The organism is Sphingobium sp. C100 (genome assembly GCF_000508185.1).
Lineage (GTDB): Bacteria > Pseudomonadota > Alphaproteobacteria > Sphingomonadales > Sphingomonadaceae > Sphingobium.
This window is the reverse complement of record NZ_AYOY01000068.1, coordinates 1-54239: the sequence shown is the minus strand read 5'-3', so window position 1 is coordinate 54239 and position 54239 is coordinate 1. Positions and strand designations below refer to the sequence as shown.

At 64.5% G+C, this 54239-nt stretch carries 62 protein-coding genes, 1 tRNA gene and 1 pseudogene (1 of these 64 running past the window's edge); 48 read left to right on the top strand and 16 right to left on the bottom strand.

Annotation, left to right across the window (positions count from 1 at the left end):
- Both C100_RS30935 and C100_RS30930 read left to right on the top strand, forming a co-directional pair.
- Positions 1 to 1393, top strand: the 3' portion of a protein-coding gene (locus C100_RS30935; RefSeq protein ID WP_024018917.1) for a YifB family Mg chelatase-like AAA ATPase. The gene continues 116 nt to the left of window position 1, outside the view; the window shows 1393 of its 1509 coding nt (coding positions 117-1509); the start codon falls outside the window, past its left edge; its stop codon occupies positions 1391 to 1393.
- Positions 1394 to 1398: 5 nt separating this feature from the next.
- Positions 1399 to 1782 carry a YkvA family protein gene (locus C100_RS30930; protein WP_024018916.1) on the top strand — a complete coding sequence of 128 codons (384 nt, stop codon included), beginning with the start codon at positions 1399 to 1401 and terminating at the stop codon, positions 1780 to 1782.
- Positions 1783 to 1969: 187 nt separating this feature from the next.
- On the opposite strand, the gene C100_RS30925 is transcribed toward C100_RS30930, so the two are convergent.
- The 3 genes from C100_RS30925 to C100_RS30915 form a co-directional block, all read right to left on the bottom strand.
- A complete protein-coding gene (locus C100_RS30925) occupies positions 1970 to 2347 on the bottom strand; it encodes a bactofilin family protein (RefSeq protein WP_024018914.1) in 378 nt (125 codons plus the stop codon).
- A complete protein-coding gene (locus tag C100_RS30920; protein ID WP_152536413.1) occupies positions 2328 to 3425 on the bottom strand; it encodes a M23 family metallopeptidase in 1098 nt (365 codons plus the stop codon). Before C100_RS30920 ends, C100_RS30925 begins: the two co-directional genes overlap by 20 nt.
- Positions 3426 to 3672: 247 nt before the next feature.
- Entirely contained in the window at positions 3673 to 5955 is a 2283-nt protein-coding gene (locus tag C100_RS30915) for a putative bifunctional diguanylate cyclase/phosphodiesterase (protein ID WP_024018912.1), read from the bottom strand.
- Between the two features lie 363 nt (positions 5956 to 6318).
- On the opposite strand from C100_RS30915, the gene rpsL reads away from it, so the two are divergent.
- The 29 genes from rpsL to C100_RS30770 all read left to right on the top strand — a co-directional run bounded on the left by rpsL (position 6319) and on the right by C100_RS30770 (position 25093).
- Positions 6319 to 6690: a 30S ribosomal protein S12 gene (gene rpsL / locus C100_RS30910; RefSeq protein WP_007686591.1), complete on the top strand. Its 372-nt coding sequence runs from the start codon at positions 6319 to 6321 to the stop codon at positions 6688 to 6690.
- A 15-nt stretch (positions 6691 to 6705) separates the two neighbouring features.
- Positions 6706 to 7176 (top strand): 30S ribosomal protein S7, encoded by a 471-nt coding sequence (gene rpsG, locus C100_RS30905; RefSeq protein WP_024018911.1) that lies wholly within the window; start codon positions 6706 to 6708, stop codon positions 7174 to 7176.
- Between the two features lie 157 nt (positions 7177 to 7333).
- Positions 7334 to 9406 carry an elongation factor G gene (fusA, locus tag C100_RS30900; protein ID WP_024018910.1) on the top strand — a complete coding sequence of 691 codons (2073 nt, stop codon included), beginning with the start codon at positions 7334 to 7336 and terminating at the stop codon, positions 9404 to 9406.
- A gap of 136 nt (positions 9407 to 9542) precedes the next feature.
- The gene (tuf, locus tag C100_RS30895) at positions 9543 to 10733 is read left to right on the top strand and encodes an elongation factor Tu (RefSeq protein ID WP_024018909.1); all 1191 of its coding nucleotides are present in this window, start codon (positions 9543 to 9545) and stop codon (positions 10731 to 10733) included.
- A 206-nt stretch (positions 10734 to 10939) separates the two neighbouring features.
- Positions 10940 to 11248 carry a 30S ribosomal protein S10 gene (rpsJ, locus tag C100_RS30890; RefSeq protein ID WP_007686587.1) on the top strand — a complete coding sequence of 103 codons (309 nt, stop codon included), beginning with the start codon at positions 10940 to 10942 and terminating at the stop codon, positions 11246 to 11248.
- 275 nt (positions 11249 to 11523) lie between these two features.
- Positions 11524 to 12276 (top strand): 50S ribosomal protein L3, encoded by a 753-nt coding sequence (gene rplC / locus C100_RS30885; RefSeq protein WP_031308836.1) that lies wholly within the window; start codon positions 11524 to 11526, stop codon positions 12274 to 12276.
- 3 nt (positions 12277 to 12279) lie between these two features.
- The gene (gene rplD / locus C100_RS30880) at positions 12280 to 12903 is read left to right on the top strand and encodes a 50S ribosomal protein L4 (protein ID WP_024018907.1); all 624 of its coding nucleotides are present in this window, start codon (positions 12280 to 12282) and stop codon (positions 12901 to 12903) included.
- The gene (locus tag C100_RS30875) at positions 12896 to 13213 is read left to right on the top strand and encodes a 50S ribosomal protein L23 (RefSeq protein ID WP_024018906.1); all 318 of its coding nucleotides are present in this window, start codon (positions 12896 to 12898) and stop codon (positions 13211 to 13213) included. Before rplD ends, C100_RS30875 begins: the two co-directional genes overlap by 8 nt.
- Positions 13214 to 13224: 11 nt before the next feature.
- The gene (gene rplB, locus C100_RS30870; RefSeq protein ID WP_024018905.1) at positions 13225 to 14061 is read left to right on the top strand and encodes a 50S ribosomal protein L2; all 837 of its coding nucleotides are present in this window, start codon (positions 13225 to 13227) and stop codon (positions 14059 to 14061) included.
- Between the two features lie 5 nt (positions 14062 to 14066).
- Positions 14067 to 14342 (top strand): 30S ribosomal protein S19, encoded by a 276-nt coding sequence (rpsS, locus tag C100_RS30865; protein ID WP_024018904.1) that lies wholly within the window; start codon positions 14067 to 14069, stop codon positions 14340 to 14342.
- Positions 14342 to 14728, top strand: a complete 387-nt coding sequence (gene rplV / locus C100_RS30860; protein ID WP_024018903.1) for a 50S ribosomal protein L22 — start codon at positions 14342 to 14344, stop codon at positions 14726 to 14728. Before rpsS ends, rplV begins: the two co-directional genes overlap by 1 nt.
- A gap of 4 nt (positions 14729 to 14732) precedes the next feature.
- A complete protein-coding gene (rpsC, locus tag C100_RS30855) occupies positions 14733 to 15428 on the top strand; it encodes a 30S ribosomal protein S3 (protein WP_024018902.1) in 696 nt (231 codons plus the stop codon).
- 21 nt (positions 15429 to 15449) lie between these two features.
- Positions 15450 to 15881: a 50S ribosomal protein L16 gene (rplP, locus tag C100_RS30850; protein WP_024018901.1), complete on the top strand. Its 432-nt coding sequence runs from the start codon at positions 15450 to 15452 to the stop codon at positions 15879 to 15881.
- A gap of 3 nt (positions 15882 to 15884) precedes the next feature.
- Positions 15885 to 16091: a 50S ribosomal protein L29 gene (rpmC, locus tag C100_RS30845; protein ID WP_024018900.1), complete on the top strand. Its 207-nt coding sequence runs from the start codon at positions 15885 to 15887 to the stop codon at positions 16089 to 16091.
- 12 nt (positions 16092 to 16103) lie between these two features.
- Entirely contained in the window at positions 16104 to 16367 is a 264-nt protein-coding gene (gene rpsQ, locus C100_RS30840; RefSeq protein ID WP_024018899.1) for a 30S ribosomal protein S17, read from the top strand.
- Positions 16368 to 16534: 167 nt separating this feature from the next.
- Positions 16535 to 16903, top strand: coding sequence for a 50S ribosomal protein L14 (gene rplN, locus C100_RS30835; RefSeq protein WP_024018898.1), 369 nt, complete (start codon positions 16535 to 16537; stop codon positions 16901 to 16903).
- Complete coding sequence (gene rplX, locus C100_RS30830; protein WP_024018897.1) at positions 16903 to 17214, top strand: 50S ribosomal protein L24; 312 nt, start codon at positions 16903 to 16905, stop codon at positions 17212 to 17214. Before rplN ends, rplX begins: the two co-directional genes overlap by 1 nt.
- A complete protein-coding gene (gene rplE, locus C100_RS30825; protein WP_024018896.1) occupies positions 17214 to 17789 on the top strand; it encodes a 50S ribosomal protein L5 in 576 nt (191 codons plus the stop codon). The genes rplX and rplE overlap by 1 nt, the downstream gene beginning before the upstream one ends.
- 52 nt (positions 17790 to 17841) lie before the next feature.
- Positions 17842 to 18147, top strand: a complete 306-nt coding sequence (rpsN, locus tag C100_RS30820) for a 30S ribosomal protein S14 (RefSeq protein WP_007707881.1) — start codon at positions 17842 to 17844, stop codon at positions 18145 to 18147.
- 12 nt (positions 18148 to 18159) lie between these two features.
- Complete coding sequence (rpsH, locus tag C100_RS30815) at positions 18160 to 18555, top strand: 30S ribosomal protein S8 (protein ID WP_024018895.1); 396 nt, start codon at positions 18160 to 18162, stop codon at positions 18553 to 18555.
- Positions 18555 to 19088 (top strand): 50S ribosomal protein L6, encoded by a 534-nt coding sequence (gene rplF, locus C100_RS30810; protein WP_024018894.1) that lies wholly within the window; start codon positions 18555 to 18557, stop codon positions 19086 to 19088. Before rpsH ends, rplF begins: the two co-directional genes overlap by 1 nt.
- Position 19089: 1 nt before the next feature.
- Entirely contained in the window at positions 19090 to 19443 is a 354-nt protein-coding gene (rplR, locus tag C100_RS30805; RefSeq protein ID WP_024018893.1) for a 50S ribosomal protein L18, read from the top strand.
- A gap of 2 nt (positions 19444 to 19445) precedes the next feature.
- Complete coding sequence (gene rpsE, locus C100_RS30800) at positions 19446 to 20177, top strand: 30S ribosomal protein S5 (protein WP_024018892.1); 732 nt, start codon at positions 19446 to 19448, stop codon at positions 20175 to 20177.
- A gap of 5 nt (positions 20178 to 20182) precedes the next feature.
- Positions 20183 to 20362, top strand: coding sequence for a 50S ribosomal protein L30 (rpmD, locus tag C100_RS30795; RefSeq protein WP_024018891.1), 180 nt, complete (start codon positions 20183 to 20185; stop codon positions 20360 to 20362).
- A gap of 83 nt (positions 20363 to 20445) precedes the next feature.
- Positions 20446 to 20979 carry a 50S ribosomal protein L15 gene (gene rplO, locus C100_RS30790; protein WP_031308832.1) on the top strand — a complete coding sequence of 178 codons (534 nt, stop codon included), beginning with the start codon at positions 20446 to 20448 and terminating at the stop codon, positions 20977 to 20979.
- A 288-nt stretch (positions 20980 to 21267) separates the two neighbouring features.
- Positions 21268 to 22632 carry a preprotein translocase subunit SecY gene (secY, locus tag C100_RS30785; RefSeq protein ID WP_024018889.1) on the top strand — a complete coding sequence of 455 codons (1365 nt, stop codon included), beginning with the start codon at positions 21268 to 21270 and terminating at the stop codon, positions 22630 to 22632.
- 49 nt (positions 22633 to 22681) lie between these two features.
- Positions 22682 to 23338 carry an adenylate kinase gene (locus C100_RS30780; RefSeq protein WP_031308831.1) on the top strand — a complete coding sequence of 219 codons (657 nt, stop codon included), beginning with the start codon at positions 22682 to 22684 and terminating at the stop codon, positions 23336 to 23338.
- 32 nt (positions 23339 to 23370) lie between these two features.
- Positions 23371 to 23910: an SRPBCC family protein gene (locus tag C100_RS30775; RefSeq protein WP_024018887.1), complete on the top strand. Its 540-nt coding sequence runs from the start codon at positions 23371 to 23373 to the stop codon at positions 23908 to 23910.
- A gap of 178 nt (positions 23911 to 24088) precedes the next feature.
- A complete protein-coding gene (locus tag C100_RS30770; RefSeq protein WP_152536414.1) occupies positions 24089 to 25093 on the top strand; it encodes an acyltransferase family protein in 1005 nt (334 codons plus the stop codon).
- A 52-nt stretch (positions 25094 to 25145) separates the two neighbouring features.
- Here the strand turns inward: C100_RS30770 and C100_RS30765 are convergent, their stop codons facing one another.
- Positions 25146 to 25958: a CsgG/HfaB family protein gene (locus C100_RS30765; RefSeq protein ID WP_024018885.1), complete on the bottom strand. Its 813-nt coding sequence runs from the start codon at positions 25956 to 25958 to the stop codon at positions 25146 to 25148.
- A gap of 165 nt (positions 25959 to 26123) precedes the next feature.
- Between C100_RS30765 and lepA the strand changes: the two genes are divergently transcribed.
- On the top strand, positions 26124 to 27929 hold the full coding sequence (lepA, locus tag C100_RS30760; RefSeq protein ID WP_031308830.1) for a translation elongation factor 4: 1806 nt from the start codon (positions 26124 to 26126) through the stop codon (positions 27927 to 27929).
- A 128-nt stretch (positions 27930 to 28057) separates the two neighbouring features.
- A complete protein-coding gene (locus C100_RS30755) occupies positions 28058 to 28411 on the top strand; it encodes a hypothetical protein (RefSeq protein WP_024018883.1) in 354 nt (117 codons plus the stop codon).
- Positions 28412 to 28478: 67 nt separating this feature from the next.
- Here the strand turns inward: C100_RS30755 and C100_RS30750 are convergent, their stop codons facing one another.
- Together C100_RS30750 and C100_RS30745 are read right to left on the bottom strand one after the other, a co-directional pair.
- Entirely contained in the window at positions 28479 to 29009 is a 531-nt protein-coding gene (locus C100_RS30750; protein ID WP_235219028.1) for a hypothetical protein, read from the bottom strand.
- Positions 29010 to 29060: 51 nt separating this feature from the next.
- Entirely contained in the window at positions 29061 to 29606 is a 546-nt protein-coding gene (locus tag C100_RS30745; RefSeq protein ID WP_024018881.1) for a hypothetical protein, read from the bottom strand.
- A 130-nt stretch (positions 29607 to 29736) separates the two neighbouring features.
- On the opposite strand from C100_RS30745, the gene C100_RS30740 reads away from it, so the two are divergent.
- Positions 29737 to 30123: a PH domain-containing protein gene (locus C100_RS30740; RefSeq protein ID WP_024018880.1), complete on the top strand. Its 387-nt coding sequence runs from the start codon at positions 29737 to 29739 to the stop codon at positions 30121 to 30123.
- A gap of 147 nt (positions 30124 to 30270) precedes the next feature.
- Positions 30271 to 30972: a hypothetical protein gene (locus C100_RS30735; RefSeq protein ID WP_024018879.1), complete on the top strand. Its 702-nt coding sequence runs from the start codon at positions 30271 to 30273 to the stop codon at positions 30970 to 30972.
- A 17-nt stretch (positions 30973 to 30989) separates the two neighbouring features.
- Here the strand turns inward: C100_RS30735 and C100_RS30730 are convergent, their stop codons facing one another.
- Genes C100_RS30730 through rnd form a run of 3 tightly spaced genes read right to left on the bottom strand, consistent with a single transcriptional unit; the run spans position 30990 to position 32916 of the window.
- Positions 30990 to 31379, bottom strand: coding sequence for a YybH family protein (locus tag C100_RS30730; RefSeq protein WP_024018878.1), 390 nt, complete (start codon positions 31377 to 31379; stop codon positions 30990 to 30992).
- 33 nt (positions 31380 to 31412) lie between these two features.
- Entirely contained in the window at positions 31413 to 31703 is a 291-nt protein-coding gene (locus C100_RS30725) for an I78 family peptidase inhibitor (RefSeq protein ID WP_024018877.1), read from the bottom strand.
- A 46-nt stretch (positions 31704 to 31749) separates the two neighbouring features.
- Positions 31750 to 32916: a ribonuclease D gene (gene rnd, locus C100_RS30720; protein WP_031308825.1), complete on the bottom strand. Its 1167-nt coding sequence runs from the start codon at positions 32914 to 32916 to the stop codon at positions 31750 to 31752.
- Between the two features lie 128 nt (positions 32917 to 33044).
- Between rnd and aspS the strand changes: the two genes are divergently transcribed.
- The 4 genes from aspS to C100_RS30700 all read left to right on the top strand — a co-directional run bounded on the left by aspS (position 33045) and on the right by C100_RS30700 (position 37386).
- Positions 33045 to 34829 (top strand): aspartate--tRNA ligase, encoded by a 1785-nt coding sequence (aspS, locus tag C100_RS30715; RefSeq protein ID WP_024018875.1) that lies wholly within the window; start codon positions 33045 to 33047, stop codon positions 34827 to 34829.
- Between the two features lie 102 nt (positions 34830 to 34931).
- The gene (locus C100_RS30710) at positions 34932 to 35726 is read left to right on the top strand and encodes a polyphosphate kinase 2 family protein (protein ID WP_024018874.1); all 795 of its coding nucleotides are present in this window, start codon (positions 34932 to 34934) and stop codon (positions 35724 to 35726) included.
- Positions 35727 to 35803: 77 nt separating this feature from the next.
- Positions 35804 to 37132 (top strand): methyl-accepting chemotaxis protein, encoded by a 1329-nt coding sequence (locus C100_RS30705; RefSeq protein WP_024018873.1) that lies wholly within the window; start codon positions 35804 to 35806, stop codon positions 37130 to 37132.
- A 68-nt stretch (positions 37133 to 37200) separates the two neighbouring features.
- Positions 37201 to 37386 carry a hypothetical protein gene (locus C100_RS30700; RefSeq protein ID WP_024018872.1) on the top strand — a complete coding sequence of 62 codons (186 nt, stop codon included), beginning with the start codon at positions 37201 to 37203 and terminating at the stop codon, positions 37384 to 37386.
- Between the two features lie 94 nt (positions 37387 to 37480).
- On the opposite strand, the gene C100_RS49430 is transcribed toward C100_RS30700, so the two are convergent.
- A complete protein-coding gene (locus tag C100_RS49430; RefSeq protein WP_442800309.1) occupies positions 37481 to 38581 on the bottom strand; it encodes a translocation/assembly module TamB domain-containing protein in 1101 nt (366 codons plus the stop codon).
- Positions 38582 to 41712: 3131 nt separating this feature from the next.
- Positions 41713 to 43830 carry an autotransporter assembly complex protein TamA gene (locus tag C100_RS30690; RefSeq protein WP_031308824.1) on the bottom strand — a complete coding sequence of 706 codons (2118 nt, stop codon included), beginning with the start codon at positions 43828 to 43830 and terminating at the stop codon, positions 41713 to 41715.
- 140 nt (positions 43831 to 43970) lie between these two features.
- Between C100_RS30690 and recJ the strand changes: the two genes are divergently transcribed.
- Both recJ and C100_RS30680 read left to right on the top strand, forming a co-directional pair.
- A complete protein-coding gene (gene recJ, locus C100_RS30685; RefSeq protein WP_024018869.1) occupies positions 43971 to 45737 on the top strand; it encodes a single-stranded-DNA-specific exonuclease RecJ in 1767 nt (588 codons plus the stop codon).
- 162 nt (positions 45738 to 45899) lie between these two features.
- Positions 45900 to 45974: transfer RNA gene (locus C100_RS30680), tRNA-Glu, on the top strand.
- A 170-nt stretch (positions 45975 to 46144) separates the two neighbouring features.
- On the opposite strand, the pseudogene C100_RS49425 reads toward C100_RS30680, so the two are convergent.
- Positions 46145 to 46243: pseudogene (locus C100_RS49425) on the bottom strand (transposase); the annotation flags it as partial.
- Between the two features lie 451 nt (positions 46244 to 46694).
- On the opposite strand from C100_RS49425, the gene C100_RS30670 reads away from it, so the two are divergent.
- The gene (locus C100_RS30670) at positions 46695 to 48032 is read left to right on the top strand and encodes a hypothetical protein (RefSeq protein ID WP_031308823.1); all 1338 of its coding nucleotides are present in this window, start codon (positions 46695 to 46697) and stop codon (positions 48030 to 48032) included.
- 293 nt (positions 48033 to 48325) lie between these two features.
- Positions 48326 to 48991 (top strand): peptidylprolyl isomerase, encoded by a 666-nt coding sequence (locus C100_RS30665; RefSeq protein ID WP_024018866.1) that lies wholly within the window; start codon positions 48326 to 48328, stop codon positions 48989 to 48991.
- A 6-nt stretch (positions 48992 to 48997) separates the two neighbouring features.
- Here C100_RS30665 and C100_RS30660 read toward each other — a convergent pair whose 3' ends face one another.
- Positions 48998 to 49234, bottom strand: a complete 237-nt coding sequence (locus C100_RS30660; protein WP_024018865.1) for a DUF2061 domain-containing protein — start codon at positions 49232 to 49234, stop codon at positions 48998 to 49000.
- Between the two features lie 114 nt (positions 49235 to 49348).
- On the opposite strand from C100_RS30660, the gene C100_RS30655 reads away from it, so the two are divergent.
- Positions 49349 to 50089 (top strand): DUF72 domain-containing protein, encoded by a 741-nt coding sequence (locus C100_RS30655; RefSeq protein WP_024018864.1) that lies wholly within the window; start codon positions 49349 to 49351, stop codon positions 50087 to 50089.
- 333 nt (positions 50090 to 50422) lie between these two features.
- Here the strand turns inward: C100_RS30655 and C100_RS30650 are convergent, their stop codons facing one another.
- Entirely contained in the window at positions 50423 to 50608 is a 186-nt protein-coding gene (locus C100_RS30650; protein WP_024018863.1) for a PspC domain-containing protein, read from the bottom strand.
- Between the two features lie 340 nt (positions 50609 to 50948).
- Here C100_RS30650 and C100_RS30645 point away from each other — a divergent pair, with 340 nt between their 5' ends.
- Together C100_RS30645 and C100_RS30640 are read left to right on the top strand one after the other, a co-directional pair.
- Positions 50949 to 51341, top strand: a complete 393-nt coding sequence (locus C100_RS30645; protein ID WP_024018861.1) for a gamma-glutamylcyclotransferase family protein — start codon at positions 50949 to 50951, stop codon at positions 51339 to 51341.
- 99 nt (positions 51342 to 51440) lie between these two features.
- Positions 51441 to 52355, top strand: a complete 915-nt coding sequence (locus tag C100_RS30640; protein WP_031308822.1) for a dienelactone hydrolase family protein — start codon at positions 51441 to 51443, stop codon at positions 52353 to 52355.
- A gap of 15 nt (positions 52356 to 52370) precedes the next feature.
- Here C100_RS30640 and C100_RS30635 read toward each other — a convergent pair whose 3' ends face one another.
- On the bottom strand, positions 52371 to 52901 hold the full coding sequence (locus C100_RS30635; RefSeq protein ID WP_024018859.1) for a peroxiredoxin: 531 nt from the start codon (positions 52899 to 52901) through the stop codon (positions 52371 to 52373).
- 16 nt (positions 52902 to 52917) lie between these two features.
- On the bottom strand, positions 52918 to 53307 hold the full coding sequence (locus C100_RS30630; protein WP_024018858.1) for a VOC family protein: 390 nt from the start codon (positions 53305 to 53307) through the stop codon (positions 52918 to 52920).
- A 54-nt stretch (positions 53308 to 53361) separates the two neighbouring features.
- Here C100_RS30630 and C100_RS30625 point away from each other — a divergent pair, with 54 nt between their 5' ends.
- Together C100_RS30625 and C100_RS0124170 are read left to right on the top strand one after the other, a co-directional pair.
- Positions 53362 to 53904 carry a hypothetical protein gene (locus C100_RS30625; RefSeq protein ID WP_024018857.1) on the top strand — a complete coding sequence of 181 codons (543 nt, stop codon included), beginning with the start codon at positions 53362 to 53364 and terminating at the stop codon, positions 53902 to 53904.
- 45 nt (positions 53905 to 53949) lie between these two features.
- Positions 53950 to 54239: AAA family ATPase (locus C100_RS0124170; RefSeq protein ID WP_031308820.1), on the top strand; the 290-nt coding region annotated here is incomplete at its 3' end.

Genomic DNA, 54239 nt, shown 5'->3' with positions numbered 1-54239 from the left:
GGCCGTGGCCGAAAGCCGCGAGCGGGTCCGCAACGCCATCGCCGCCATCGGCCTGTCGCTGCCGCCCAAACGCATCACGGTGAACCTGTCGCCGGCGGACCTGCCCAAGGAGGGCAGCCATTTCGACCTGCCGATCGCGCTCGCATTGCTGGGTGCTATGGGCGTTATCGATGCCGAGACGCTGTCGGGCTATGTCGTGGTCGGTGAGCTGGGGCTGGACGGGCGCACCGCGCCCTCGCCCGGCGTGTTGCTCGCCGCGCTGCATGCCGGCGGGCAGGAGATGGGGCTGGTCTGCCCCGCAGCGCAGGGGGCCGAAGCCGCATGGGCCGGGCAGGTGGAGGTGGTCGCCGCCCCCGATCTTTTAAGCCTGCTCAACCATTTCAAGGGCACCGCCGCCCTGTCGCCGCCACAGCCCGGTGCGGTCGAAGCGCCGGTGCGCACGGCCGACCTGAAACAGGTAAAGGGGCAGGAAGTCGCCAAGCGCGCATTGGAGATCGCGGCGGCGGGCGGCCATAATCTGCTGATGGTTGGACCGCCGGGCGCGGGCAAGTCGCTGATGGCGAGCTGCCTGCCGGGCATATTGCCTGACATGACGCCGGGCGAGGCGCTGGAAAGCTCAATGGTGGCCAGCGTCGCGGGCATGTTGGAGGGTGGACGGATCAGCCGGGCGCGGCCGTTCCGCAATCCGCACCACAGCGCGTCCATGGCCGCGTTGGTCGGCGGTGGACTCAAGGTGCGGCCGGGCGAGGTCAGCATGGCGCATCTGGGCGTGCTGTTCCTGGATGAACTCCCCGAATTTCAGCGCGCGGTGCTCGATTCGCTGCGGCAGCCGCTGGAGACGGGCGAGGTGACGGTGGCGCGGGCCAACGCGCATGTGACCTTCCCGGCGCGGGTGCAGTTGATCGCGGCGATGAATCCCTGTCGCTGCGGGCATCTGGGCGATCCCGCGCTCGCCTGCTCGCGCGCGCCGCGTTGCGCGGCGGACTATCAGGCCAAGGTGTCCGGGCCGCTGCTCGATCGCATCGACCTGCATGTCGAGGTGCAGGCGGTGACGGCGGCCGATCTGGTGCTGCCGCCGCCGGCCGAAGGATCGGCCGAGGTCGCGGCGCGGGTCGCCGCCGCGCGGGCGGTCCAGACCGCGCGCTACGCCGGCGGTCGGGTGCGCACCAACGCCGAAGTGGATGGCGAGGCGCTGGAGGACGTGGCCGGTCCCGACGAGCCCGGACGGCAGTTGCTGGCGCAGGCGGCCGCGGCGATGAAGCTGTCGGCGCGCGGCTACACGCGCGTTTTGCGAGTGGCGCGGACGATCGCGGATCTGGGCGGAGCGGAGCGGGTCGGCCGCGTCCATGTCGCCGAGGCGCTCAGCTATCGGCGGCGCGCGCCGGTGAACTGACGGTCATGCTCTTTGCGCTGAAGGCTTGGGCAAGGCGATTGAAGCGCGACGTTCTGGCGTTGTGGATTGCGGCGCGCTCTGCCGACACGCCTTGGCTGGCGCGGGGCATCGCGCCGCTGGTCGCCGCCTATGCACTCAGTCCGATCGACCTTATCCCCGACTTCATTCCCGTGCTGGGGTTGCTGGACGATCTGCTGATCGTGCCGCTGGGGATAATGGTGGCGATCGCCTGCATCCCGCCCGCATTGATGGCGCGTTATCGCGCCCAGGCGGAGCGCATCGCCCGGCGCCCTGTCAGTCGGGCCGGTGCCATCTTCATGTTGCTGCTATGGGCGGCTGCGCTGACCCTGCTGCTGGCTTGGGGGCTCAGGGAATGGGGGGAACGCTGACCAGCGTGTAGAGGCCGATCATGATGGCGCCGCCGGCAAAGCCCAGCAGGAAACCGCGAATGTCCGGCCAAAAATCGGGATGGTCCATGACGCGCCTCCGCCCCTCACGGGATCATGGAGCGGCGTCTATCGCTGCCCGGACGGCCGGGCCAGTGACAAATATGGTTAGGGGGCAGGGCGGCGCGGTTCAGCCCGCGCCGTCGTTGGCGATCAGCTTCAGTTCCGCGGCAGGCGTGTCCTTGTGCGTGAACCGGCCCTCGATCCGGCTGCCCGCCTCGATCGTGATCGTGGCATAGCTGACATCGCCGGTGATCCGCGCGCTGCTTTCCACCACCAGCTCCTCGGCGGTGATCGACCCATCGACCAGCCCGGCGAGCCGCGCGCTTTGCGCGGTTACATGGCCCGTGATCCGGCTGTCGGCGCCCTGAACCAGCGATGCGCAGCTCAGGTCGCCGTCGATCGCGCCGTCGACATGCAGATCCACCGTCGCGGACAGATTGCCCGTGATCGTGACATCGCTGCCGATCAGCGAGAAAGGCGTATGTTTAGCCCCGGTTGCCGACATCGGCGAAACGGGCTTTGGCGATTTGCTGGACTTGGAGAACATCTTGGCGGGCCTCCAGAAAGCGGCGGGGGTTGATGGGCTGGCCGTTCAGCCGGACCTCGAAATGCAGGTGAGTGCCGGTCGAACGCCCGGTCGATCCCATACGGCCGATCTGGGCGCCGCGCGCGACCTTCTGCCCGACGCGACTGGAATAGCCCGACAGGTGCGCATAGCGGGTCATCAGCCCATTGCCATGTTCGACTTCGATGACATTGCCATAGCCGCTGCGCTGGCCGACGAAGCTGACGCGGCCGGCGGCGGCCGCCTGAATCGACTGACCATAGCTGCCCGGAAAGTCGATGCCGGCGTGGAAGGCGGCGTGGCCGTTGAACGGATCACGCCGAAAGCCATAGGAACTGGTTTCCATCGGCGCCGCCGTCGGCTTGCCCGAGGGGATGGCGAGCAGGCTGCGCTCCAGAAACTCCATGCGCGCCAAGGCGTCGGCCAGATGCTCCAGCTCGTCGGTCATCGCCGTTTTCTCCCCCTTCCAGGGGACAAAGGGGCCGCCCTGCGCGCGGGCAGCGGATCGCGCAAGGCTGTCGGGGTCAAGGCCGAAGCTGCGGATCGCAGCGGCCGCCCGATCGGCCCGCCGCTCGACCGCGCCCGTCAGCAGCAAGGCGAAGCGCCGTTGCCGTTCCTGAAGGCGCAGCAGCGGCTCCGCTTCGGGCGCCATGCTGATCTTCGCGTTAAGGCTGTCCTTCTTCGCATCGGTGTCCGGGCCGACCAAATCGGCGCCCGCGGCATTATCTCCCCCGGCTTCGCCCACGGCGCCGAAATGGGTCCGATAGAGATCGTCCATGAAATCCTGGCGCGCTTCCAGATCCTGGGTGAGATCATCGACCGACTTGCGATAATCCTTGACCTTGCTGGCGGCGGTGGCGACCGACTTGCCTTCCGCCGCGAGCGCCGCGCGCTCATGGGCCAGTGACACGCTGTTGGCGGCCATGGCCAGGGTGACGCCGGCCCAGCCCGTCAGCGCCGCCGACACGACGCCAAGGGACAGGAGTTGCACGCGGCGACTGATGCGGATGAATTTCACCTGGCCGCCCGAACGAAGAAATATCTCCCGTTCCGGACAAAGCGCATTCCACCATGCGCGGAGAGCGGACGCTCTCTGGCTGCTATGTTGCGACAATGACGACCCCGCGCTCTTTTCGAGTCGGCCGTTAGCAAAGCGAAACCAATCGCGCGAATCCGTGATCGCAGACTCGTGACGAACTGAGGGTTGAGCGCGGTGAAATGATGGGAGCGCTATTTTGTTCCCGCGCTCGCAAAATTTTCTTCGTTCAGCCGCCGGGCATCGCCGTCTGGTCGGCGATCAGCGTCTCGACCGCGGCCGCGGGCATGGCGGCGCCGAAATAATAGCCTTGGCCATAATGGCATCCGCCAGCCTTCAGATAATCGACCTGCCGCTCATTTTCGACGCCCTCCGCCACGGTGCGGATGCCCAGGCTGTAGGCAAGGTTGAGCACGGCGCGCACGATGGCGGCGTCATCGGGATCGGTTTCGATGTCCCGCACGAACAGCCTGTCGATCTTGATGATGTCGATGGGAAATTGCTTGAGGTGCGATAGCGACGCATAGCCGGTGCCGAAATCGTCGAGCGCGATGGCGAAGCCGGCTTCGCTCAGTCGTTGGAGGACGCGGCCCACCCGGTCGGCATTGCGTCCCAGAAAGACCGACTCGGTCACTTCCAGCTCGATCATCGATGGCGGCACGCGGGCCTCTGCAAGCTGTCGGAGCAGCCGGTCCGGAAAGCCCTCGTCGTTCAGGTCCGCACCCGACAGGTTCAGGGCGACATGGCCGATGGCAAGGCCCGCTGCGCGCCAGCGGCGGCAATCAACGATGATCCGTTCGATCATCAGGCCGGTGAGCGCCGGGCCGAGTTCGGGATGCTCGAACGCGACGGCGATGTCGGCTGGCATGATGACGCCGCCATCGCGGGTCGGGCAGCGGAACAGCGCCTCGAAGCCGATGATCGTCCCGCTTTCGAGCGCTACCTTGGGCTGATACCAGGGGCGCGGCTGTTCATGAGCCAGAATATGACGGGCGCGATCCAGCATGGCGGATTCCCGCTCCCAGCTGTCGAGCAGTTCGGGGCCGAACAACATCGCCCGTCCGCGGCCGCTGTTCTTGGCGTGGTAAAGCGCAATATCGGCATGTTTGAACAGCGCCGCCCCGTCTGCGCCATGTTCAGGGAACAGGGCGACGCCAATGCTGACCCGGCTTTCGATCGGGCGGCCATGATGGTTGAGCGGGGCGTGCAGATGTTCGGTGATTCGAGCCAGGATCGGCTTGAGCGCTTCAGGATCGGGCAAGCGCGTGAGCAGCACCGCAAACTCGTCGCCACCCATGCGCGCGACCAGGTCGCCGGGGCGCAGAGCCTGTCGCAGCCGCTCCGCCACCGAGCACAACAGCGCGTCGCCCGCGTCATGGCCGGCCGTATCATTGACTCGCTTGAATTCGTCGAGGTCGAGGAGCAGCACGGCGGAAAGGCCGCGATGACCGGCAACAGCCGTCGCCTGCGATACGGCGGCCATGAAATGGGCGCGATTGGCGAGGCCGGTCAGGGCGTCGGTCATGGCGAGACGTTCGAACCGTTGTTCGGTCTCCTTTCGCTCGGTTATGTCGACGACGCAGGTCATGAAGGCCGAGTCGCCATCGACCAGGATCGGCCGGGATGACAACAGAGCGTCGCGGATCGCGCCATCCGCACGGCGCAGTCGGCATTCGAAATGGTCGATGGCTTCGCCTCGCTCCAGCCGCTGCAACAATTGGCTGCGCGACCGTCGATCGACATAACTATGTTCGACATTGCCGAGGGCGATGTCCAACCCGGCGGCATAGCTGTCCACTGCCGCGCGGTTCATGCGCAGCAGCGTGCCATCGCGGCGAGTGACCAACAGCGGCAGCGGGACCGCCATGAACAATCGCTCCAGCGTGTCGCGGCTCGCCGCGAGTGCGTCCTGGGCGGCGCGTGCCATCCGGCCGGTGCGCCATTCCTGACGCTGGAGCCGGTTGCCGCGGGCGATCGCAATCCACATGCCGCAATGCAGGATCAGCATCGCCATGATCATGCCGGGCATGGTGGAGGACATGGGCGCCGGCGCCAGATAGCCGATCAGCAATGCGACCTCGCACGCCAGCCCGCCGCCCACATTGCCGCGAAAGCTGGTCGGCACCACCAGATAGAAAACGAGCGGCAGCAGCACGAGCACGAAAATGGCGATGTCGCTGCGCGAACTGACCAGAAAGGCGACGCCGATCGCGGTGACGACCTGCCACGCAAAACAGACCCGCTCGACCATGCGGAAACTGGTCATTCGACAACTGAGGGACAGGCAGACCAGCGACCAGAATATGACGACCAGACGCGCGGGCACGGCGACCCAGAAATGGTCGGTGCCGGCGAATCGCCAGTCGCTGATCAGGAACAAGGCGTTGAGCAGCGCGGACAGCAGGAACAGGATGCGGGCATGGCGGCGCGATTCGGGAAGCCGTTCCGCCTGGAACGCCGCCTCCTGAACGGGATTGCGGAATTCGCCGGTAAAAGGAGAAAGCTCTGTCACATTTCGTCCATGGCTGACGCTGCGGCGTCCAATGAACGAATGTAAAGGAGTCAGGGTTATCAAATGGCTAACCTTGGGCGGTGAAACCGGCGAAATCCGGGCGGTGGAGCGGCGGCGGGCAAATGCTTGACCGTTGCGCACCACGCCGCTATAGCGCCGCTCGCCCAGCGGCTTGCCGTGCGAAGACTCGTCTCCTCGCGTCATATCATCTGGGTGACACTAGAGCTGAACATTGCCGGGTGCTCTTGCGGCTCCAGGGGGCATATGCCCACCGGGGCCTTTGCTGTTTGCTGGAATCTTCTTTCAAGCAGCGCGAGACGCGGGGATGCCCAGGTAAAGTAACTGAAAAAGGTGAAGGGCTTCATGCCAACGATCAACCAGCTGGTCCGCAAGGGCCGCGAGCTGCAGAAGACCAAGTCCAAGGTCCCTGCAATGGAGGCGAATCCGCAAAAGCGCGGCGTTTGCACCCGCGTCTATACGACGACCCCGAAGAAGCCGAACTCGGCGCTCCGCAAGGTGGCCAAGGTTCGCCTGGTCAACCAGCGCGAAGTCATCACCTATATTCCGGGTGAAGGCCATAATCTGCAGGAGCACAGCGTCGTGCTGATCCGCGGCGGCCGCGTGCGCGACCTTCCCGGTGTGCGCTACCATGTTCTTCGCGGCGTTCTGGATACCCAGGGCGTCAAGGATCGTAAGCAGAGCCGTTCGAAGTACGGCGCGAAGCGTCCGAAGTAAGGGGAGACCAAGAATATGTCACGTCGTCGTCGCCCCGAAAAGCGCGTTATCCTGCCCGATCCCAAGTTCGGCGATATCGTGCTGTCGAAGTTCATGAACAGCATCATGCAGGACGGAAAGAAAGCCGTTGCTGAATCGATCGTCTATGGCGCTCTCGAAACTGTCGAGACCCGCGCCAAGAAGGATCCGATTGGCATGTTCCATGACGCGCTGAACAACATCAAGCCCGGTATCGAGGTCCGCAGCCGCCGCGTCGGCGGTGCGACCTATCAGGTCCCCGTCGAAGTGCGTCCCGAACGCGCCCAGGCGCTGGCCATCCGCTGGCTCATCACCGCGGCGCGCAACCGCAGCGAAACCACGATGGCCGCGCGCCTGTCGGGCGAGCTGCTGGACGCCGCCAACAACCGCGGCAATGCGGTCAAGAAGCGCGAAGACACGCACCGCATGGCGGAAGCGAACCGCGCCTTCTCGCACTATCGCTGGTAACAGGCTGGCGGGCGCAGCGATGTGCCCGCCGCCTTTCCAGGTTTCGAAAATCGGTCCGTTCGCCGGGGGTCTACCCATGGCGAACGGATTGGTTTAGGGGCCACGCGCAGAATAAACGAATCCCCAACCGCCGGCGCGCCGGCAACGGAGAAGCATCATGGCCCGCAGCCATCCGCTCGAACGCTATCGCAATTTCGGTATCATGGCTCATATTGACGCCGGCAAGACCACCACGACCGAGCGTATCCTTTACTACACCGGCAAGTCCTACAAGATCGGCGAAGTCCATGACGGCGCCGCGACGATGGACTGGATGGAGCAGGAGCAGGAGCGTGGTATCACCATCACCTCGGCTGCGACGACCTGCATCTGGAACGACCACCGCCTGAACATCATCGACACCCCCGGCCACGTTGACTTCACCATCGAAGTCGAACGTTCGCTGCGCGTGCTCGACGGTGCGGTTGCTGCGTTTGACGGCGTTGCGGGCGTTGAGCCGCAGTCGGAGACCGTGTGGCGCCAGGCGGACAAGTATAAGGTTCCGCGGATGTGCTTCATCAACAAGCTCGACCGCACCGGCGCCAACTTCTATTATTGCGTGCAGACGATCATCGATCGCCTCGGCGCCATTCCCGCCGTCCTCTACCTCCCCATCGGTGCGGAGTCGGAGTTCAAGGGCCTGGTCGACCTAGTCGAAAATCGCGCGATCATCTGGAAGGATGAGAATCTGGGCGCGGAATTCTCCTATGAGGAAATCCCCGCGGACCTCGCCGACAAGGCGGCCGAATATCGCGAAAAGCTGATCGAGCTGGCCGTCGAGCAGGACGATGCGGCGATGGAAGCCTATCTGGAGGGCAATCTGCCCGACGTGGCGACCTTGAAGGCGTTGATCCGCAAGGGCACGCTGACCCAGGCCTTCACCCCGGTCCTGTGCGGCTCCGCGTTCAAGAACAAGGGCGTGCAGCCGCTGCTCGACGCCGTGGTCGATTATCTGCCGAGCCCGCTCGACATCGAAGACGTCCAGGGCGTCAAGATGGACGGCGAAACGCCGGACAGCCGCCCGACCGCCGATGACGCGCCCTTCGCGGGCCTGGCGTTCAAGATCATGAACGACCCCTTCGTCGGTTCGCTGACCTTCCTGCGCGTCTATTCCGGCACCCTGACCAAGGGCACCTATCTGAACTCGGTCAAGGACAAGAAGGAAAAGATCGGCCGTATGCTCCTCATGCACGCGAACTCGCGTGAGGACATCGATACCGCTTATGCGGGCGACATCGTCGCGCTGGCCGGCATGAAGGAAACCACCACCGGTGATACGCTGTGCGCCGAGCGCCAGCCGATCATCCTGGAGCGGATGGAATTCCCCGAGCCGGTGATCGAACTGTCGGTGGAACCCAAGACCAAGGCCGACCAGGAAAAGATGGGCATCGCGCTCAACCGCCTGGCCGCCGAAGATCCGTCCTTCCGCGTCTCGACCGATCATGAATCGGGCCAGACCATCATCAAGGGCATGGGCGAGCTTCACCTCGAAATCCTGGTCGACCGCATGAAGCGCGAGTTCAAGGTCGAGGCGAATGTCGGTGCGCCGCAGGTCGCTTATCGCGAATATCTCGGCAAGCCGGTCGATGTCGACTACACCCACAAGAAGCAGTCGGGCGGCACCGGCCAGTTCGGCCGCATCAAGGTGAAGGTCGCACCGGGCGAGCGCGGTTCGGGCATCATCTTCAAGGATGAGATCAAGGGCGGCAATATTCCCAAGGAATATATCCCCGCGATCGAAAAGGGCATGCGCGAGACGGCGGCCACTGGCTCGCTCATCGGCTTCCCGATCATCGACTTCGAAATCCTGCTCTATGACGGCGCCTATCATGACGTCGACTCGTCGGCGCTGGCATTCGAAATCACCGGCCGCGCCGCGATGCGCGAAGTGTCGCAGAAGGCGGGCATCAAGCTGCTCGAGCCGGTCATGAAGGTCGAGGTCGTCACCCCGGAGGAATATCTGGGCGACGTCATCGGCGACATGAACAGCCGTCGCGGCCAGATCCAGGGCACCGACACCCGCGGCAACGCGCAGGTGGTCGAAGCCATGGTCCCGCTGGCCAACATGTTCGGCTATGTGAACTCGCTGCGTTCGTTCACCCAGGGGCGTGCGAACTATTCGATGATCTTTTCGCACTATGACGAAGTCCCGCAGAACGTCGCGGATGAAGTCAAGGCGAAGATGGCCTGATGATTTCCCTGGCCGCGCTGTGAAAACGGCTCGGTTAGGGGCTGGTAATCTGTAAATTTGCTGCTATGGACGCGCCTTCGCGAGGCGCGGCCGAGCGGTCAGACCCAAGCTGATTTTGATTAGAAGGTAGGATAAAATGGCTAAGGCTAAGTTTGAGCGGAACAAGCCGCACTGCAACATCGGCACCATCGGTCACGTCGACCATGGCAAGACCTCGCTGACCGCAGCGATCACGAAGGTGCTGGCCGAAACCGGCGGCGCGACCTTCACGAGCTACGACAACATCGACAAGGCGCCCGAAGAGCGCGAGCGCGGCATCACCATTTCGACCGCCCACGTCGAATATGAAACCGAAGCCCGTCACTATGCGCACGTCGATTGCCCCGGTCACGCTGACTATGTGAAGAACATGATCACCGGTGCCGCCCAGATGGATGGCGCGATCCTGGTCGTCTCGGCTACCGACGGCCCGATGCCGCAGACCCGTGAGCACATCCTGCTCGCCCGTCAGGTCGGCGTGCCGCAGCTCGTCGTGTTCATGAACAAGGTCGACCTGGTCGACGACGCCGAAATCCTCGAGCTGGTCGAGCTGGAAATCCGCGAGCTGCTGAGCTCCTACGATTTCGACGGCGACAACATCCCCGTCATCCCCGGTTCGGCTGTTGCCGCGCTGCAGGACAAGACCCCGGAAATCGGCCATGAAGCCGTTCTGAAGCTGATGGCCGCCGTCGACAGCTGGATCCCGCAGCCCGAGCGTCCGATCGACCGTCCCTTCCTGATGCCGATCGAAGACGTGTTCTCGATCTCGGGTCGTGGCACCGTCGTCACCGGCCGTGTCGAAACCGGCATCATCAAGGTTGGTGAGGAAGTCGAGATCGTCGGCCTGAAGAACACCACCAAGACCACCGTCACCGGCGTGGAAATGTTCCGCAAGCTGCTCGACGAAGGTCGTGCGGGCGACAATATCGGCGCCCTGGTGCGTGGCACGAAGCGTGAAGAAGTCGAGCGCGGTCAGGTTCTGGCCAAGCCCGGCACGATCACCCCGCACACCGAGTTCGACGCGGAAGTCTATGTCCTGTCGAAGGAAGAAGGCGGCCGTCACACCCCGTTCTTCGCCAACTATCGCCCGCAATTCTACTTCCGCACCACGGACGTGACCGGCGAAGTGATCCTTCCCGAAGGCACCGAGATGGTCATGCCCGGCGACAATGTGAAGCTCGGCGTCAAGCTGATCGCACCGATCGCCATGGACGCCGGTCTGCGCTTCGCGATCCGCGAAGGCGGTCGTACCGTCGGCGCAGGGGTTGTCGGCACGATCTCGAAGTAATATAGGACCGCAGCGGCGCGAATCATCCGATTCGCGCCGCTCGGAATTTTTACCGCCCCGGATCGCCTTTCTCCGGCTCTTGCTGAGCTAGAAGGGCAATGGCCGGGGCGGATATTTTTTGTTGGTGTATTTCCTAAGTCATCGGCTGCTCCGGCTGATTTGGAAAATGCACTGGTTTTTGGCTCTTTCGCATCGGTACAGGAACAATGGACAGCAATATCCGCATTCGCCTCAAGGCGTTCGATCATCGCGTGCTTGACCAGGCGACCGGCGACATCGCCGACACCGCCCGCCGCACCGGCGCCCTTATCCGCGGTCCCATTCCTCTTCCGACGCGCATCGAAAAGTTCACGGTCAACCGTGGCCCGCACATCGACAAGAAGTCGCGCGAGCAGTTCGAGGTCCGCACCTACAAGCGTATGCTTGACATTGTGCAGCCGACGCCGCAGACGGTCGACGCGCTGATGAAGCTGGACCTGGCTGCCGGCGTGAACGTCGAAATTAAGCTGGCCTAAGGTCGGCAAGTCCCTGCTTTCCGAAAGGAGGGCAGGGTATCGGGCATTCCGCTGGTCGGAAGCTCAAACGACACAAGGGATACCGCACGGCCGCATCCGGTGAACCGGAAGGGCGCGTGGTCCTGGTCCCCCGTCGCTATTCCCGAGTAGGGGGTGGCATCCAACCCGGACGGGGTGATCTATAATTTGGGTTGGGCCGCGAAGGAGAGATCCTGAGCGGTTTTTTCGTTGGATACGCCCGTTGCTAAGACGGGCCTCTATGGGAGTAATCGGTGATGCGCACAGGCGTGATCGCTAAGAAAGTCGGGATGACCCGTCTGTTCCAGGAGGACGGACGTCATGTTCCCGTTACGGTTCTGGCCCTTGAGGGCAACCAGGTCGTGGCGCGCAAGGAAGTCGATCGTGACGGCTATATCGCCGTCCAGCTCGGCGCTGGCGTGGCCAAGGTCAAGAATGTCGCCAAGCCGCAGCGCGGCCAGTTCGCCAAGGCCGAAGTCGAGCCGAAGGCGCGTCTGGTCGAATTCCGCGTCGCCGAGGATGCGCTCCTCGATGTCGGCGCAGAGATTGCGGCCGATCATTTCGTCGCCGGCCAGCTGGTCGATGTGGCCGGTCACACCCAGGGTAAGGGTTTCGCCGGCGCGATGAAGCGTTGGGGTTTCGGCGGTATGCGCGCCACCCACGGCGTGTCGATCAGCCACCGTGCCCATGGTTCGACCGGTAACCGCCAGGATCCGGGCCGCGTCTTCAAGAACAAGAAGATGGCCGGTCATATGGGCGACCGCGAGCGGACCCAGCAGAATCTGGAGATCGTGCGCACCGACGTCGAGCGCGGTCTGCTGTTCGTCAAGGGCAGCGTTCCGGGCGCCAAGGGCACCTGGTTGACCGTCAAGGACGCCGTCAAGGTTCCGCGTCATGCCGAGGCTCCCTATCCGGCGAGCCTGAAGGCTGCCGCCAACAGCAACAACGCTCCGGCCGAGACGCCCGCAGAAGATGCGGCTCCCGAAGCGACCGAAGGCCAGGAGGGCTAAACCATGAAGGTCAATGTACAGACCCTCGACGCGCAGGCAGCCGGCGAGCTGGAGCTGAACGATGCCGTGTTCGGCATCGAGCCCCGCACCGACATTCTGCACCGCGTCGTTACCTGGCAGCTGGAAAAGCGTCGCGCTCCGGCCCGCGCCACCCGCGAACGTTCGGACGTGGCCCGTACCGGCAAGAAGTTCGGTCGCCAGAAGGGCGGCGGTACGGCTCGTCACGGCGATCGCCGGGCTCCCGTCTTCATCGGCGGTGGTAAGGCGCACGGCGCCCGCGCCCGCGACTTTGGTCACGACCTCAACAAGAAGGTGCGTGCGCTCGGCCTGAAAATGGCCCTGTCGGCCAAGGCCAAGGACGGCTCGCTGATCGTGCTCGACACGCTCGACGTGGCGGAAGGCAAGACCAAGGCGCTGGTCGCCCACCTTGCCAAGCTGAACCTGACCAAGGCGCTGTTCATCGACGGCGATGCGGTCAATGTCAGCTTTGCCAAGGCGTCGGCCAACATCATCGGCGTGAACCTGCTGCCGGCCGTTGGCGCCAACGTCTACGACATCCTGAAGGCCGACTCGCTGGTGCTCACCCGCGCCGCGGTCGAAAAGCTGGAGGCCCGTTTCAATGGCTAAAAAAGAAGCCGCGACCGTGGACAACCGTCATTTCGACGTCGTTGTCGCGCCGGTCATCACCGAGAAGTCGACCCTTCTCTCCGAAAATAACGCCGTGGTCTTCCAGGTCGCCAACAACGCGTCCAAGCCCGAGATCAAGGCTGCCGTCGAGGCCCTGTTCGGCGTGACCGTCAAGGCGGTCAACACGCTGGTGCAAAAGGGCAAGGTCAAGCGCTGGAAGGGCAAGCCCTACAAGCGCAACGACGTGAAGAAGGCGATCGTGACGCTTACTGCTGACAGTAAGCAAATCGACGTCACCACCGGTATTTGAGGGCGGACAAAATGGCACTCAAGCATTATAACCCGACGAGCCCGGCCCAGCGCGGCCTGATCCTCGTCGACAAGTCGAGCCTCCATAAGGGCAAGCCCGTCAAGGCGCTGACCGAAGGCAAGCGCAAGACCGGTGGTCGCAACAACAAGGGCCATGTGACCTCGCGCGGTATCGCCGGCGGTCACAAGCAGCGTTACCGCATCATCGACTTCAAGCGTCGCCTGTGGGACGTGGAAGGCACGGTCGAGCGTCTGGAATATGACCCCAACCGCACCGCCTTCATTGCGCTGGTCAACTATGCCGACGGCACCCAGGCCTATGTCCTGGCGCCGCAGCGTCTCGCCCCCGGTGACAAGATCATCGCTGGCAAGAAGACCGACGTGAAGCCGGGCAATGCGATGGAACTGGGTCAGATGCCGGTCGGCACCATCATCCACAATATCGAGATGAAGCCCGGCAAGGGTGGTCAGCTCTGCCGTTCGGCGGGCACCTACGCCCAGCTGGTCGGTCGCGATCGTGGCATGGTGATGGTCCGCCTGTCGTCGGGCGAGCAGCGCTATATTCGTTCGGACTGCATGGGCACCGTCGGTGCCGTGTCCAACCCGGACAATGCCAACACGAATCTCGCCAAGGCCGGCCGCAACCGCTGGCTGGGCAAGCGCCCGCTGACGCGCGGCGTGGCGAAGAACCCGGTCGATCACCCGCATGGCGGTGGTGAAGGCCGGACCTCGGGCGGCCGTCATCCGGTCACGCCTTGGGGCAAGCCGACCAAGGGTGCACGCACCCGCCACAACAAGGCCACGGACAAGATGATTATCCGTAGCCGCCACGCGAAGAAGAAGAGGTAAGCGAGATGGCTCGTTCCGTCTGGAAAGGTCCGTTCGTGGACCTCAGCCTTCTGAAGAAGGCGGAAACCGCGCAGGACGCGGGTGGCCGCGCGCCGATCAAGACCTGGTCGCGTCGCTCCACCATCCTGCCGCAGTTCGTCGGCCTGACGTTCAGCGTCTATAACGGCCGCAAGCATGTTCCGGTGTCCGTGAACGAGGATATGGTGGGTCATAAGCTGGGCGAATTCGCCCCGACCCGCTACTTCCCCGGCCACGCCGCCGACAAGAAGGGCAAGCGCTGATGAGCAAGGAAAAGGCTCCCCGTCGCGTCGCCGACAATGAAGCGCTCGCCGTCGGCACGCAGATCCGTGGTTCGGCCCAGAAGCTGAACCTGGTGGCGACGCTGATCCGCGGCCGCAAGGTCGAAGAGGCGCTCAACATCCTCGCCTTCTCGAAGAAGGCGATGGCGGTGGACGTGCGCAAGGTGCTGGCTTCGGCCATCGCCAATGCGGAAAATAATCACAATCTGGACGTCGACGCCCTGGTCGTCGCGGAAGCATCGGTGGGCAAGAGCTTCACCCTGAAGCGCTTCCACGCACGCGGCCGCGGCAAGTCGACCCGGATCCTCAAGCCCTTCAGCCGCGTGCGTATCGTCGTGCGTGAAGCTGGCGAAGAAGCGGAGGCGTAAGCACATGGGTCACAAGAGCAATCCGATCGGTCTGCGTCTTCAGATCAACCGCACCTGGGACAGCCGCTGGTTCGCGGAAGGCCAGGATTATGGTCGTCTGCTGCTGGAAGATCTCAAGATCCGCCAGTTCATCATGAAGAGCCTGCCGCAGGCCGCGATCTCGAAGGTCGTGATCGAGCGTCCGGCCAAGCTGTGCCGCGTGTCGATCTACGCCGCCCGCCCCGGTGTCATCATCGGCAAGAAGGGCGCGGACATCGAAAAGCTTCGCAAGAAGCTGGGCGCGCTGACCTCGTCCGACGTGTCGCTGAACATCGTCGAAATCCGCAAGCCGGAAGTCGATTCGAAGCTCGTCGCGCAGGGTATCGCCGATCAGTTGGAACGCCGCGTGGCGTTCCGCCGTGCGATGAAGCGCGCGGTGCAGTCGGCGCTGCGTCTGGGTGCCGAAGGCATCAAGATCACCTGCGGCGGCCGTCTGGGCGGCGCGGAGATCGCCCGCGTGGAATGGTATCGCGAAGGTCGCGTTCCGCTGCACACGCTGCGCGCGAACGTCGATTATGCAGAAGCCACGGCGCACACCGCCTATGGCGTCTGCGGCATCAAGGTCTGGATCTTCAAGGGCGAGATTCTCGGCCATGATCCGATGGCCACCGACCGGCTGATGCTGGAGGCTCAAACCTCCGGCGTGCGCCCGGCGCGCTGAAGATAAGAAGGTAATAGCGTCATGCTGCAACCGAAGAAAATGAAGTTCCGCAAGACTTTCAAGGGTCGGATCAAGGGCGATGCCAAGGGTGGCTCGTCCCTGAATTTCGGCTCCTACGGTCTGAAGGCTCTGGAACCCGAGCGCGTCACCGCACGTCAAATCGAAGCGGCCCGTCGTGCAATCACCCGCCACATCCGCCGTCAGGGCCGGTTGTGGATCCGCATATTCCCCGACGTGCCGGTTTCTAAGAAGCCTGCCGAAGTCCGTCAGGGCAAGGGCAAGGGTTCGGTCGAATATTGGGCGGCGCGGGTGAAGCCCGGCCGCATCCTGTTCGAACTGGACGGTGTGCCCGGTCCGCTCGCAGCAGAGGCCTTCTCGCGCGCCGCGATGAAGCTGCCCATCAAGACGAAGGTTGTTGCCCGCCTCGGCGACACCTCGCACCTGGAGGGTTAAGCCGTGGCGAACGTTGCCGACCTCAAGACCAAGACGGACGACGAACTGTCGACCGAACTCAACAACCTGAAGCGCGAGCAGTTTAATCTGCGTTTTCAGGCGGCCACCAACCAGCTGGAAAAGCCCAGCCGGGTCAAGGAAGTCCGCCGCTCGATCGCGCAGATCAAGACATTGCAGACCGAGCGCACCCGCTCGGCTGCCGCGAAGTAAGGGAAACACACGATGCCCAAGCGCGTGCTGACGGGAACGGTGGTTTCCGACAAGACCGACAAGACGGTGGTGGTTCGTGTAGAGCGCAAGGTGAAACATGCGCTCTACGGCAAGATCATCCGCCTTTCGAAGAAATATCACGCCCATGACGAGGGCAATGTCTACAAGGAAGGCGAGACGGTCCGCATTGAGGAGACCGCCCCGATTTCCAAGCTCAAGACCTGGAAGGTCGTCGAGCGCGTGGACACTCACAAGTCGCCGGAGACGGCGGCCTGAGGGACGCTCGCGGACTGAATCGGGTCTGAAGTGCAACGCGGGGCTGGCCTTTTCGTGAAGAAGAGGTTACAGGCCCGCGCTTCGCTTGGACTCGCATAGGGCCAAGGCAGGAAATTCGGAACCGCCGGGAATTGTCCCGGTAGGCCAAATAAGAAGGAACCGGATCCATGATCCAGATGCAATCCAATCTTGACGTCGCTGACAACAGCGGCGCCAAGCGCGTCCAGTGCATCAAGGTGCTGGGCGGCTCGAAGCGGCGCTTCGCTGGCGTGGGCGACATCATCGTCGTCTCGATCAAGGAAGCTCAGCCGCGCGGCAAGGTGAAGAAGGGCGACGTGCACCGTGCGGTCATCGTTCGCACCGCCAAGGACATCCGTCGTCCCGACGGTTCGGTGATTCGCTTCGACGGCAATGCCGCGGTGCTGATCAACAAGAACCAGGAGCCGATCGGCACGCGTATCTTTGGCCCCGTCGTTCGTGAGCTGCGCGCCAAGCAGCACATGAAGATCATCAGCCTTGCGCCCGAGGTGCTGTAATGAGCGCTGCGAAGATCAAGAAGGGCGACAAGGTCGTCATCCTGGCCGGCAAGGACAAGGGCCGCACCGGCGCTGTCCTGCAGGTGATGCCGAAGGCTGACAAGGTGCTCGTCGAGGGCATCAACGTCCATGCCCGTCACCGCAAGCCCGACCAGGCGAACCCGCAGGGTGGCATCGACCGCAAGCCGGCGCCGCTCCACATTTCGAACGTGGCCGTGGCCGACAAGGACGGCAAGGCGACCCGCGTCCGTTTCGAGGACCGCGACGGCAAGAAGGTTCGCGTCGCCGTCAAGTCCGGTGAGGTGCTGTAATGGCCGATAAATATATCCCGCGCTCCAAGGCGCAGTATGACGCTGAAATCGCCAAGGCGATGACCGAGAAGTTCGGTTATGCGAACGTCATGCAGGTTCCCAAGATCGACAAGATCACGCTCAACATGGGCGTGGGCGAAGCGACCCAGGACAAGAAGAAGGTGACGTCGGCCGCGGAAGAGATGGAACTGATCGCCGGTCAGAAGCCGGTCATCACCAAGGCCCGCAAGTCGATCGCCCAGTTCAAGCTGCGCGAAGGCATGCCGATCGGCGCCAAGGTCACGCTGCGCCGCGAGCGCATGTACGAGTTCCTGGATCGCCTGATCAACGTCGCGCTGCCCCGCGTGCGCGACTTTCGTGGTCTCAATCCGAAGAGCTTCGACGGCCGTGGCAACTATGCCTTCGGCATCAAGGAGCAGATCATCTTCCCCGAGATCAACTATGACCGCATCGACAAGGTGCGCGGCATGGACATCATCGTGACCACCACCGCGAAGACGGATGACGAAGCGCGCGAATTGCTGCGCCTTTTCGGCTTCCCCTTCCCGCAGGAAGAAGAGAAGCAGGCGGCCTGAATCAGGTCCCGCTTCTCTCCCAACGCTTAAGCTAAGGAAGAGAACTTAAGTCATGGCGAAACTGAGTTCGATCAACAAGAACGAGCGCCGCAAGAAGCTGGTGAAGAAATATGCCGGCCGCTATGCGAAGCTCAAGGCGATCGCGAATGATACCGCGGCCGACGACAGCGATCGTCTGATCGCGCGTCTGAAGATGGCGGAGATCCCCCGCAACGGCAATCCGACTCGCGTTCGGAACCGCTGCGAACTGACGGGGCGTCCCCGCGCTTATTACCGCAAATTCCGTCTCTGCCGCGTGCAGCTGCGTGATCTGGCCAACAAGGGCCTGATCCCCGGCGTCACCAAGTCGAGCTGGTAAGGATCATTTGAGATGGCATTGACCGATCCCCTGGGTGATATGCTCACCCGCATCCGTAACGGGCAGCAGGCGAAGAAGGACAGCGTGATGTCCCCCGCTTCGAAACTGCGCGCCCGCGTGCTCGACGTGCTGCAGCGCGAAGGCTATATCCGCGGCTATTCCGAGGAAGCCCTCGGCAAGCATGCCGGCCTGCGCATCGAGCTGAAATATTTCGAGGGCCAGCCGGCGATCAAGCATGTCGCCCGCGTGTCCAAGCCTGGCCGCCGCGTCTATTCGGGTTCCAAGGAACTTCCGGTGATCCGCAACGGCCTGGGCATCACCATTGTCTCGACGCCTCGCGGTGTTCTGTCGGACGCGGAAGCGCGCGACCAGAATGTCGGTGGCGAAGTGCTGGCGGAGGTGTTCTGATGAGCCGCATCGGTAAAAAGCCGGTCGCGATCCCCGCAGGGGTGACCGCGACCATCGAGGGCGGGCTGCTCTCGGTGAAGGGGCCGAAGGGCTCTCTCACCATGCCGCTGCGCGACGAGATCAGCTATACGGTCGAAAATGACGGTATTTCGGTCCAGCCGGCCAACAAGACCAAGGCGGCGCGTGCCTTCTGGGGTATGCAGCGCACGATGGTCCAGAACCTGATCACCGGCGTGACCGAGGGCTTCTCCAAGAAGCTGCTCATCACCGGTGTCGGCTACCGCGCCAATTCGCAGGGCAAGAACCTGAAGTTGCAGCTCGGCTATAGCCATGACGTCGATTTCGCGATCCCCGACGGGATCGAGATCAAGACCCCGGATAACACCACGGTCGAAATCAGCGGCATCGACAAGCAGCAGGTCGGCCAGGTAGCCGCCGAGATCCGCCGCTGGCGCAAGCCCGAACCCTATAAGGGCAAGGGCATCAAATACGCCGGCGAATTCATCTTCCGCAAGGAAGGGAAGAAGAAGTAAGATGGCAAAGCTTTCCCTCTTCGCGCGGCGTCGTCGCCGCGTTCGCACGGCGCTCAAGGCGGTTTCGGGCCACAAGCCCCGCCTGAGCATCCACCGTTCGGGCCGTCACATCTACGCCCAGGTCATTGACGATGCGCAGGGCAAGACCCTGGCCGCCGCGTCGACCCTGGACAAGGATGTGCGCGGTCAGGCCGGTGCCACCGCCGCAGCCGCTGCGGATGTCGGCAAGCGCGTCGCCGCTGCGGCGACCGCTGCCGGCGTCACCCGCGTCGTGTTCGATCGTGGTGGCTTCCTGTTCCATGGCCGCGTCAAGGCGCTGGCCGATGCCGCCCGCGAAGGCGGGCTGGAGTTCTGATCATGGCTGACGAAAACGAAATCCAGGCCCAGCCGGGCGCACCGGCCGCTGTCGAAGGTGCCGAAACCGCACCGACCGAAGCTCGTGGTCCCGGCCGTGGCCGTGGCAACCGCGGCGGCGGCGACCGCAATCGTGGCGATCGGGGCGGCCGTGGCCGTCGCGATGACCGCCGTGGTGGCAACCGCGACGAAGATCAGGGCGAAGAACTGATCGAGAAGCTGGTGCACATCAACCGCGTCTCGAAGACCGTCAAGGGTGGTAAGCGCTTCGGCTTTGCTGCTCTGGTCGTTGTCGGCGACGGCAAGGGTCGCGCGGGCTTTGGCCATGGCAAGGCGCGCGAAGTGCCTGAAGCCATCAGCAAGGCGACGGCCGCCGCCAAAAAGGCGATGGTTCGCGTTCCGCTGAAGGAAGGCCGCACGCTGCATCATGATGGCCTGGGCCATTTCGGTGCGGGCAAGGTGACCGTGCGTTCGGCTCCGGCCGGTACGGGCATCATCGCCGGCGGTCCGATGCGCGCCGTGTTCGAAAGCCTCGGCGTCGCTGACGTCGTGACCAAGTCGAACGGCACGTCGAACCCCTATAACATGATCCGTGCGACCTTCGCGGCGCTGGGCGAACAGACCAGCCCCAAGTCGGTGGCGCAGCGTCGCGGCAAGAAGGTCGCCGACCTTCTGCGTCGCGGTGGTGCTGCTGCTGACGTCGCGCAGGCCGACGCCGAAGCGATTGCGGAGTAACTGACATGGCGACCATCAAGATCAAGCAGATCGGTTCGCCGATCCGCCGGCCCGAAGCCCAGAAGAAGATTCTGATCGGCCTGGGCCTCGGCAAGATGCACCGCGTGGTGGAACTGCAGGATACCGCGGAAGTCCGCGGTGCCATTGCCAAGCTCCCCCACATGGTGGAAGTGGTTGAAGGCTAAGCCTTTTTTATGAACTTGCCAGGCTTCACTCGTGTGAGCTTCGGCAAGTTCCAGCGCGACAAAAGCGAAAGCGAGTGCAAATTATGAAACTGAACGAACTCAACGACAATGCCGGCAGCCGCAAGGGCCGGATGCGTGTGGGCCGTGGTATCGGCTCGGGCAAGGGCAAGACCGCCGGTCGCGGCCAAAAGGGTGCGAAGGCGCGTTCGGGCGTCAGCATCAATGGCTTCGAAGGTGGCCAGATGCCGCTTCACATGCGTCTGCCGAAGCGTGGCTTCAACAACATCTTCGCCAAGGATTACGCGATCGTAAACCTGGGTGAAGTGCAGAAGGCGATCGATGCCGGCAAGCTGGACGCCAACGCGACCATCGACCATGCCGCGCTGAAGGCGGCCAACCTTGCCCGTGGCGGCAAGGACGGCGTCCGTCTGCTCGCCAAGGGCGAACTGACCGCCAAGGTCAGCTTCCTGGTCGCCGGCGTGTCGAAGGGCGCGACCGAAGCGGTCGAGAAGACCGGCGGCAAGGTCGACGTGATCGAGGTCGTTCCCGCGGCTGACAAGGCCAAGGCGAAGAAGGGCACCACCCTCGCCGCCAAGAAGGCCGCAGCGAAGGCCTGATCTGGTCTTACAAGTCTTGCAAGCGTGACCCCGCTGCCCGATATGGGTCGGCGGGGTCATGTGTATCGGGGACGCTGTTTGTCGCTCCGCGCGATGTCGAGCGAAAGGGGATATCTCCCGGCTCGGAAATCACGGAGGCCGAAAAGCGGGATTGAGCTTGGCTCATCGGTCAAGTTGAAGCCCAGGCGGCAAATCCCGGTTCGACAGCGCCCCAAGCCCCCGTTAAGGGGGAAGCGATTCCGGCTCGGAACTTCCATCCGGGCAAGAGTGATTTGAAGGGCAGCCACCATGGCATCGAGAGCCGACCAGCTCGCATCCAATCTCAGCCTCGCGAAATTCAGCCAGGCGACCGACCTCAAGAAGCGCCTGTGGTTCACGCTCGGCGCGCTGATCGTCTTCCGTTTCCTGAGCTTCGTGCCGCTGCCGGGCGTCGATCCGACCGCGCTGTCGACGCTCTATGCGCAGACCAACGGCGGCATCCTCGACATCTTCAACACCTTCTCGGGTGGTTCGCTGTCGCGCATGAGCCTGATTGCGCTGGGCGTCATGCCTTATATCACCGCGTCGATCGTGGTGCAGCTTGGCTCTTCCCTCTCGCCCCAGCTGGCGGCGATCAAGAAGGAAGGGGAAAGCGGGCGTAAGAAGCTGAACCAATATACCCGCTACGGGACGGTCGGTCTGACGGCGGTGCAGGGCTATTTCATCGCGGCTGGCCTGGAAAGCTTCGGCGCCCAGTCCGGCGTGCAGGCCGTGGTCGATCCCGGCATGTTGTTCCGCCTGACGGCGGTGGTCTCGCTGATCGGCGGCACCATGTTCCTGATGTGGCTGGGTGAACAGATCACCTCGCGCGGCATCGGCAATGGCGTGTCGCTCATCATCATGGCGGGCATCGTCGCCCAGTTGCCGGTCACACTCGGCAACCTGTTCAAGTCGGGCCGGGAAGGCTCGATCTCCGGCCTCCTCATCCTGCTGGTCGTCGTGCTGGCGCTCGGGCTCATCCTGCTCATCTGCTTTATGGAACGCGCACAACGCCGCGTCCTGATCCAGTATCCCAAACGGCAGACCCGTCAGGGATTGATGCAGGCTGATCGCAGCCATCTGCCGCTCAAGGTCAACACCGCCGGCGTCATTCCGCCGATCTTCGCCAGCTCGCTGCTGCTGATGCCGCTCACCATTTCGCAGTTCGCCGGCCAGACGGTCGCGGGCGAGAGCCGGCTGGGCGATTTCGTGCTGACGCTGAACCAGTATCTGTCGCACGGCAGTCCGGTCTATATGCTGCTCTATGGCCTCGGCATCGTCTTCTTCTGCTTCTTCTACACCGCCGTGGTTTTCAATCCGGAAGAGACGGCCGACAATCTCAAGCGCAATGGCGGCTTCATCCCGGGCATTCGACCGGGCAAGAATACCGAACATTATCTGGATTATGTGCTGACGCGCATCACCGTTATCGGCGCGGCCTATCTGGCTTTCATCTGTCTGGTGCCGGAATTCGCCATCGCCCGGGCGGGAATTCCCTTCTACCTTGGTGGGACTAGCCTGTTGATCGTCGTTAATGTTACGGTCGACACCGTGACCCAGATTCAGAGCCATCTGCTCGCCCATCAATATGGGGATCTGATCAAGAAGGCGAAGCTCAAGGGTCGTCTACGCTGAGGGGCGCTTGACACTCTAAACAGCGCACAAACAGGGGAGTATGCGCGCGATGAACATCATTCTGCTTGGCCCGCCGGGGGCCGGCAAGGGCACTCAGGCGACGCTTTTGGTAGAAAGCCGCGGCATGGTGCAGCTGTCGACAGGCGACATGCTGCGCGCCGCGGTGAAGGCGGGTACGCCGATTGGCCTCAAGGCCAAGGCGGTGATGGAAGCGGGGGAGTTGGTGTCCGACGAGATCGTGTCGGGCATCATCGGCGAGGCGCTCGATGCGCTGCCGCTCGAAACCGGGGTGATCTTCGATGGCTATCCGCGGACCGAGGCGCAGGCTCATTCGCTCGACATCATCCTGTCGGAGCGTGATCGCACGCTCGACCATGTGATCGAGCTGGAAGTGGACGAGGACGCGCTGGTCGAGCGCATCACCGGTCGTTTCACCTGCGCAACCTGCGGCGCGGGTTATCATGACAAGTTCAAGCAGCCCAAGGTCGAGGGTGAGTGCGATAAATGCCATGGGCATGATTTCAAGCGCCGCCCCGACGACAATGAGGCAACGGTGCGCACGCGCATGGCCGAATATCGCGCCAAGACCGCGCCGATCCTGCCGATCTATGAAGCCCGCGGCATCGTTTCGCGCGTTGATGGCATGTCCGAGATGAACGAAGTGACGGTGGCGATCGCCGCCATCTTGGACGGTGGCTCGGCCTGAGCTATTCTGCCTCTCGTTCAGGGGAGGCGAAGATGCGTATTTCCAAGCTATTCATATGGGCTGGTGTGGCGATCGCCGCGCCGGCCCATTCTGCTGTTACGGCTACGAGCGAAATCGGCTTCGCGACCGAGAGCAGCGTCGAGATCGCGGCGGCACCGGGCGCCATCTATGCGCTGTTGGTGAAACCCGGCCTCTGGTGGAACGACAGTCACAGCTATAGCGGCAATGCGGCGAACATGACCATCGATCCACGGGCAGGCGGCTGCTTCTGCGAAATGATCCCCGCAAAGACGGGACCGGAAGGAACGGTCGAGCATGCACGGGTGATCTATGCCCAGCCGGGCAGGCTATTGCGCCTGTCGGGCGCGCTGGGACCGCTCCAGACCGAAGGTGTGGCAGCGACGCTCGACTTCGTTCTGGCGCCGGCGGGACAGGGGACCAAGGTCACCCTGACCTACGTCGTGGGAGGTTATGTGCGCGGCGGGTCGGCAGAGATGGCGCCTCTGGTCGATCAGGTGCTGGCCGAGCAACTGGCGGCCCTCAAAAAGGCAGCCGAATCGGCGACGCCGTGACGCCCGCACCGCCTCGTGCCCACATGCGAAGCGTTTTCTGTCTCGATTTGGCAAGAAAAGAGCAAAAAAGGCACTGTTACGATTGATCGTTAACCATGTTAGTGGCGGATTTATTGCTGCGGTATTGCTATGAAGATCCGTGGTTGGAACGCCGCTCTCCCGTGGCCGCTTGACGGAATTGGATGCATTGCGCGGCATTGGCGCGTTGTGTGTGCTGATTTTCCATTATTCCACGCGCTTTCATGAACTGTTTCCGCAAGCAGCGCATGTGCCGTTCAGCTTTCCTGGCGGCAATTATCGGGTGCTGCTCTTCTTCACCATCTCCGGCTTCGCGATTTTCTTCACCCTGGACCGTATCGGTACGGTGGCCGATTTTGTCGTGAACCGCTTCGCCCGGCTCTATCCCGCCTATCTGGTGGCGATGCTGCTGACGTTGTCGGTCGAATATCTCGCTCAGGCGACACAGTTGCTGGTCGGCCCGGTCGCGATCCTCGCCAATTTCACCATGTTGCAGGGTTTCGCCTTTCTGCCCGAGGTGGACGGCGCCTATTGGACGCTGACGGTGGAGATTGCTTTCTATTTCTGCATGATCGCAATCTGGAAATTCGTTGGCATCCGGCGGTTGGAACCCGTGCTGGCCTGTTGGTTGATGGTGCGATGGCTCTATTGGGCCTGGCCGGACATGCCAGAGCGGATCATCATGTTGTTGGTGTTGCGCTACACGCCCTTCTTCGTCATCGGTATGCTCGCCTACCGGGTGTGGCGGGGGGAGCGAAGCCTGCGGCAGCAAGCGCCTTACGCGCTTCTTGCACTGCTCTCGATCGCGACGATGGAGACATGGGATGTCACCTTGGTCGGCTGTATTCTCCTCGCGGCTTTCGTGGCTCTGATCCATGGCCACCTGCGTTTCCTCAGCCTGCGGCCACTCGTGTGGCTCGGTGGTATCAGCTATTCCTTCTATCTGATCCATCAGCATGTCGGCTTTGTCATCATGCTGGAACTGGCCAAGGCTGGATATAGCCCCTGGATCGGTTTCGCAGCCGCCTTCACCGTGGCGTTACTGTTGGGCACGGCGATCAACCGCCTGGTGGAGCGTCCGGCCGGAGAAGCCATTCTTGCTCGCTGGAAACGGCGACGCGGTGCGGGCGCCGTGCTCCCTGGTGCCACACCAAGCCAGACGTGAAAAAGGCGCGACCGCCTCGCGATCGCGCCTTTCAATGCCTTTTGCCAGAAGCCTATTGCGCGACCGGCGCTGCTGCTGCGGCATTGTCTGGCAGGCCGCCCAATTGCGTCACCAGCTTGGTATAGGCGTCAAGATAGGCGAGGACGATGACCTGCCCGATCTCGGTATTCTGATAGCCGCCACCGCCGGCCGCAGCGAAACCGCCCCACCAGCCGCCGCCGCCGCCGCCGCCGAATCCAATGTCCGTCTTGCGCGCATAGCCTTCGGTCAACGCCTCTTCCTCGGTCGTGCGGGCGTTGACGATCGACAGGGTGACATTGGCTTCCTTCTTCTTGATGTTGAGGCCGCCGACGATCGCGCCGCCAAAGCCCCCCATCAACCCGCCGAGGGCGCCACCGATGCCGCCACCGCCCGAATTGCGGTTGGACGAGACGATGTCCGGCTCCAGATAATAATCTGCCGCCTTTACCTGACCCCGACCCAAATTCGACCCGGCCTGCAGTTCACCCGAATCAGCCATCGCACGCTCCATCGCGCGACTGGCCATGGCGCGGCCGCGATTAACCATGCGGAAACAGCCCGACTGTTGCACGAAGACCTTCAGGATCGCTTCGGGGCTACCCAGATTGAGTTCGCGCCACCACTGATTGTCGGGTTCGACGATCGCGACCGTGCCCAGCATACGGGTGCAGTGCGGGATTTCGCGTGTGCCCTTTTCCTGCGACCGGCGGCCGGAAGAGGCGCCCTTGGTGGTGCCGTCCTTATAGGTTTTGCCAGACGAACTCGTGCTCGTCTGTGCGGCCGCCACGGTCGGCGTCGCCATCAGTGCCGCCGATGTGATCAGCGCGGTAACTGTCTTCAGCATTGCCCCAAATTCCCTTTGTTGCGGTAATATACAGCCGTTTTTGATTATGGCGCGACCCGACAAAGGCGCTTTGACCTTAGCATAGCGGGCGCGACTTGACCACCAATGGCGTGCCCCATGTCGCGGTGTGCTGACAGCGCGCAGAATCGCTGCTATCGGGCGCCGATGACCGATCTGTCCCATATCCGTAACTTCTCGATCATCGCGCATATCGACCATGGCAAATCGACCCTCGCCGACCGGCTGATCCAGCGCACCGGCGGCTTGACCGATCGCGAGATGAGCGCGCAAGTCCTTGATAACATGGACATTGAGAAGGAGCGCGGGATCACCATCAAGGCGCAGACGGTGCGCCTGGACTATGTCGCCAAAAATGGCGAGACCTATGAGCTGAACCTGATGGACACGCCGGGGCATGTCGACTTCGCCTATGAAGTGTCGCGCAGCCTGGCCGCGTGCGAAGGCGCGCTGCTGGTCGTGGACGCGGCGCAGGGCGTGGAAGCGCAGACCTTGGCCAATGTCTATCAGTCGATCGAGCATGATCATGAGATCGTGCCCGTGCTCAACAAGATCGACCTGCCCGCCGCCGAACCGGAAAAGGTCCGCGCCGAAATCGAGGAAGTGATCGGTCTGGATGCGTCCGAAGCGGTGCTGGCCAGCGCCAAGTCCGGCATCGGCATCGACGACATATTGGAAGCCATCGTCACCAAGATCCCGCCGCCCAAGGGGGCTCGCGACGCGCCGCTGGAAGCGATGCTGGTCGATAGCTGGTATGATCCTTATCTGGGCGTCGTCATCCTGGTCCGCGTCGTCAACGGCGTCATCCGCAAGGGGCAGTCGATCAAGTTCATGATCGGCGGCACCGAACATCTGATCGACCGGGTCGGGTGTATGCGCCCCAAGATCGAAGCGCTGCCGGAACTGGCGGCGGGTGAAATCGGATTCATCACCGCGCAGATCAAGGATATCAGCCAGACCCGCGTCGGCGATACCATCACCACGGTCAAGAATGGCGCGACCAAGGCGCTGCCGGGCTTCAAGGAAGTCCAGTCGGTGGTGTTTTGCGGCCTGTTCCCGGTGGACGCCAATGATTTCGAGAAATTGCGCGATTCGATCAGCAAGCTGCGCCTCAACGATGCCAGCTTCAGCTTCGAGATGGAAACGTCGGCGGCGCTGGGCTTCGGCTTTCGCTGCGGCTTCCTGGGCCTGCTCCATCTGGAGATCATCCAGGAGCGGCTGACCCGCGAATATGACCTGGACCTGATCACCACCGCCCCGTCCGTGGTCTATGACATGCATATGCGCGACGGGTCGATCCTGCACCTGCACAACCCCGCCGACATGCCCGATCCCAACCATATCGAGATGATCGAGGAGCCGTGGATCGAGGCGGTGATCTATTGCCCGGACGAATATCTGGGCAGCATCCTGAAGCTGTGCCAGGACCGGCGCGGCATTCAGAAGAATTTGACCTATGTCGGCGGTCGCGCGCAGGTGACCTATGAACTGCCGCTCAACGAAGTGGTGTTCGACTTTTACGACCGGCTCAAGAGCATCAGCCGCGGCTATGCCAGCTTCGACTATCACCAGATCGGCACGCGCGAGGGCGACCTGGTCAAGATGAGCATCCTGGTCAACAACGAGCCGGTCGACGCGCTCAGCATGATCGTCCACCGCAGCGCCGCCGAAGCGCGCGGACGCCATATGTGCGAACGGTTGAAGGATCTGATCCCCCGCCATCTGTTCAAGATCCCGATCCAGGCGGCGATCGGCGGCAAGGTGATCGCGCGCGAGACGATCGCGGCGATGCGCAAGGATGTGACCGCCAAATGCTATGGCGGCGACATCAGCCGCAAGAAGAAGCTGCTCGACAAGCAGAAGGAGGGCAAGAAGCGGATGCGCGAATATGGCAGCGTGCAGATTCCGCAGGAAGCCTTCATCGCCGCGCTGCGCATGGGTGACGAAAGCTGACCCCGCCGGGCGACCACTGCACGGCTCTCGCCGATCAGGTCGCCCGCATCGAGCGCGCCGCCGCCTTCCTGTCCAACGGCCTGTCGCTGGCGCTGTGCCCCGATGGCGCGGCGCGGCGACGCGGCGTCATGTCGGCCAAGCTGATCGGCAACGGCCTGCGCGAACTGGACCTGTTCCTGACCGACCTGATCGTCGAGGCGGCGCGGATCGACCGGCTGGGTGCGCACGCGGGCCGTGACCCCGGCATACATCCGGGTCGCCGCATCTTCAGCGCGGCCGAGGCGTGGCGGCGCACCGGGCCGCAATTGGGGTTGGCGGCCGAAGGCCGCGCCCGGCTGCGCCAGATGCGCGCGGCGCAGAACCGCCATTGTTTCGGGCAATGGCGCGACGCGGCCAGCGGCGCGGCGATGCAGCGGGATTGCGCCGATTATGCGCGGCTGGCGGGCGAGGTTCTGACTGCGGTGCGGGAGCGGCTGAGGTAGAGCGCATTTGCGGACCTCTCATCGCTTTCCTGGGGTCGTTAAAGCCGCGCGCTTGCGCGCTAGATGTTCAGTCCCCCGCCAAAGCGCGGCGGCGCCGGATTTCGAGCAAGGCGTGCGCCGCCCCCAATCTGTCTTCGAGTTCTTGGATTTTGTCCTTCGCTTCTTCATTGGGCGAAGTGGAGGGGTGGGGCGTGAAGCGGTCGGCCGCACGGTTGCGCAGCAGGAACATGATGAGGCGATCATTGTAGACGCGGCGGGTGCCGACCAGCTTGCCATAGCTGTACACCGGCACTTCGACGCCGTTGAGCGCGCGATCGAGCGCCACATCCTCCAGTCGGGCGACGCCATGATCCAGCGCGGCGAGCCACGCGCTGGCGAAGCCCTCGGCGCCCTTGGCGCGGCGAAGCTGATAGGCGCCCTCGTTCGCCATGCCGACGCGCGCGGCGGCTTCGCGCACCGATCCGGTGTCGGCCAGCGCTTCAATGAAGGCGCGCTGGCGTTCGGGCGTCCAGCCGTCATGGCGGTAGCGACGGGGCACCGGCGTGAAGGCCGGCAGCGAGGAGCGCGGCTTGGCGCGCATGAGGGAGCGCTGGGTCATGCCGCGCGCAATAACCTATATGGTTAGTTGTAGGACAGCGTTTTTTGCAGTTCAACCCGCGCACCAGTCCGGCCGCTTGTCCGACCAGGGGCGGGCATGGCCCTTGAGGACCATGAGTTGTCCCAACGACACGCCGTCGCGCATCAGCAGGCGGGCGGATGCGTCGGGACCGGACGGGTCGGGAAGGGCGTCGAAGCCGCCGCCGTTCATCATCGCCCGCAATGCCGCGCGACCGCGCGCGGCGGCCGCGGCCTCGGCGGGGCAGGCGGGACGGGACAGGCTAGGCGCGCGCATGTCGGCCACGCGATAGAGCCGGCCGCGCCAGGCATAATGGTCGGCATCGACGACGCAGGCGGCGCCCTGCGGATCGTCGCAGGCGTCGAAGTCCTGGTCGATGCGCGTAGCGGCGACCGCGGGGTTCGATCCTGATGCCGGGACGATGCGGGAAAGGAGCAAAAGCCCGACGACGCCCACCAGCAGGGCGAGCAGCAGCCCGCCCAGCGGCATGACGCGCGAGCGGCGTTCCTCCTTCTCATTCAACCAACTGCCGGTGCGTTCCGGGCAGCGATCACCCACATCATAGAGATTGCGCGCCATGCTCGACCTCGACCTTCACCTCATATTCTGTCAGCTTTTTGCAAATTTCCGGTTAACCACCGCCGGCGCGTACCGCTTGACGGCGGATGGCGACAATGGTCAAAGGCCAGCAAGACACGCGGGAGGCGGCATGAGCGAAACCTGGCTGTATGACGAGCATCCCGCGATGTTCCGCGCGCACCCTCTGCTGTTCATCCTGTTGCTGGTGTCGGTCGTCGGTATCCTGGCGATCGGCATATGGTGGCTGCGGTGCAAGGGCGAGCGGCTGATGTTGTCCGAGCGCGAGGTGATGATGGAGCGAGGGCTGCTGTCGCGGCAGCGGACCGAGATCGCGCTGTCGAGCATCCGGTCGGTGCGCATCACCCAGACGCTGGGCCAGCGCATTTTCGGTGTCGGCCATATCGAACTGTTCAGCGCGGGCGACTATGCCGAGATCGCGATCAAGAACATGCCGCGCCCCGACCGTATCCGCGCGATCGCGGCCGCGCGCGACGTCGATCTGTTGCCGCAGAGATAGACTATTTCGCCCAGCCCCTTGACTTGGGCTCATTTATTTCAACGATAGCGGGACCATCGGGCCGTCAGAGCCCCGTATCGCAAGAGGACGCCATGTCAGGATCACCTGTTCGCAAAGGGGCGGACGGGGCTGCTAAGGGGTGTCGCCATGGTGGGTTTGCGAGTGATGCCGTCCTTATCGGATCTGACGGCCGAACAGCGCGCGGATATCCGCCACGCCTGCGGCTTTGCCTGCGTGCGGTGCGGCGTGACCATCTATCGCTATCTGGGGCTGCCCGACGGGCCGGGGGCGACCCTGTTGTGCCCGACCTGCCATGGACTGGTGGAAGAAGGACGGCTGACCGCGACCCAGGTGCACAGCTTTCATGCCAATCCGGTGGTGCGCCAGCGTCATTTCGCGCGCGACCGGTTGCCCTTTTCGGCGGAGTTGCCGCAACTCATTGTCGGGGGCGCGCGGTTGCTGCGCGACACGCCTATCCCGTTCACGCTGGACGGGGAGCCGATCCTGATCTTCGCGCCGCCGCGTCGCACCAATGGGGCGACGCGGATCAGCGTGCGGTTGGGCACCCCCGATGGCGAGGCGATGCAGATCATCGACGGTAATGAATGGAAGCCGAGCGACGGGGGGTGGCACTTCCTGCTGCGGGGCGACCGCTATTCGATGATGGCGGCGCGGGGCGATGGGCTGTGTGTGCTGCGGATCGTGGGGCGCAACCGGATTGCCGTGGAGCATCTGCGCACGACCATCCGCGGGCGACGGCTGGAGGTGACGCCCGACTGGCTGGAAATTGACGGCAAGCGCCATATCGACCGGATCGGCAGCGGGACGCTGATCGGGCTGGAACTGTAGCGCGCTCAGGCGAGGGGTCAGGCGAGGGTGAGGTAAAGTTCCGCCTCGATGATCCAGGTGCCGCCGATGTCCCGCCATTTGGCGGTGTAGCGTCCCGCCGCGAGCATCCGGCCGGTATCTGCGGCGATGCCCTGCCATTCGCCATGTTCCAGCGCGATCGGTTCGACCGGAGAGATGATGACGCTGTCGGGGCTGCGGCGGTAGACCAGCCGGTCGGACGAGGCGAATTCGCGCTTCCACGCCAGCAACTGCGCCTTGCGCCCGGCGATCACCGCGCTGTCGGACCCGGTGACGAGGACCGCGTCGCGCGCCAGCAGCGGTTCGATGGCCTTGAGGTCGCCCTCGGCCAGTGCGCGGTTGAAGGTCGCGCGGGCCATGCGGATGGCAAGGTCGGCGGCGGCGGTCATGACGGTGGCGTTCCTATGGACGACGGCCCGGCCTCAGCCGCAGCGCGCCGCAGTGACGACCATCTGTTCGTCATAACTGACGGTCAGGCGGTCGGGGCGGAAATCCATGGTCATCGCCATGCCGGGGCCGCCCCAGCGCAGGGTCTTCGCGCCCGACGCCTGGAGCAGTTGCGCGCCCAGCTCCGCGCTCGCCTTCCGCCCGACGAAAGCATCGAGCCCGTCATTGCTGCACGGTCCCCCGGCAGCGGGCGGCGGCGTGGCGGGGCCTGGCCCGTTCGCGCCCGCGCAAGCGGCGAGGGGAAGGGCGGCCAACGCCGCCATCATGCCAAAAGCTGCTGTCCGCACCGGGTTTTCTCCCTTGTTCCTACCGTTATTCCGTCCGCGTCATCTTCAGCCGGCCGCCCTTGACGGCGAAGGCCAGGCGTCCTTCGACCAGATCGACCGCATCGCGGCCGAATTGTTCATAGCGCCAGCCCTCCAGGATCGACAGCCCTTCGCGCACGCCGGCCGCCAGCGCGTCGATGTCATCGGTGCGCGCGATCAGCCGCGCCGCCACGTCGATGTCGCGCGAGCGGATCTTGAGCAGCAGCTTGAGCAGGTCGGCGACCAGCGCGCCATCCTTGCCCAGGCCGGGGCGCTTGGGATCGCGCTCGGGCATTTCATCGCGATCGAGCGGCTCGGCCGCCTTGATCGCATTCATCAGCCGCGCGCCGATGTCGTTGGTGCGCCAGGTGGCGGACAGGCCACGCACCTTGCCCAGATCTTCCTGGCTGCGCGGCGGGTGGCTGGCGATGTCGGCCAGCGTCTCATCCTTGACGATGCGGCCGCGCGGCAGATTCTTGTCCTGCGCCTCGATCTCGCGCCAGGCGGCCAGCGCCTTGAGCCGGCCCAGCACATCGGCCTTGCGGCTGGCGATGCGGACGCGCTTCCAGGCCTGTTGCGGGTCATTTTCATAGTTGGAAGGATCGCTGATCCGCTCCATTTCCTGGTCGAGCCAGTCGCCGCGTCCGGTCTTGCGCAGATCCTCCAGCATCTTGGGGAAAATCTGGATCAGATAGGTGACGTCGCCGATCGCATAGTCGATCTGTCGCTTGTCGAGCGGGCGGCGCGCCCAGTCGGTGAAGCGCGCGCCCTTGTCGAGCTGCACGCCCATCCAGGCGTCGACCAGATTGCCATAGCCGATCTGCTCGCCCAGCCCCAATGCCATCGCCGCGATCTGGGTGTCGAACATCGGATGCGGCGTCTTGCCGGTCAAATTATGGACAATCTCTATGTCCTGGCCGCCGGCATGGAAGACCTTGAGCACGTCTTCATTGTCGACCATCAGGTCGAGCAGCGGGGTCAGGTCGATGCCCGACGCCTTGGGGTCGATCGCGGCGGCTTCATGAGGGTCGGCCACCTGCACCAGGCAGAGTTCGGGCCAATAGCTGTTTTCCCGCATGAATTCGGTGTCGATGGCGATATAGGGGGATTTCGCGATGCGGGCGCAGAAATCGGCCAGGGTCTTGCTGTCGGTAATCAGCGGATGAATTTGCATATGGTCTTCGATCTTATTATGGGCTGGCCCGCGTCCGGCGGGCTGGTCGATAGTCGACAAGGCAAGCCCATAGCCGGGCCGCAACAATTTGTCATTTCCGTAAAACGAATCTGAAAGATCAAAACGCCATGCACGCCTATCGCACCCATACTTGCGGCGCCCTGACCATCGCCGATGTCGGCAATGAGGTCCGCGTGTCCGGCTGGGTGCATCGCAAGCGCGACCATGGCGACCTGGTCTTCATCGACCTGCGCGACCATTATGGCATGGTCCAGATCGTGACCGAGGTCGACGGGCCGGTGTTCCAGGTGATCGAGGGGCTGCGCGCCGAAAGCGTCGTGACGATAACGGGCCAGGTCGTCGCCCGCGCGGCCGAAGCGGTGAACCCGAACCTGCCGACCGGCGAGATCGAGATTCGCGCGCTGGACGCGCTGTTGCTCTCCGCCGCCGCCGACCTGCCGCTGCCGGTCGCGGGGGAACAGGATTATCCCGAGGATATTCGCCTGCGCTACCGTTTCCTCGACCTGCGGCGCGAGACTCTGCATGGCAATATCGTCAAGCGCACCAAGATCATCTCCGACATGCGCCGCCGCATGGAAGGGGCGGGCTTCACCGAATATTCGACCCCGATCCTGACCGCGTCCTCGCCCGAAGGCGCGCGCGACTTCCTGGTGCCCAGCCGCATCCATCCCGGCAAATTCTACGCCCTGCCGCAGGCGCCGCAGCAATATAAGCAATTGCTGATGGTCGCGGGCTTCGACCGTTATTTCCAGATCGCCCCCTGCTTCCGCGACGAAGACCCGCGCGCCGACCGGCTGCCCGGTGAATTCTACCAGCTCGACCTCGAAATGAGCTTCGTCACGCAGGAAGATGTGTGGAACACGATGGAGCCGGTCATCGCGCAAGTGTTCGAGGCGTTCGCCGACGGCAAGCCGGTGACCCCGGCAGGCAGCTTCCCGCGCATCCCGCACGCCGAGGCGATGCTGAAATATGGCAGCGACAAGCCGGACCTGCGCAATCCGATCGAGATTGTCGATGTGACCGAACATTTCCATGGCAGCGGTTTCGGCATCTTCGCCTCGCTGGTGGAGAGCGGCAATGTGATCCGCGCGATCCCGGCGCCTGGCGCGGGCGCGGGCAGCCGCAAATTCTTCGACGAGATGAACAATTGGGCGCGGGGCGAAGGCTATTCGGGCCTTGGCTATATCAATATCAAGGATGGCGTGCCCGGCGGTCCGATCGCCAAAAACCATGGCGAGGAAGCGACGGCGAAGTTGATCGCGGCGTTGGGCCTGGGCGCCAATGACGGCGTGTTCTTCGCGGCGGGCAAGGAAAGCCAGGCGGCAAAGCTCGCCGGTCTGGCCCGTATCCGCGTGGGCGAGACGCTCGACCTGATCGACAAGGACCGGTTCGACCTGTGCTGGATCGTCGACTTCCCATTCTACGAATATGACGAGGATACCAAGTCGGTCGATTTCGCGCATAATCCTTTTTCCATGCCCCAGGGCGGGTTGGACGCGCTGAACAATCAAGACCCGCTGACGATCAACGCCTATCAATATGACATGGTCTGCAACGGCTATGAGATCGCGTCGGGCTCGATCCGTAACCAGTCGCCGGAATTGATGGTCAAGGCGTTCGAACTGGTCGGCCTGAGCCAGGCGGATGTCGAGGAGCGGTTCGGCGGCCTCTATCGCGCGTTCCAATATGGCGCGCCGCCCCATGGCGGCATGGCGGCCGGCGTCGATCGCATCGTGATGCTGCTATGCGGCGCGCAGAATCTGCGGGAAATCACGCTCTTCCCGATGAACCAGCGTGCCGAGGACTTGCTGATGGGCGCGCCCAGCGCGGCCGAGTTCAAGCAGTTGCGCGAACTGCATGTCCGGGTCGTGGAGCCGCAAGCCAAGGCTTGACCTTCCTCCTTCTCACCCCCGTTCGGTTCGAATAGCTTTCGAGCAAAGCTCAGAAGGCGTATCGAGAATGGTCTCGACACGCTCGAACCGAACGGAAGTGGAATGACCATAAACCTATCCGACTACGAAACCGGCGCGAAATATAAGGGCGATTATGACGCCGATCTTGCCGCCCTCCAGGAACGGCTGGCCAAGATCCAGGTCGCGCATATCGTCCATAATCGCCGCAGCGTCATTCTGCTGGAAGGATGGGACGCGGCGGGCAAGGGCGGCATCATCAAACGGATGACCGCCGATTGGGACCCGCGCTATTATCAGGTCCATCCCATCGCCGCACCCAGCCAGGAGGAGCGGGACCATCATTATCTCTGGCGGTTCTGGACGAAATTGCCGGCCGGCCACAATATCGCGATCTTCGACCGCAGCTGGTATGGCCGGGTGCTGGTGGAACGGGTCGAGGGCTTTTGCGCCAAGGCGGACTGGAAGCGCGCCTATGACGAGATCAACGCTTTCGAGCGGCAGCAGATCGACGCAGGCACCAATATGGTCAAGCTGTTCGTCCACATCACCCAGCAGACGCAGGACGAACAACTCGCCCAGCGGCTCGACACGCCGTGGAAGCGGTGGAAGACCGGCGCGGATGATTATCGCAACCGGGCGCGGCGGGCGGATTATCTCGATGCGATGCACGACATGTTCAAGGAAACGGACACGAAACAGGCGCCCTGGCAGGTGATCGATAATAATAATCGCAAGGCCGGGCGGATCGCGGCGCTCACCTATGTTGCCGATCGCCTGGAAAAGCTGGTGCCGCTGGATTTTCCAGCGGCGGACCCCGATGTCGTGAAATTGGCGCGAGATGCCTTTAACTATAAGCCGATCGCTGCCGGGAAATGACGCAAAAACAAGCGTTTGTCATATAAGTGTCATCTGCGTCTAACCCGGCGTTTACCATTGCGCCCTAACGAGGGGACATGACTGCCGCCGTGCTGCCCTTCGCCCCGCCATCCTCGCCCCTGTCGCCGGCGCCTGTCGACCTGCATCTGGCGAACAGCGCGCCGGCCATTCGTCTGGGCCGGCCGCTCAGCGAAGCGGTCGATTGCTTCCAGCATGATTCGGCCCTGCGGCTGTTGCCGGTGCTCGATGCAGCCGGGCGGCCGGTCGGCGCCATCTATGAGCGGGACATGCGCCGCATCCTGTTCAATCCCTTCGGCCATGCGTTGCTGCGCAATCCGAGTTTTGGCGGACGCCTGGACGATCATGTGCGGCCCTGCGCCAGTGCGGAGCGGACCACGGCGATCGAGGCGCTGGTCGATCTCTATGCCGCGCAGGGGGCGGGGTGCGAGGGGCTGATCGTCACGGATGGAGGCGTCTATGCCGGTGTGCTGGGCGGACCGCTATTGCTGCGCATGACGGCCGAGCGCGACGCCCGCGTGGCGCTCGCCCGGGCGGAGCGGGTGGAGAAGATCACGCAGGAAAGCGCCGGCTTCCGCCGCGATGTCGAACGGCTGATCACCGATCTGGTGGCGATGGCGGACCAACTGGCGACGCTGGCTGGCGAAGCGACCGAACGGGCGTCGCTCGACGGCGCTGATGCGGCGGCGATGGCGGTGGCCGCGACCCAGACCGCCGATCGCCTGACCGGCGTCGCGGCGGGCGGGTTGGAGTTGGGGCAGCTTTTCACCACGATGGAGATTGAGGCGGGCGATGCGGGCGAAGCGATTCGCGAGGCCGCGGCGCGCAGCCGGTCGGGCGCGGCGCAAAGCGAAGCGCTTGCCCGTGAAGCGGATAGCGTCGGTGCGGTCGTCGCCCTGATCGACACGATCGCGCGCGCGACCAGCATGTTGGCGCTCAACGCCAGTATCGAGGCGGCGCGGGCAGGGGCGGCGGGCGAAGGCTTTGCCGTGGTGGCGCGCGAGGTCCAGTCGCTTGCGACCCAGACCCGCGGTGCGGCGGCTGAAATTGCAGGGCGGATCGATCATATCCGCGTGGCGATCGGCGAGGTGGCGGCCGGCTACGCGCATATGGATGCGACGATGATGCGCGCCGACCGGTTGTCGGCGGCGGTGTTCGATGCCGTCGCGCGGCACGGCGCGTTCAGCCGGACCATTGCCGAAAGCGTGGCCGAGGCGGGAACGTCCAGCGACCATATCCGCAACGGCGCCCGGCAGATCAGCGACAATGCCTCTGGCCGTGCGCAGGATGCGCGCATGATGCGCGACGTGGCGGGGCGGCTGGCCGAGGAGGCGCACCGGCTGGAAGCGCGCGCGGGCGGCTTCATCGCCGCCATTCGCGCGGCCTGATCAAAGCCACTGGCGCGGACCGCAAATCCGGCTAGGCTGTCGCTCCACAAGAAGAAGGAGAGGACGCCATGCTCGTGATGTTCGTCGGCACTGATCGCACCCAGACGGCGGTCAACCCCGCGCAGGTCACTTTCGTGTCGCAGGTCAGCGACGGCACCCGCATCCGCTTTGGCGAAGGCCGCAGCGTCACGGTGACCGAACCGATCGACGCCGTGCTCGACAGCCTCAACCAGGCGCTACGCCCGCACGAATAGGAAATAGCCGTGGTGGACGAGACGCGCCGCCCCCTTCCCGGTGAGGGCGGCGCGTTTCGCGCGTCGCCGTCGGTGGCTCTACCCGCGCCGCGCGTCAATAATCCTTCGAATAGCGCAGGTTGGCGGACGATCCCGCATTGGTGCCGGTCTTCGACAAGAGGCTGAGCGTCTTTGACAGGGCGATTTCCAGCTGCGTGGCGGTGAAGCCCTTCGAGTCTGTGATGACCTCCACATAGATATTGTTGGAGATATGCTGCCCGACCGCGAGGCTGGTGCTGCGCCCGGTCGCCTCGTCGCCGCCGACGATGCCGATCCGGTCGAGGCCGGTCGCGCCCTGCAACTTGCCCATCGGATTGAGCCCGCCACTGCCGCCGCGCAGCCCGTTGAGCGCTGCGGCGAGCTGGATCGCCTGGGTGGCCGACAGATTGGCGACATTGTCGCCGAACAGGATGCGAGCCAGGATTTCGTCCTGCGGCAGGGTGGGCGTCGAAATGAAGGCGATGTCGGGCTGCTGCGCGCTGCCGGTCACCTGAATGCCGGCGGTGACGGTGTCGATCCGCGTTTGCGCCTTGATCTGTAGCGTCGGGTTCATCATCGGCCCGTTAAAGCTGATCAGCCCCTGTTCCAGGTCGAACTGATGGCCCGAGAAGCTGTAGCGGCCGCGAATCGCTTCCACTTCGCCCACGACGCGCGGATCGGTGGCGGTGCCGGTGACGCGCATGTTGGTCTTCCATTCGGAATCCAGCCCCATGCCGGTCACATAGATCTCGTTGTCGGCGCGCACCCGGATGTCGAGCTTCCAGGGTTTGGGCGCGGCCGCCGCCTTGCGCTCCGCAATGCGCTGGTCGAGCAGGTCCGTCCCCTCGCCCTTGCGGCGGACGCCGGTCAGCTGGCGGATGTCGGTGCCGCCCTGCCAGGCGACGCGGTAGCGGGTTTCGGGCAGGCGCAGGTCGCCCTTGATGAGGCCGCCGGCCTGCGCGCTGTTGGTGATGTTGAGCGTGCCGCTGACGACGCTGGTGATCGCTTCACTGCGGGCGAGGCGGGCGCGGTCGAGCTTGATCGCGATGCTCATGGGAAAGCCGCTGTCCGCCGCCAGACCGACATCGCCCGATGCCTGCACCGTGCCATCGCCGGCGCGCCCCGAAAAGTCGCGGATTTCGAGATGGTCGTTGGTAAAGCGCCCGTCGAGCTTCATCTGGGTGACGCGGGTGCCGAAGGTTTCATTTTCATAAGTCAGCGCGTTGGCCCGCACCACGCCGTTGAGGCGGGGATTGCTGAGCTGTCCGCTGAAATCGGCGGCAACGGCGAGGCCGCCGGTCAGCTGCTGATCGGCGAGCCCGGCAAAGGAGAAGAGAACATCGGCCGGCCCTGCATAGCGGATGCCGCCGCCCAGCGGCGCATTCTGCAGTTGTTCGGACCAGCTCGCCCCGGCGCCCGGCGGCGCGAGCGTGGCGGTGAACCGGCCGAGCGTGTTGTTACCCCGGCGGATCAGGCCGCGCAGATCGCCGCCGGCTGACGAAAGCTTGCCTTCCACATTCATCGACACAGGGTTGGAGACCGCGCTCAGGCTGGAACGGCGGAAGTCGCTGATGGCGAGGCGGGTGGTTGCCGTGGGGAAGGCGCTGCCCTGCTGGCTATAGTCCAGCGTGCCGGTCGCCTTGCCGCTGATGCCGAGGCCGGGCGCGGCCATATTGGCGATGGCGAGGTCGAAATCCTTGAACCGGGCCTGCATCGCGGTGGTGTCGCCGAAGCGTCCGGCGAGATCGACCTTGCCCTGCGGCATGACGAGCGTGGCCGGTTCGAGGCGATAGCCACCCGGTTCGCTGCGGATGATCGCGGGTTTGGCGAGCCGGAAGTCGATATTGGCGGCCTTGCCCTGCACCGCGACGGCATAGAGGTCGGGGCGCAGCGCGGCGTTGACCGCGACCGAGAAGGGCACCCCGCTGGAACCATCGGCGACCAGCTGGGCGCGTCCGCGTCCGCCCTGATAATCGAGCTTCGCGCGCGCCTTGCGCACCACATAGTCGCCATAGGCGGCATTGCCGATCTGGACGTCGGCCTTCACCTGTGGCTGATCGGTCAGGACCATGGAAGCGGTGACGATCGCCCGGCCGATCACGATTTCCGCATCGCCCGGCAGCCTGGCGTTGCTGGCGGTCGCGTTGACATCAACGCCCTGCGCCTTGCCCACGGCGGCAAGGCGCACGTCGCCCGTGATGCCGGAGCCGTTCAGCCCAAGATTGCCGGTGAAGGGGCCGGCGGCGCTTTGCTGGATGCGGCCGTTCATATCGACACCGGCGAAACGCGCCTTGGTCACGTCGATGGTGAGCGGGCCTTGCGCGGTGCGGATCAGGACATTGGCGAAGAAGGGGCCATAGGGCGACCCGCCGGTCGCTTCGAGCCGATATCCCGCCGCCTCGCCATTCAGCTTGGCGACGACATCGGTCAGTTGCACGCCGACATTGGGTCGGGCGGCGCGCAGCACGGCGCGCGGCTGGTCCACCGTGCCGCGCACGGTCAGCGCGAGCGGACCATATTGTTTCGACGATGCGGTCGCGTCGAAGGCGACCTGCCCGTCCGTGTCGTAGCTGCCCGAGCCGGACTGGATGGTGAAATTGGGCGCGGCGCCTTTCAGCCCGGCGAGGGTGAACTTGCCCTCCGGCGTCATGCCGATCCGGCCGGACATGACCGCATTGCCGCCCAGGAAATCGCGCACCGAGGCATTTTCCCAACGCGAGGTCCGCACGCCGAAGCGTCCGCCAAGACCAAAGCCGCCTTTGGGACCGGGGATCAACTCTATATCGGTATTGAGGTTGACGATGCCGACGCCGTCGATCTTGTAATCATTGACCCTGCCCTTGAGCGCGCCGCGATAGATGGCGTTGTCGAGATCGGCCAGCACAATCGCGGTGGCGTCGATCTTGTCGCTGTCGATCTTGAGATTGTCGCTGATGAGCTTGCCCGCGGCATAGGCGAAGTCGCCCTTCACGCGCAGATTCTGAAGCAGCCCGCCAGCTGCGGCATTGAGGCCGGTGACGCGCGTCGCCGTCGCATTGACGGGAATGCGGATGCGGTCGGCATCGATCACGGCGCGGCCGCTGGCCTTCAGATTTTCGATGCCGGTAGCGTCGAAGGCCAGATATTTGGCGCTGATGTCATAATCGACGAACGGGGTCGCCATCGGCCCGTCGAGGATGACGGAGGCGCGCACATCGCGACCCTTCACATTCTCCATGATCGCGCCGGGGGTGAGCAATGCGGCGTTGATGCGCAGCGCACTGAACTGGCTCTTGCCCAGGTCGATCAGGCCCTGCGCATCGGCCGACATGGCAGGCGAACGCAGCGTGCCCTTCAGGTTCACGCGCCGTTCGTTGAGACCCGCGAACAGATCGACGTCCAGTTGCGGCGCGGTCAGCCGGTCGACCGGGCCGGCGAAGACCAGGCCGGGGCGAACCGGTCCCTTCGCCGTGAAATTGCCGTCGCGCGCGGCGAGCGCGATGTTCGCCAGTTCGCCCTTGGGCGAGGTCGCAACGATCCGGCCATCCCAGGCCTGCCATGTGCCCTTGCCGTCGAGCGTCGCGGTCATGCCGTCGGTCAGGCCCGACATGGCGGCGATGACGCCGCCCTTGGGCGCTGTCAGCGTGCCGCTCATGGCAAGACGGTTCTGCGATGGCACGGCATCGAGCTTGGCCTGCAACCGGTCGCCGCTATCGACAATGGCGCTGGCCGACAGTTGCGCGCGGCCGTCGGAGATGTGCGTGACGCCGTCGATCGCGATTTCGCGCTTCTGCCCGATCACCGGTTTGGCGAGGATGAATTTGGCGATCTTCATCCGGTCGACGTCGATGTCGAGGTCCGGCAGGATCGGCGCATTGGGATCGCTCTCGGTGACGTTGAACTGCGGGCTGCGCGCCAGCACGACCAGCGGGGTCTCGAGCAGCTGCACCGAGATATGATTATTGACGTAGCGGAAGGGGCGCCAGACGACATGGACGCGCGGGGACACCGCGAACACGCCCTTGGGATCGCGCAGGATCAGGTCGTGGATGACCATGTCGCTGTAGATCGATCCTTCGATCCGGCCGACCTCGATCTGCATCCCCGATTCCATCTGGAGCGCGGCGATCTGCTGGATCAGGAATTTCTTGCCCGGCTGGGTGTTGAGGCCGAGCAAGAGCACGCCCACCAACATCACCAGGCCGACCAGGACGCCGGCGACGCCAATCGCGATCCTCTGCCAGAGCGGACGCCTGTCTCGGATGACGACCGTCTCGGACGGGGTCTCGGTCGCTTCGGGGGCGGGGGGAGGGGTGTCGTCCTGTGCCATCAGAATGCCTGCCCGATGCCGATATAGACGGCGAATTTGGATTCGCCCGGTTGCCGGTTGATCGGCATCGCGATGTCCGCGCGGAACGGACCGAAATTGGTGTAGAAGCGCCCGCCCAGACCCACGCCGTAGCGCATGTCGGAGAATTTGGGGATGGAGCTTTCATAGACCTGTCCCGCATCGACAAAGGCGACGACGCCGTAATTGCCGAAACGATAGCGGCCCTCCACCGCGAATTCATTGACCGACCGGCCGCCGATCGGGTCATTATTCACGTCCTTTGGTCCCAGTTCCTGATAGCCAAAGCCGCGCACCGAACCGCCGCCGCCGGCATAGACGCGCCGTGACGGCGCAATATCGTCGCGATCGACGCCGCTGATCGTGCCCAGCCGGGTCCGCGCCGCGATCACCAGACTGTCGGATACGGGATAATAGCCCGACAGGTCGAAGGTCGCGCGGATATAGGGGGAGAAGCTGCCTTGCAGCGATCCTTCCGGTTCGGCGCGCAGGTTGGCGCGGAATCCCTTGGTCGGATTGAGCAGGTCGTTCGACCGGTCATAGCCGATCTGAAGCGGCAGGCCGCCGATGAAATAAGTGCGCCGCGTCTTGTCCGCCGTGGCGGGATCGACCACTACCTGTTCGTTGGTCAGCAGGATTTCCGCGCCATAGCTGTAGGTCCAGCGTTTCTGGAAAATCGGCGTCGATTGCCGCGACCAGCCGACATTCAGCCCTGCGGTGAACGCTTCATAGGCGTCGTAATTCTGGTGGTTGAGCGTGATGCCGGTCTGGAAGGTCTTGTCGCGCTTGCCCGCGTTGGAGCGGCGGAACGTGGCCGACGCGCCCTGTTCCTGCGTCCCCGCGATCACGCCCAGGATCAGCGCGCCTTCGGGCGGGAAGAGGTTGCGATGGGTCCATGTGCCTTCCGCGCGGAAACCCTGGCCGGTGCCATAGCCAGCTTCCCCGGCCAGCGTGCGCGGCGGTCCGGCCTGCTGCTCGACATGGAGATCGATATATTCCGTGCCGTCCGGTCCCGGTTCACCGGTGCGGACGGGGTCCACCGCGACGCTGGAGAAAAGACCGGTGGCCACCAGCGCCTTGCGCAGGTCGTCGACCTGGCGGCTGTCATAGATTGCACCGGGCTTGTAGCGCTTGATGACCTCCATATGGTCAGCGCCGAACGCCTGTTTCTCGCCGGATGTGGTAATTTTGCGGAAGGCGCCGCGCGGGCCGACATCAACGGGCAGCGTATAGTCGCCGGCCGTGGTGGCGGGATCGAGCAAAATGTCGCGCTGGCCCACCTGCGCGAAGGGATAGCCCTGTTCCGGCAGCTTCAACCCGACATTGGCTTCCGCGCTCTCCACATTGGCGGCGACGATATAATCGCCGGTCTTGAGCGGCAGGCTGTCGCGCACCAGACCGGGCGGCACGGTGGGACCGGCGTTGATGACGATGGCGCCGATCTTGTAGCGCTTGCCCGGCGTCACCGAGATGATGGCCTTGAGCGTCCCGTCGCCGGCCTGATCGAGACTGGCGAGCGCGGTCGCGTCATAATAGCCCTGCGAGTAGAAGAGCCGCACGGCGAGCTTTTCATCCTCCTGCGCGCGCTGTTGCACCATCGCTGCGGTATCGGCCTTGCCATCGCCGTCCAGCAGCACGGATTCGGCGCGAAACTCATCTTCCAGCCCGGTCTTGCCGAACCCTTCGATGCTGGTCGCGTAGCGGACCTGCGGCAGCTTGGCGTCGGGATCGGCATCGGGCCCGGCATTGGCAGGCACGGTTACGCTGTCGAGCGGCGGCAGGGGCTGGGCCAATTCCTGCTCTTGCGCCGGTTCCACGGCGGGCGGCAATTCGGCAGGCTCGCCGTTGCTCCCGCCATCGACCGCCTGTTCCGGCATTTGCTGGTCGATCCAGCTGTCGATCGACGGGAGGGGGGCGTCGGGATCGCTCCCCTCGACACCGGGCAGGCGCGCCTCGAACTGGTCGTCGGGCAGGATCGGCTCCTCGGCCTCCGCGGGTGGGGGCGAAATGGCCGTCTGGGCCATCAGCGGGAGAGGCGATGCGGTGAGAAGGAACAAGCACAACATGCGCCCGACATGATGTGCCTGCCGTCCCGTCATCGTCATGTATTGCCCCTTCCGTGCCACGCCTATCCCGAAGCCCGGCAAAGAAGCAATACGCCCAAGGGCTTGCGGCGGTTCCGCTCGCGACATGATTTCGTTTGCTTCCCTCATGGCGCGGCTGGGTCTAGAGCCGGATCATGACATTTGCGCTCAATATCTCCCGGTCCATCTCCAACCAGCCGTGGCGGTGGCGTGGCGCAGGGGCGGACGCTCGCGATCCGGCCTATCTGCCCGACGATCTGGTCACCCAATTGCTGTTGGCGCGCGGTTGCCCGCGCGAGGGGGTGGAGGCGCATCGCAACCCCACCATTCGCGCCTTCATGCCCGACCCCAGCCTGTTCCGCGACATGGATGCGGCGGCGGAGCGGCTGGCCGACGCGGTGCAACGGCAGGAGGATGTCCGCATCTTCGGCGACTATGATGTCGATGGCGCGACCAGCGCGGCGCTGCTGATCCGGCTGCTGCGCGACCTGGGCCTGCACGCCCGGCCCTATATTCCCGACCGGCTGATGGAGGGCTATGGTCCGTCGGGCGAGGCGCTGGTGCGGCTGGCGGGCGAGGGGGCGACCCTGATCGTCACGGTCGATTGCGGCGCGCAGGCGTTCGAGGCGCTGGCCATGGCCCGGACGGCGGGCGTCGATGTCGTCGTGGTCGATCATCATAAATGCGCGAGCGCGCTGCCGGAAGCGCTGGCGTTGGTGAACCCCAATCGGCTGGACGAAAATGACGGCGCGGCCTGCCACGGCCATCTCGCCGCGGTCGGCGTCGCCTTCCTGCTCGGCGCCGCGCTGGTGCGGACGCTGCGCGCGCGCGGCTGGTTCGCGCAGCGCAGCGAACCGGCGCTGATGGAACTGCTCGACATCGTCGCACTGGGCACGGTGGCCGATGTGGCGCAACTCAAGGGCCTCAACCGCGCATTCGTTGCGCAGGGGCTCAAAGTGATGGCCAAGCGCCGCAATGTTGGCCTGTCCGCCCTGATCGATGCCAGTCGGCTGACGCGCGCGCCGCTTTGTCATGATCTGGGCTTCGCGCTTGGCCCGCGCATCAATGCGGGCGGGCGCGTGGGTCAGGCGGATCTGGGTGTGCGGCTGCTGACGACGGAAGACCCGACGGAAGCGGCGCGGATCGCGGCGCAACTCGACCAGTATAATGAGGAACGCCGCGCCATCGAGGCTTTGGTGCAGGAACAGGCCGAAGCGCTGTTGGCCGCGCAGGGTAATCGCGCGGTCGCCGTGATCGCGGGGGCGGGCTGGCACCCCGGCGTGATCGGCATCGTCGCGGGCCGGATCAAGGAAAAGGCCGGCCGCCCCGCCATCGTCATCGCGCTGGACGAAGCGGGCGTGGGCAAGGGATCGGGCCGCTCCATTTCGGGCGTGGACCTGGGCGCGGCGGTGCTGGCGGCCAAGGATAGCGGCTTGCTGGTCGCGGGCGGCGGCCATGCCATGGCGGCGGGCCTGACAGTTGCGGCGGACCGGATCGATGCGCTCGCCGATTATCTGGACGACCGGCTGTCGGCGGCCGTGGCCAAGGCGCGCGACGACCGGGCGCTGCTGATCGATGCAGTGCTGGCGCCGGCGGGCGTGAACCCCGATTTCGTCGCCGCGATCGAACAGGGCGGTCCCTATGGCGCGGGCTGGCCCGCGCCGTTGATCGTCGCCGGGCCGATGCGCGTGATCAAGGCGGATGTCGTGGGCAATGGCCATCTGCGCGCGATCATGAGCGGCGAGGACGGGCGTTCGATCAAGACCATCGCCTTTCGCCGCGCGGAGACGGAACTGGGGCAGGCGATATTGGGCGCGCCGCGCGACCGGCGGCTGTGGGTCGCGGGCAAGGCGAAGATCGACGATTGGGGCAGCCGCCCCGCCGCGGAGCTGCATCTGGAAGACGCGGCCTGGGCGGATTGAGGGAGTCGTGGGTTTCTGCGACTGAAGCGCGCCCGGCTTGCGTCATCCGGTTTGAAATCATCCTGTTGCAATTTTCTTGCGCTTTTAGGGTTGACCCATTCTCCGTCTCCCCCTAATTGCGCCCTCGCTTCGCAGCGCTGCCCAATGGCGGCGGCAACGAACGGCCCCTTCGTCTAGCGGTTAGGACGCGGCCCTTTCACGGCTGAAACACGGGTTCGATTCCCGTAGGGGTCACCAAATCCTCTCCCGGAGGGTTGCGGAAGATGCCATACCCGGCGCTTTCTCATGCCATCGGCGGCTCCATGAGAAGCGGCTGAATATCACGCCATATCAACAATATTCCATTGCATTAGATAGTGGGCTGGCGCGTGTGTGGCCGGAGATGTCCGGTCCGGGCGCCTTGCGCCGTCGGGAAAGCCTTTCTGCCCGTCAAGGGCCGCCGGCATGATCGCTTCGACGCCGCGGTTGCGCAGTTGATCCATGACCCGCAGCCAGAATTCGGCTCCGCTCATTCTGTTCCAAACTCGACGTCTCCACCGTCGCCTCCTGTTCTCTACATCAGGATCGAAGGCGTCCGGAAATCCGGGGGCATGGAGGCATAATCACGAGCAGGCGGGCCTGCCGCCATGGGCGTTCCAGTCGGATGTCAGCGCCGTGCGGCTTGAGATCATCAACCCCTGAGCAACCCAGCATCCACAATAGCCTGATTGATCAGGAGAGGGCGGCAAAAGATAAGCATGGTGTCGATCAGGACGTCACTGCTCAAAAAATAAGAGGAATTGAAAGTGCCTAAGTGCGTTGTCTCTGCCGGGCCGGTTCTGTTCATGTTGCGCCCGGCGGCGGCTTTCCTCCCTCAACTTTGAGGCGACGCTTCCCAACCGCGCATTGCCCACCCCTTTTCTGAAAACATCCCACGAGCGGCGGCAGGGCGCCTCCGCCCGCGACGAGGAACATAATATGAAGAAGATCCTCTTAAACGCTGCTGCGACCATCGTCCTGGTCATGTCCACTGCCGCAACGGCCGGTCCCTTCGGACCGCCGCCGTCGCCTCCCTCGCTGGGTGGCGGGTTGCGCGGCGGGGGCGGCTTACCGAGCCTGCCATCCGATTTTCCGCGAGGATCGAGCGGCGGTTTACCTGAACTGGATCGCCGCGGTGAGTCCTCCGGCCTGCGCAGCGGCGCCAATGGCCCGCGCGAGCTTGCGCGCGAGGGGGGGATAAGCCGACCCAGCGGCAGCCTTGGCAAGGGAAATGCCGGTTCGCGCAGCGCTGGAAATGGCGAAAGGGCAGCGGGGTATCGCGGCAGTTCCGCTGCTGGCGCCGCCGGGGTGAGCGACGGACGCAAGGGCGCTGCTTATGCCGGCAACCGTGAAGGACGCAGCAACTCATATGAAGGATATATGCGCGGCAAAGATGCATCCGGTGAGGCGCGGGGCTATAGCAACGGTAAGCGCAGCGGCGGAGCCGGTTACGCCTATGGCGAAAATGGCGGCGGCGGCGCGGCCGGGCATCGCTCCGGCAACAATGGCGTAGGCATTGCAGGCGTCAGCGACGGCAATCGTGGCGCAGCGGTCGCGGGCTACAAGGACGGCAGTCACAGCGGCGGCGTCGCGGCATATGACGATGGAAATGGTCATGCCCATGTTGTGGGCACGCGCGACGGAAGCAGCCGCTCGGGCAGCATTTCGGGCAGCAGCCATTATGGCAGCTATTCACGCAGCAAAGGCGAGCGCAGCGGCAGGGCCGGCTACGCCTATGGCGATTATGGCGGGGGCGCTGCGGCCGGGTATCGCTCCGGCAACAATGGCGTGGGCATTGCCGGCGTCAGCGACGGCAAAGGGGGTGCAGCGGTCGCAGGCTACAAGGATGGCAGCCACGCAGGCGGGGTCGCGGCGTATGACGACGGAAATGGGCATGTGGGCGTCGTGACCGCGCGCGACGGAAGCAGCCGCTCGCGCAGCTATACCCGCAGTTCTTCTGGCAGCGGCTATTATGGCAGCTATTCGGGCAGCACCAGCTACTCCTACCATGTCTATGACGACGATTATTATTACCGTGGTCGTTCGGGTAGCCGTTGCCGCCGCTCGACCATCGCTGGAATGACTGCCGGTGCGATTACAGGCGCCGCCGCCGGTGCCGCGACCGCGAATGCCACCAGTAGCAATGACAGGAGGAGCGACAAGAGCAGCGACACGTCGGACGCGAACAAGAAGAACAGCGCGAACAGTGCGACCAGCGGGGCCGTGGGAGGCGCGGTCGGCGGCGCGGTCGGGGCCGCCGTTGCGAGCGATTGCTAGGCGGACTGAAGCGGAGCGTCGTGCGACCTGCCGGCGATGTCCCTGCCGGCGGGTTCCCGCGCGCGCCCTTCGTCTACTTCATGTGGAGAAGAAGTCCGGCACGGGTGAAGGCCGGATGGGTTGGCTGGGAGCCGGATGCGGGCGCTTTGCATGTCCGGTTCGATGGGCAGGGGTTCCAAATGTGCCGATGGGGCGTGACCGGACGAGGCGCGGGCGCCGCCTCGCCGGTTGCGCGTCGGTTGCAGCGGCTTTACGGCATCGGGCTTTCCTCCCGATCGAGTCCGTGCCTGTCGATGCGTCCATTGTTTTGCCTGCTCCTTTTACTGGCCGCCCTTGCGCCACAAACGCTCTTCGCCCTTCCCGCCAACAGGCCGACGCCCGGTTATGCGCGCGTGGCGATCGAGACGACGGCCGGCACCATCATCATTGCGGTGGACCTGAAGCGAGCGCCGCGCACGTCGGCCAATTTCCTGACCTATGTCGATGACGGCCGGTTTGACGGCGTGACCTTTTATCGGGCGGCGCGGCGCAAGAGCAATCCGAAGCTGGGATTGATCCAGGGCGGGATCGACAGCGACCTGCGCCGGTCGCTGCCGCCGATTCCGCATGAACCGACCAGCCGAACCGGGATCCGGCATCTCGACGCGACAGTGTCGATGGCGCGGCCCAACCGGCCCAATTCGGCCGCCGGCAATTTCTTCATCACCGCTGGCGCGACCCCCAATATGGACGCGCGGGGCGACTATATCGGCTATGCCGCCTTTGGCCATGTGGTGGCGGGGATGGACGTGGTGAGGAAGATATTGGCGGCGCCCACCTGCTGCGGCACCGGTCCGATGCGCGGGCAGATGATCGTCAAGCCGATCGTCATCAAGCGCGCCCGGCGGCTGGACGGGAAACCCACGCCTTCGCGCGGGCCCAAGCCCTGGTTGCTGGGCCTGAAACGGACAGCGAAATAGACAGCTTCACGCGAATGACGCCTGGCCGCGCATCCAGTCGCGGCCGCCTTCCCGCGGGGGGCGGGCCTGGATCTTCTTCCACGCCTGTTCATGGAAAAAGAAGGCGACGGCATTGATCACCGGTTCGACCAGCGCAATGCCGCCCGCCAGCGCAACCGAACCGGTCATGACATAGGCGACGGTGAAACCGACGGTCAGATGGATGCTGAGATAGGTGGCGGTCTTGACGAGGTCGAGCGACATGGGGATCTCCTTGGCTGACACTGCAATTAAGAGTCGTTTGCAATAACTGCCAACCGCTTTTTCCGCTGGCTCTGATCGGTGCGGGCGATCAGATAGCGGAAAAGGAGATGCGCTATGGCTGGACGGATCAGGGTTGGCATTGGCGGCTGGGTCTACGAACCCTGGCGCGGCAGCTTCTATCCCGCGGGGCTGCGGCAGAAGGACGAGCTGGCCTATGTCGGCGCGCATCTGACAGCGACCGAGGTCAACGCGACCTATTATAGCAGCCAGAAGCCCGCGACCTTCGCCGGCTGGGCCAAGGCGGTGCCGGACGGTTTCCAGTTCGCGGTCAAGGCGTCGCGCTATTGCACCAACCGCAAGCTGCTGGCGCAGGCGGGCGAGTCGATCGCCAGATTCACCGGGCAGGGCATTGCCGAGCTGGGCGACCGACTGGGGCCGATCCTGTGGCAGTTCATGGCGACCAAGCGGTTCGAGCCGGATGATTTCGGCGCGTTCCTGGAATTGTTGCCCGCCAGCGTCGATGGCGTGCCGCTGCGCCATGCGCTGGAGGTGCGGCACGGGAGTTTCGACGATCCCGCCTTCCTGGCCATGGCCCGCGATGCCGGGGCGGCCGTGGTGTTGGCGGACCATGAGGAATTTCCCGCCATCACCGGCCATGATGTCGGTTTTTCCTACATGCGGCTGATGCGCGCGCAGGCGGACGAACCGGCGGGCTATGCCGCCGCCGACATAGCGCGCTGGGCCGACCGGGCGAGGGCGCAGGCGCGGGACGGCGATGTCTTCAGCTTTTTCATCAGCGGCGCGAAAGAGCGCAATCCCGCTGCGGCCCAGGCGATGATCGTGGCTTTGGCGTAACAGGACTGTTGCATTTGATGCAATCGGCAAGCCGCGCTTTGCGATTGTTACAATGGCATGACGGGCGTAGAGGCGCCTTCCGTCCAAGTCGGGCGGGCTATGATTGTAATGATGGAGCAGATATGCGTCAGATTTTCCAGGGTGCGGTACTGGCCGTTGCGGTCGGTGTGCAGATGGTCACCTTCTATTCGGTGCTTTATGCCTGATCGCGATTTGATCGCGATTCCTTACCCGCCACGGCGGGATGCCAAAAGGCCGCTGCCGGTGTGATCCGGGGCGGCCTTTTTACTATAGGATGACTTTGGGGTGGGGCGGCCGGTGACCGCGAGGGCATCAGCCTTCGGCCAGCCAGCCGGCGAGCAGATAGGCCACGACCCCGATCGGCCCCAGCGCGCAGAGCGTCAGCAGCACCAGCGCGACGCGGATCAGCGTGACATCGACGCCGGAGCGATTGGCAAGGCCCGCGCACACGCCCATGATCTTGCCGTGGCGACGGTCGAGGGTGAAGCTGTTATTCATGAGTCTGGCCTTCTGTCTGGATAGGATGGGGAGGGGTGAGGCCGATCAGGCGATCGGCACCACCGGGACGGCCGCGCCCACGAACAGGCTGGCGAAGATGACGGCGCCGACGAGGGCGAAGGCAACGTTCTGGAACTTGGCGATGGACATGATGGATACTCCCTGATTGTCTGGCCGGACCATCCAGCCTTGATGCCAACAGGATTGCAAGGGGCGTGCCAATTTCGATTTTTGACGGAAAAGCGCGGATTTTCTGGGTGGATGTGCGTGCGGGATGTGGGAATATTTCACCCTGTTGGGAAATTTCACCGCGACTTGGTGAAAATGTCAGGCGCGGTTAATGGCTGAGGTTTTTCTTTTCGTCTATGGCACGCTGCGCGCCGGTTTCGATGGGCTGATGGCGCGGCGGTTGGGCGCACGGGCGCGCCGCATCGGCCCCGCCCGCGCCAGGGGCGCGCTGTATCGGATCACAGATTATCCGGCTTTGGCGCCGGGCGACGCGGGCTGGGTGACGGGCGACCTGTTCGCGCTGGCGGACGCCGCCGCGACGCTGGCCTGGCTGGACGATTATGAGGAATGCGCCCCGCACTTCCCCGAACCACACGAATATCGCCGGGTGCGGCTGGCGGTCGAAGGGCCGGACGGGCCGGTCGAGGCCTGGGCCTATGTCTATGCGCGCGATGTGGCGGGGCTGGAGCGGATCGTTGGCGGCGATTTTCTGATGGGAGGGTGAGGGCGGGCATCAACTGGCCGACCCTCCCCCATCCGCCCTTCCGTTTCGTCGTTGATGCTCTACTCTTCGGCGATCAGCCATGGGACGAGGAACATGCCGATGACCACCGACCGCCGCGATGATGAAACGGGCGCGCCCGACCGCTTGCCCGAAGACCGTAACTGGATCGGCTCCGCGAGGCTTCAGCGGCGCCATGTGCTGGCGGGCGGCGCCTTTGTCGCCGGCTTTGCGGCGGCGTGCCGGCCGGTTGCGAGCAGCGCGGTGCAGACGTCGGGCGAGGGGCTGGTCGAGGAAAGCGTCTCCATCGCCGCGGATGACGGCTTTGCCATGCCCGCCTTCGTCGCCCGGCCCCAAGGCGCTGACGCTGCGCCGGTGATCGTCGTGGTGCATGAGATTTTCGGCGTGCATGAATGGGTGCGCGACATGTGCCGCCGCTTTGCCGGGGCGGGCTATTATGCCATCGCGCCAGACCTGTTCGCGCGCCATGGCGATGCGACCAAGGTCGCGGACTTCAAGCAACTGATCGGCACGATCGTGTCCCAGGCGCCCGATGCGCAGGTTCTGACCGACGTCGACACCAGCTACGCCTGGGCCGGCGCGCATGGCGGCGATGCGACCCGACGCGGCATTGCCGGCTTTTGCTGGGGCGGGCGGATCGTCTGGCTCTATGCAGCGCACAGCGCAGACCTGGACGCGGGCGTCGCTTTCTACGGCCGGCTGGTGACGGACAAGACCGCGTTGCAGCCGCTCAGCGTCATCGAGCAGGTCGACCAGCTCAAGGCGCCGGTGCTCGGCCAATATGGCGCGCTGGACAAGGGTATTCCGCAGGCCGATGTCGCGGCGATGCGCGCGGCGCTCGCCAGCGCGGGCAAATCACCGCCCGACCGCATCACCGTGCATGAGGGCGCCGACCATGGCTTCATGGCCGATTACCGCCCCAGCTATCATGAAGCGGCGGCCAAGGCGGCATGGGAGGAAACGCTGCGCTGGTTCGGCCAATATGTGAAGGGCTAAAAGGGCGACGGGGCGTTACTTCCCCGTCATCGCCTCCACCGCCGCCAGCGTGCTCTTCACATGTTCGGCATAGTTCATCTCGCTATGGACGAAGGCGATGCGGCCCGAAGGGGCGATGACATAGGAGGTGCGGTCGGTCATGCCCGGCCGCATCTTGAGCGCCACGTCATAGCCCGAAATGATGCCCGGCCCGGCCGACGCCACCGGGAATTTGCCGGCGCATTCCTTGGTCGAGAAGGAGACGAGATCGTCGACCGGGTCAGCCGACATGCCGATGACGGTGGCGCCCGCCGCCTTGAACTTGTCGATATTTTCCGCGAACTCGCGCGCTTCGGCCGAACAGCCGGGCGTGAACGCCTTGGGGAAGAAATAGAGCACCACCGGCCCGCGCTTGAGCTGGTGCGAGAGGGTGAGCGTGAAGGGCTTGCCCGCGAGCGCGCCGCGCGTGGTGAAATCGGGCGCCTTGGCGCCGACGGCGAGCGCGGCCATGGCGCCGCCGGGGGCGAGCATCGCGGCGGCGGCGAGGAGGAGGGAAAGGCGCTTCATCGACAGGCTCCTAAAGTCAGGCGGTGGGGGCGGGCGGCTCCCACAATTCGATCGCATTGCCCTCCGGGTCATGAATACGGGCAAAACGGCCGACTGCGGGGTCGTCCCATTCGGGCTTGGTGATGATCGCGATGTCGGCCGCGCGCAAGGTCGTCAAAAGGGAATCGAGGTCGGACACGCGAAAATTCAGCATGAAGGCCTTGTCGGCGGCGAAATAATCGCTGTCCGCCTTGAACGGCGCGAACACCATCGGCCCGCCCAGCGTCTGCCACACCCATTCATTCGCGTTCGCCGCCGGATCGGCGGAGCAGCCGCCGCCGACATTGAGATGCGTGCGATACCAGGCGGTCAGCGCTTCCGGGTCGCGCGAGCGAAAGAATAGTCCGCCCATTCCCAGCACCGGCATGGCATCGACTCCTGCTGTGACGACAGCGGTCTATCATGCCGGCGGCCCCAAGTCATGCGCGCGGGGAACCGGGATGCGGCGCGCCGGGTTACGTCCTTCATGCGCCGGATGCTGCCCCTTATCCCCCTGATGCTGCTCGCCGCCTGCGGTCGCCAGGACGATGACGCCGCCCAGCAACCCGGAGTGGTCGCCAACATCATGGACGAGGCGTTGCCCAATGCGCAACAACCGCCAGCCCCCGCCAACGCCATCACGCCGGTCGAACCGGACCCGGTGATCGAGACGCCGGAGCAGTCGGCGCCGCCCGGCCTGATACCCGCGTCGTTGCAGGGACGCTGGACCGGGATCGACGCGCGCTGCGGCGACCGTTCGGAGGCGCTGGAGCTGACGATCGTGCCCGACCGGCTGATCTTTCACGAAAGCGTCGGCACGGTGCGGACCGTGCGCGAAGGCGCGGGCGAACGGTTGGCCGTGGACGCGGCCTTCACCGGCGAGGGGCAGAGCTGGACCCGCACGCTCGACCTCAAGCCGTCCGCCGACGGTTCCCTGCTCACCATCGTCAATGACGGGACGGCGGTGACGCGCAAGCGCTGCTGACGAACGGAACTTCCTTCCGCTTCAACTCCCCGCTACAGCCACGCGATGATCGGCCGCCTGACCCTGAGCGATTTCCGCAATCATGCGGATGCGCTGATCCTGCCCGATCATGCCTTCGTGCTGCTGACCGGCGACAATGGCGCGGGCAAGACCAATATATTGGAAGCGGTGTCGATGCTGGCGCCGGGGCGCGGGCTGCGCGGCGCGGCGCTGGCCGCCATGGCGCGGCAGGACGGGCCGGGCGGTTTCGGCGTGGCGGCGGAGGTGGACGGGGTGGTGCTGGGCACCGGGGTTGCGGCCGACAGCCCGGACCGGCGGCAGGTGCGGGTCGGGGG

Coding starts and splice junctions, on each gene's coding strand:
- rpsL (WP_007686591.1), top strand. CDS start 6,319: ATGCCAACGATCAACCAGCTGGTCCGCAAGGGCCGCGAGCTGCAGAAG.
- fusA (WP_024018910.1), top strand. CDS start 7,334: ATGGCCCGCAGCCATCCGCTCGAACGCTATCGCAATTTCGGTATCATG.
- rpsJ (WP_007686587.1), top strand. CDS start 10,940: ATGGACAGCAATATCCGCATTCGCCTCAAGGCGTTCGATCATCGCGTG.
- C100_RS30630 (WP_024018858.1), bottom strand. CDS start 53,307: ATGCCGGTGCTGGGAATGGGCGGACTATTCTTTCGCTCGCGCGACCCG.
- rplV (WP_024018903.1), top strand. CDS start 14,342: ATGAGCAAGGAAAAGGCTCCCCGTCGCGTCGCCGACAATGAAGCGCTC.
- rplD (WP_024018907.1), top strand. CDS start 12,280: ATGAAGGTCAATGTACAGACCCTCGACGCGCAGGCAGCCGGCGAGCTG.
- C100_RS30750 (WP_235219028.1), bottom strand. CDS start 29,009: ATGACCCAGCGCTCCCTCATGCGCGCCAAGCCGCGCTCCTCGCTGCCG.
- rpsE (WP_024018892.1), top strand. CDS start 19,446: ATGGCTGACGAAAACGAAATCCAGGCCCAGCCGGGCGCACCGGCCGCT.
- rplX (WP_024018897.1), top strand. CDS start 16,903: ATGAGCGCTGCGAAGATCAAGAAGGGCGACAAGGTCGTCATCCTGGCC.
- recJ (WP_024018869.1), top strand. CDS start 43,971: ATGACATTTGCGCTCAATATCTCCCGGTCCATCTCCAACCAGCCGTGG.
- C100_RS30705 (WP_024018873.1), top strand. CDS start 35,804: ATGACTGCCGCCGTGCTGCCCTTCGCCCCGCCATCCTCGCCCCTGTCG.
- rpsH (WP_024018895.1), top strand. CDS start 18,160: ATGGCATTGACCGATCCCCTGGGTGATATGCTCACCCGCATCCGTAAC.
- rpsG (WP_024018911.1), top strand. CDS start 6,706: ATGTCACGTCGTCGTCGCCCCGAAAAGCGCGTTATCCTGCCCGATCCC.
- C100_RS30765 (WP_024018885.1), bottom strand. CDS start 25,958: ATGCTGAAGACAGTTACCGCGCTGATCACATCGGCGGCACTGATGGCG.
- secY (WP_024018889.1), top strand. CDS start 21,268: ATGGCATCGAGAGCCGACCAGCTCGCATCCAATCTCAGCCTCGCGAAA.
- C100_RS30755 (WP_024018883.1), top strand. CDS start 28,058: ATGTCGGCCAAGCTGATCGGCAACGGCCTGCGCGAACTGGACCTGTTC.
- C100_RS30645 (WP_024018861.1), top strand. CDS start 50,949: ATGGCTGAGGTTTTTCTTTTCGTCTATGGCACGCTGCGCGCCGGTTTC.
- lepA (WP_031308830.1), top strand. CDS start 26,124: ATGACCGATCTGTCCCATATCCGTAACTTCTCGATCATCGCGCATATC.
- C100_RS30740 (WP_024018880.1), top strand. CDS start 29,737: ATGAGCGAAACCTGGCTGTATGACGAGCATCCCGCGATGTTCCGCGCG.
- C100_RS30780 (WP_031308831.1), top strand. CDS start 22,682: ATGAACATCATTCTGCTTGGCCCGCCGGGGGCCGGCAAGGGCACTCAG.
- rplF (WP_024018894.1), top strand. CDS start 18,555: ATGAGCCGCATCGGTAAAAAGCCGGTCGCGATCCCCGCAGGGGTGACC.
- C100_RS30775 (WP_024018887.1), top strand. CDS start 23,371: ATGCGTATTTCCAAGCTATTCATATGGGCTGGTGTGGCGATCGCCGCG.
- rpmD (WP_024018891.1), top strand. CDS start 20,183: ATGGCGACCATCAAGATCAAGCAGATCGGTTCGCCGATCCGCCGGCCC.
- C100_RS30745 (WP_024018881.1), bottom strand. CDS start 29,606: ATGGCGCGCAATCTCTATGATGTGGGTGATCGCTGCCCGGAACGCACC.
- C100_RS30875 (WP_024018906.1), top strand. CDS start 12,896: ATGGCTAAAAAAGAAGCCGCGACCGTGGACAACCGTCATTTCGACGTC.
- rplR (WP_024018893.1), top strand. CDS start 19,090: ATGGCAAAGCTTTCCCTCTTCGCGCGGCGTCGTCGCCGCGTTCGCACG.
- rpsQ (WP_024018899.1), top strand. CDS start 16,104: ATGCCCAAGCGCGTGCTGACGGGAACGGTGGTTTCCGACAAGACCGAC.
- rplB (WP_024018905.1), top strand. CDS start 13,225: ATGGCACTCAAGCATTATAACCCGACGAGCCCGGCCCAGCGCGGCCTG.
- rplE (WP_024018896.1), top strand. CDS start 17,214: ATGGCCGATAAATATATCCCGCGCTCCAAGGCGCAGTATGACGCTGAA.
- rpsN (WP_007707881.1), top strand. CDS start 17,842: ATGGCGAAACTGAGTTCGATCAACAAGAACGAGCGCCGCAAGAAGCTG.
- C100_RS30625 (WP_024018857.1), top strand. CDS start 53,362: ATGCGCGCGGGGAACCGGGATGCGGCGCGCCGGGTTACGTCCTTCATG.
- rplC (WP_031308836.1), top strand. CDS start 11,524: ATGCGCACAGGCGTGATCGCTAAGAAAGTCGGGATGACCCGTCTGTTC.
- C100_RS30710 (WP_024018874.1), top strand. CDS start 34,932: ATGACCATAAACCTATCCGACTACGAAACCGGCGCGAAATATAAGGGC.
- C100_RS30650 (WP_024018863.1), bottom strand. CDS start 50,608: ATGAATAACAGCTTCACCCTCGACCGTCGCCACGGCAAGATCATGGGC.
- C100_RS30635 (WP_024018859.1), bottom strand. CDS start 52,901: ATGAAGCGCCTTTCCCTCCTCCTCGCCGCCGCCGCGATGCTCGCCCCC.
- rplN (WP_024018898.1), top strand. CDS start 16,535: ATGATCCAGATGCAATCCAATCTTGACGTCGCTGACAACAGCGGCGCC.
- rnd (WP_031308825.1), bottom strand. CDS start 32,916: ATGCAAATTCATCCGCTGATTACCGACAGCAAGACCCTGGCCGATTTC.
- C100_RS30665 (WP_024018866.1), top strand. CDS start 48,326: ATGCGTCCATTGTTTTGCCTGCTCCTTTTACTGGCCGCCCTTGCGCCA.
- rplP (WP_024018901.1), top strand. CDS start 15,450: ATGCTGCAACCGAAGAAAATGAAGTTCCGCAAGACTTTCAAGGGTCGG.
- rplO (WP_031308832.1), top strand. CDS start 20,446: ATGAAACTGAACGAACTCAACGACAATGCCGGCAGCCGCAAGGGCCGG.
- C100_RS30925 (WP_024018914.1), bottom strand. CDS start 2,347: ATGTCGGCAACCGGGGCTAAACATACGCCTTTCTCGCTGATCGGCAGC.
- C100_RS30725 (WP_024018877.1), bottom strand. CDS start 31,703: ATGATGGCGGCGTTGGCCGCCCTTCCCCTCGCCGCTTGCGCGGGCGCG.
- C100_RS49430 (WP_442800309.1), bottom strand. CDS start 38,581: ATGAAGCTCGACGGGCGCTTTACCAACGACCATCTCGAAATCCGCGAC.
- aspS (WP_024018875.1), top strand. CDS start 33,045: ATGCACGCCTATCGCACCCATACTTGCGGCGCCCTGACCATCGCCGAT.
- C100_RS30640 (WP_031308822.1), top strand. CDS start 51,441: ATGACCACCGACCGCCGCGATGATGAAACGGGCGCGCCCGACCGCTTG.
- C100_RS30670 (WP_031308823.1), top strand. CDS start 46,695: ATGAAGAAGATCCTCTTAAACGCTGCTGCGACCATCGTCCTGGTCATG.
- C100_RS30660 (WP_024018865.1), bottom strand. CDS start 49,234: ATGTCGCTCGACCTCGTCAAGACCGCCACCTATCTCAGCATCCATCTG.
- tuf (WP_024018909.1), top strand. CDS start 9,543: ATGGCTAAGGCTAAGTTTGAGCGGAACAAGCCGCACTGCAACATCGGC.
- rpsS (WP_024018904.1), top strand. CDS start 14,067: ATGGCTCGTTCCGTCTGGAAAGGTCCGTTCGTGGACCTCAGCCTTCTG.
- C100_RS30735 (WP_024018879.1), top strand. CDS start 30,271: ATGGTGGGTTTGCGAGTGATGCCGTCCTTATCGGATCTGACGGCCGAA.
- rpsC (WP_024018902.1), top strand. CDS start 14,733: ATGGGTCACAAGAGCAATCCGATCGGTCTGCGTCTTCAGATCAACCGC.
- C100_RS30930 (WP_024018916.1), top strand. CDS start 1,399: ATGCTCTTTGCGCTGAAGGCTTGGGCAAGGCGATTGAAGCGCGACGTT.
- C100_RS30730 (WP_024018878.1), bottom strand. CDS start 31,379: ATGACCGCCGCCGCCGACCTTGCCATCCGCATGGCCCGCGCGACCTTC.
- C100_RS30700 (WP_024018872.1), top strand. CDS start 37,201: ATGCTCGTGATGTTCGTCGGCACTGATCGCACCCAGACGGCGGTCAAC.
- C100_RS30690 (WP_031308824.1), bottom strand. CDS start 43,830: ATGACGGGACGGCAGGCACATCATGTCGGGCGCATGTTGTGCTTGTTC.
- C100_RS30655 (WP_024018864.1), top strand. CDS start 49,349: ATGGCTGGACGGATCAGGGTTGGCATTGGCGGCTGGGTCTACGAACCC.